This is a genomic window from Streptomyces sp. NPDC044704, from assembly GCF_056433525.1.
Window position 1 is genome coordinate 340808 of sequence record NZ_JBWKGY010000006.1, and the last position, 55353, is coordinate 396160.

The following is a 55353-nucleotide window of genomic DNA, read 5'->3' on the forward strand; positions in this document are numbered from 1 at the left end:
CAAGGGCTGGACGCTCGGCCCGAACTTCGAGGGCCGCAACGCGACCCACCAGATGAAGAAGCTGACGGTCGACGACCTCAAGCGCTTCCGCGACCGGCTGCACATCCCGATCACGGACGCCCAGCTGGAGAGCGGCGCGCCGCCGTACTACCACCCGGGCCGCAACTCCCCCGAGATCCAGTACATGCACGACCAGCGCAGCGCGCACGGCGGTTACGTGCCGACGCGCGTGGTGCGCGCCAAGCCCCTCCAGCTGCCGGAGGAGAAGACCTACGCGGCCGCGAAGAAGGGCTCGGGCCAGCAGTCCATCGCGACGACGATGGCCTTCGTCCGCATCCTGAAGGACCTGATGCGGGACAAGGAGATCGGCAAGCGCTTCGTGCTGATCGCGCCCGACGAGTACCGCACCTTCGGCATGGACGCGTTCTTCCCGAGCGCCAAGATCTACAACCCGCTGGGGCAGCAGTACGAGGCGGTCGACCGCGACCTGCTCCTCGCGTACAAGGAGTCCCCGACCGGCCAGATGCTGCACGACGGCATCTCGGAGGCCGGCTGCACGGCCTCGCTGATCGCCGCGGGTTCGGCGTACGCGACGCACGGCGAGCCGCTGATCCCGGTCTACGTCTTCTACTCGATGTTCGGTTTCCAGCGCACCGGTGACCAGTTCTGGCAGATGGCCGACCAGCTGGCGCGCGGTTTCGTCCTCGGCGCGACCGCCGGCCGGACCACCCTGACGGGTGAGGGTCTCCAGCACGCCGACGGTCACTCCCAGCTGCTGGCCTCGACGAACCCGGGCTGCGTGGCGTACGACCCGGCCTACGGCTACGAGATCGCACACATCGTCCAGGACGGCCTGCGGCGCATGTACGGTCCCGACGCGGAGGACGTCTTCTACTACCTGACCGTCTACAACGAGCCGATCCAGCACCCGGCCGAGCCGGCGGACGTGGACGCCGACGGGATCCTCAAGGGCATCCACCGCGTGTCGCAGGGCTCCGCGGGCACCATCGGGGCGCAGATCATGGCCTCGGGCGTGGCGGTGCCGTGGGCCCTGGAGGCCCAGCGGATCCTGGCCGCGGAGTGGGACGTGAAGGCGGACGTCTGGTCGGCGACCTCCTGGAACGAGCTGCGCCGCGAGGCCGTCGAGGTGGAGGAGCACAACCTGCTCCACCCGGAGGAGGAGCAGCGCGTCCCGTACGTGACGCGGAAGCTGTCGGGTGCGGACGGGCCGTTCGTGGCGGTCTCGGACTGGATGCGTTCGGTCCCGGACCAGATCGCGCGGTGGGTGCCGGGCGCGTACACCTCGCTGGGTGCGGACGGATTCGGCTTCGCGGACACCCGTGGTGCGGCGCGGCGCTTCTTCCACATCGACGCGCAGTCGGTGGTGCTGGCGGTGCTGACCGAGCTGGCCAAGCAGAACAAGATCGACCGTTCGTTGCTGAAGCAGGCGATCGACCGCTACCAGCTCCTGGACGTGACGGCCGCGGACCCGGGCGCCGCGGGCGGCGACGCCTGACGGCCGGTGGTGCGAGCGGCGGGGGGGGCCCCCGGGGGCCCCCCCGGGCCCCCCCCCCACCCCCCCGCGAAAACAACCTGGCGCAGGGCGAAACCACCCCCCGCCCCGGCGGGGGGGGGGGCGGCGGCCCCACCGCCCGGGGGGCCGCGCCCCGGCCCCCCCCCCCCGGGCGGGGGGGGCGGGGGGCCGGGCGGGGGGGGGGGGGGGCCCCCCCGCCCCCCCCCCCGCCGCTTTACGCGTTCCCTACGATGCTCGGCATGAAGGAACCCTCCCGCCAGCTGCTGTGGGAGCGGCGGAGCCAGACCCCGCTGCTCGTCCTCGCCGTGGCCTTCGCCGTCGCCTACGCCGTTCCGATCGTGGTGCCGGACGCGCACGCGCGGGTGCAGCGGGCGTGCACGGTCACCGAGTGGGTGGTGTGGGGGGCCTTCGCCGCCGACTACCTGGTGCGGCTGGGCCTGTCGCCGGCCCGGAAGGCCTTCGTACGGACGCACTGGCTGGACCTGGCGGCGGTGCTGCTGCCGCTGATCCAGCCGTTGCGGCTGCTGCGGCTGGTGTCGACCCTGATGCTGGTGGGCCGGCGGGCGCGGATGGCCCCGCAGGTCCAGCTGACGACGTACGTCGCGGGCGCGGTCGTCGGCCTGCTGATGTTCGGTTCCCTGGCGGTGCTGAGCGTGGAGCGGGACGCTCCCGAGGGGAACATCAAGAACCTGGGCGACGCGGTGTGGTGGTCCTTCACCACCATGACGACGGTCGGCTACGGCGACCACTCCCCGACCACCGGGCTCGGCCGGGTCCTGGCCGTCGGGCTGATGCTGTCGGGGATCGCCCTGCTCGGTGTGGTGACCGCCAACATCGCCGCCTGGTTCATCGCCCGCTTCGAACGCGACGACCAGGTGGAGCGGCTGCAGCTGGCGGCAGTCCGCGAGCTCCAGGAGGAGGTGCGGGCGCTGCGCGCCGAGGTGGCCCGGCTGGGCCCGGTGGCCCCCGGCGCGGGGAGCGGCGTACCGCCGACCCGGGCGCCGGAGGACGCCGTGGGCGCGGCCTAACGGTCCCAGACCTTGAAGGCCCTCACCTGGTAGGGGGACTGGGGCAGGAGGACGCCGTCGCCCGGGTAGGTCTGGAACTCGCCGGTCTCCGCGCATTCGGCCGACTGGTAGGTGGTCACGGGGCGGCCGGTGCGGTTGACGAGGGACTGGGCGGTGGTGCCGGCGGGCAGCGCCGTGCAGCTGTTGATGTCCAGGGTGCTGAGTTCGTGGCTCTGCCGGGTCCCCTTGAAGTCCGCCTTGGCCCACAGGCACAGCTGTCCCGTGGCGCAGGACGACCAGGGCGGCGGACCGGCGGCGTGTGCGCGGGCTGCCGTGCCCGGGACGAGTGCGGTGGCGGCCAGGACGGCGGCGGCGAGCGCGGTGACGCGTGCGGTGCTGTTCCACGTACGCATGACAGGTCATCTCCTTGGTGGACGCGGGAGCCCCGGACCGGTTCCGAGGGCTCCGTCGACACCACGCTGACCTGCACGGACGCCGGTACGGAAGGGGCTGTCGGCGGGTCCACCCGGATAGGCGACAGCCCCGCCGGAACCGTCCGGCGCGGCTTTCGTGCGCCCGGGGTTGACGGCGCCGGACCGCCTGACGGGGCGGCGCGGGGGCGTGCGGCGGCGGCCACGCCGGCTCCCCCCGTCCCCGAGCTTGTCCCCGAACGTGTCACCGGCCCCCGGGTTCACCAACGGCTCAACGGGGCGCCGGCCGTCCGTCCGGTCACGGGTACCCTGACCGCTCACTCAGCGTCAGAAAGGACCCCGCGGTGATGACCGATCCGCGGCCGGCGCCGGCCGCCCCGCCGGCGGCCGGACTACGCGAACGCAGGAAGCGGCGCACCCGGGACGCGCTGCTGCGCGCCGCGCTGCTGCTGTTCGTCTCCCGGGGCTACGAGCGGACCACGGTCGACGAGATCACCGACGCGGTGGACGTCTCGCAGCGCACCTTCTTCCGGTACTTCGCGAACAAGGAAGAGGTCGCCTTCGCGGTCCAGGACCTCGTCGAGCCGCACTTCGTCGCCGCGCTGCGGGCCCGGCCCGCCGAGGAGGACCCCCTCACCGCGATGCGCCGCGCGGTCCTCGCCACCTGGGACACCATCGAGGAGGCCGTCTCCGGGGTGGTCCCCGTCGACCTGTACATGCGCAGTTACCGGCTGATCGAGTCCACCCCGGCCCTGCTCGCCGTGCACCTGCGGCGCTCGGCCGTGCTGGAGGAGGAGATCGCCCGGCTGATCGCCGCCCGCGAGGGCCTGGACGTGGACGCCGACCCCCGGCCCCGGGTGGCCGTCGCCGCGTTCTGCGGCGTGATGCGCGTCACCGGGCGGCTCTGGGGGCAGGGCGAGGACACCAGCGTGGACGCGATCCGGCGGATGACCGCGGCCCACCTCGACCGGATCGGCCCCGCCCTCGCCCGGGACTGGCGCCGCACCGCCACCGCGGACCACGACTGACCCTTGCGGCCGGAAGATCACCTCCCCCGCGGCACGGCTGACGGAGCGTGAGCGACCGGCGGTCCCGGTCCCACGGTCGGCCGTGACCCCCGTCACCTGACGCGCCAGGGGCTCCGGCGGTCTTTTAGTCTGACTCCAGTGAAACTGTCCGGCCCCGCCCCCTCCGCCGCCGGCGCACCCACGCGCCCCGCCGCCCTGCGCACCCTGCTCGCGCTCGCGGTCGTCTTCGTCATGCTGGCCACCACCGGCTGGACCGCCGTGCACCGCCCCGAGGCCGGGACCCCGCCGCGGGCCGCCGCGCTCGCGGCGTGGGCCGTGGCCCGGATCGACGGCCGGGCGCTGCCGCCCGCCGACGCACCCGTACGGACGGTGGCCCGCTTCTTCGAGAGCCTGGACGGTGCCCAGCGGGCCCGGCTCACCAGCGGCTACCCGCTCGTCGTCGGCAACCTCGACGGGGTCCCCGCCCAGCTCCGCTACGAGGCCAACCGCACCTCCCTGCACCAGGCCGAACGCCTGGAGCAGGAACGCGCCCGCGACGTCGCCCTCAGCCCGGCCGACCGCGGCACGGCCACCCGGCGCGCCCACCGCTTCGCCTCCCTCGCGGACCCGGCCCGGCAGATCCTCGTCTTCGACCCCACCGGCAACGGCCTCGTCGCCGAGGTCTTCGGCGACCTCGACCGGGCCCGCCGGATCTCGGTGATCGTGCCCGGCGTGGACACCGACGCCGTCACCTTCGAGCGCACGCAGCGCCGCCTCACCGCCCCCGCGGGCATGGCGCAGTCCCTGTACGAGGCCGAGCGCGCGGCGGCGCCCCGTACCGACACCGCCGTCATCGCCTGGGCCGGGTACACGGCGCCCACGGGGGTCGGCGTGGACGCCGCCACCGGCCGCCTCGCCGTCCAGGGCGCGGCCCGCCTGCGCTCGCTGTCGGCGGCCCTGCCCGGGGACGCCAGCGTGGCCCTGTTCTGCCACAGCTACGGGTCCGTGGTGTGCGGGGTCGCCGCGCACGGGCTGCCCCGCCGGGTGACGGACGTGGTGGTCGCCGGCAGCCCCGGCATGCGCGCCGGCAACGTCGCCGAGCTGGAGACCGGCGCCCGGGTGTGGGCGACGCGGGACGAGGGCGACTGGATCGAGGACGTACCGCACCTGGAGCTCGGCGGGCTCGGGCACGGGGCGGACCCGGTGTCGCCGGAGTTCGGCGCGCGGCTGCTGTCCTCCGTCGGCGCGAAGAGCCACACCGGCTATTTCGAGCCAGGCACCGCCTCGCTCGACAACTTCGCGCGGATCGGAACCGGCGCGTTCGGTTCCGTCACCTGTGTGGGAGACACCGACGACTGCCGCCGCGAAATTTCCGGCACGGAGGGTGACTGACGGGGACCGACGTCGGCCGGGCCCGCCCGGCACCGGCAGAACCCCGCGAGAACCCGACCCGGCGACGAGGAAGACGCACGGGGCCGCGTCCCTCTACGATGTGCCGCATGGGTGACGTACTGGCCGGAAATCATGCCGTCTGGGAGTTCGACTCGGACTCGGTGCTCATCCGCTTCGCACGGGGGATGCGAACTCCACGGCTCTGGCACGCGCTGGGGCCGCGCCGGATCCCCCTCGAAGCGCTGACCGGGGCGAACGTGACCGCAGGCCGGAGGGACACGGTGATCCTGCGCGCAGAACCACGGCCCGGCGCCGACCCGCTCGTGGAAGCGGCCGCCGGGCAGCTCAAGGACGCCTGCGATCCCTACCGCCTCGTGCTCCCCCGCGACCGGGCGGCCGACGCCGACGCCTTCGCGCGGTCCCTGCGCGAACGGCTCGACCCGGACGCCGCGACCGAACCCGCCGACCGCTTCCTCGTCGAGGTCCCCGGAGCGCCCCTCCAGCTCAAGGCCTACGACGCCCGCGTCGGCTTCGACGGCACCACCGTGGCGTTCCAGTGGTCCCGCACCGGCGCCACCAGCACCAAGTGGAAGGCCGGCGACCAGCGCTACCCGCTGACCTCCCTCACCGGCGTCGAGTGGACCTCACCCGACCGCCCGGGCGGCGGCCACCTGCGGCTCCTCCCCCGCGACACCGCCACCGACGCCCGCCCCGACCACGACCTCGCCGCCGCCGTCTTCGGCGTCGGCTACGGGGCCGTCCACGAATCGCTGCCCTTCGCCGCGGCCGTCCTCGCGGCCCTGCGCGCCCGCACCCCCGTCGCCTCCGTCCCGCCCGCCCGCCCCGCCGAGGACGACCGGCTGCGGCACCTCACGGAACTGCACGGCGCGGGCCTCCTCACGGACGCCGAGTACTCGGCGCTCCGCGCACGGTTCTCCGAGGACTGAGGCCGCGAACCGGGGCCGCGAGCCGGGGACCGGGGCCGCGAACCGGGGACCGGCGCCGCGAGCCGGAGAGCGGCGCCGCGAGCCGGGGCCGTCAGGCTTCGCGGGCGGCCGACGTGGAGCTCATGTCCGGGTAGCGGTCGCCCGCCACGCCCGCCGCGATCGGCTCCAGCAGGGCCAGTTCCCCGTCCGTCAGGGTGATCCGGGTCGCCGCCGTGTTCTCCGCGACCCGGGCCGGCCGGCGGGTGCCGGGGATCGGGACCACCGTCAGGCCGTGGACCGACGCCCGCTGCTGCACCCACGCCAGCGCGACCTGCGCCGCCGTGACCCCGTGCGCGGCCGCGATCTCCCGGACCGGAGCCAGTAGCTCCGCGTTCGTCCGGGCGTTGTCCCCGGTGAACCGCGGCTGGAACTGCCGGTAGTCCCCGGCCGACAGCTCCGCCGACGCGTCCGCGAAGGAGCCCGTCAGGAAGCCGCGCCCCAGCGGGGAGTACGGCACGAAGGCCACCCCGAGCTCCGCCGCCGCGCCCACCGCGCTGCGCTCCACGTCCCGGCTGAACAGCGACCACTCCGACTGGAGCGCCGCGATCGGGTGCACCGCGTACGCCTCGCGCAGCTCGGCCCCCGTGACCTCGCTCAGCCCCAGGTGCCGCACCTTCCCCTCCTCCACCAGTTCGGCCATGGCGCCCACCGACTCGGCGAACGGCACGTCCGGGTCCCGGCGGTGCATGTAGTAGAGGTCGATCACGTCCGTCCCGAGCCGCCGCAGGCTGTCCTCGACGGCCCGGCGGACGTACGCCCGGTCGTTGCGGACGCCCCGGTAGTGGGGGTCGTCGGTGCGCTCGATGCCGAACTTCGTGGCGAGGGTGATCGCGTCCCGGTGGGCGGCGACGAAGGGCGCGAGGAACTCCTCGTTCGCGCCGCGCCCGTACACGTCCGCCGTGTCGAAGAGGGTGACCCCGGCCTCCAGCGCCGCGTCCAGCGTCGCGCGCGCCGCCGCCTCGTCGGTGTCCCCGTAGAACTCGCTCATGCCCATGCAGCCGAGGCCCTGGACGCCGACCACCGGTCCGCCCTTGCCCAGCCCGGTCCGCTCGATGGTGCTTCCGTGCTCCGTCATGTCCGTGCCTTTCCGGCCGTGCGCATCTCGTACATTCCGATCTTGAAGTCCAGTACGCCGAGGGCGTCCGTCAGTTCCGTGATCCGGGCCCGCACCTCGGTACGGGTGCGTTCCAGCAGCTCACGGCGCTGCTCGACGGTGTGCTCGCCCTCGCGGACCAGTTCGGCGTACCGGACCATGTCCGCCACCGACATGCCGGTGGCGCGCAGCTTGCCCACGAAGGACAGCCAGTCGAGGTCCCTGTCGCTGAACCGGCGCTGCCCCGAGTGGGAGCGGTCCACGTGCGGCATCAGGCCGATCCGCTCGTACCAGCGCAGCGTGTGCTGGGTCAGGCCGGTCCGGGCCTCGACCTCGCTGATCGTGTACCGCGTCTGCGTCAGGCTCATGGCCCCACGCTAAAACCTTGGAGTGCACTCCAAGCAAGTAGGCTCGGCCGCATGGAGAGCATGGAGGCCGGCAACGGCATGGAAAGCCTGCGGATCATCGAGAGCTGGCCGGTACCGACGGCCGCGGCGGCCGTCGTGCGCGCCGACGGGAGTCTGGCCGGCTCGCACGGGCCCCTCGGCCACCGGTTCCCGCTGGCCTCGGTCACCAAGCCGCTCACCGCGTACGCCGTCCTCGTCGCGTACGAGGAAGGCGCGGTCGAACTGGACGAGCCGGCCGGGCCCGAGGGGTCGACGGTCCGTCACCTCCTCGCGCACACCAGCGGGCTGGCCTTCGACGAGCACCGCGTCATGGGTCCGGCCGGGCAGCGCCGGCTGTACTCCAACGCCGGGTTCGAGGTGCTGGGCGACCACGTCGCCAAGGCCACCGGGATCCCCTTCGCCGAGTACCTGCACCAGGCGGTGTTCGAGCCGCTGGGCATGACCTCCTCCGCGCTGGAGGGCTCGCCCGCGAAGGACGGCGTCTCCACCGTCACCGACCTGGTGCGCTTCGCCGCCGAGCTCCAGGCGCCCCGGCTGCTGGACGTGCGGACGGTCGCCGACGCCACCTCGGTGGTCCACCCGGGCCTCAAGGGCGTCCTGCCCGGCTACGGACACCAGTCGCCGAACGACTGGGGCCTCGGCCTGGAGATCCGCGACGGCAAGTCCCCGCACTGGACGGGCCTGACCTCCTCGCCGCGCACCTTCGGGCACTTCGGCCAGTCCGGCACCTTCCTGTGGGTGGACCCGGACGCCCGCGCGGCGTGCGTCGCACTGACGGACCGCGCCTTCGGCCCGTGGGCGGCGGAGGCCTGGACCCCCTTCACCGACGCGGTCCTCGCGGAGCTCCGGCACTAGCCGGTCAGAGCGGCAGTTCCCAGATCAGCAGTTCCCCCGGGGAACCGGCGGTGATCTCCAGGCCCTTCTCGGCCGTGATCCGCGCCGAGTCCCCGGGGCCCAGCTCCTCCCCGTCGAGCCGCAGGTCCCCGCGGACCACGTGCAGGTAGACCCGGTCGGCGTCCGGTACGGGGATCCGTTCGCCCGCGCCCGGACGCCGCACGTGCAGCACCGCGCCGGCCGCCGGGACCTCGTACGGGGTGCCGTCGGCGAGGCCGCGGACCACGTCGTACGAGGGCTCCCCGCCGCCGGCGAGCGGCGCGAGCCACGTCTGTACGAACCGCAGCGGGACGGCTCCGTCGTTGCGCTCCACGTGCCGCGCCCCGGAACCGGCGCCGAGCCGCTGGACGTCACCGGGCCGCACCAGCCCCGAACGGGTGGAGACGCCGTCCCGGTGCGTGAGCTCGCCCTCGACCACCCAGGTGACGATCTCGGTGTTGGAGTGGGGGTGCTCGTCGAAGCCCGCACCGGGCGCGAGCCTCTCCTCGTTGCAGGCCAGCACCGGGCCGAAGCGGATGTTGTCCGGATCGTAGAAGGACCCGAAGGAGAAGGCGTGCCGGGTGGTGATCCCGGCACCCGGATCCCCTCCCGCGTACCGGTCTGCGGCGCGGCGTACATCAATCATGGAGGCCACCGTAGCCCCCGGCACGGGACGGGGCCCGAGACCGGAGTCCGCGCCGGGGCGCCGATAAGGCAGTCTTGTCCCGTGCCCCAACCCGAACGTGAGCAGTCCCCCGAGACCCGTCCCGCGCATCCGGCCCACCCGCACGCCGCGACGCTGCGCCGGCTGGAGAAGTCTTCCGGCCGGCTCGCCGCCAACGCCATCGCGCGCATGGACGAGACCCTGCCGTGGTACAGGGCGATGCCCCCGGAGAACCGGTCGTGGATCGGTCTGGTCGCCCAGGCCGGCATCGCCGCGTTCACGGAGTGGTTCCGGCACCCCGAGACCCCCCAGGCGATCTCCACCGACGTCTTCGGGACGGCTCCGCGCGAGCTGACCCGGGCGATCACCCTGCGCCAGACCGTCGAGATGGTGCGGACGACGATCGAGGTCATGGAGACCGCGATCAACGAGGTGGCGGCCCCCGGCGACGAGTCGATCCTGCGCGAGGCGCTGCTGGTGTACGCCCGGGAGATCGCCTTCGCGACCGCCCAGGTGTACGCGCAGGCCGCCGAGGCGCGCGGGGCGTGGGACGCCCGCCTGGAGTCCCTCGTCGTGAACGCGGTGCTGTCGGGCGAGGCCGACGAGGGGGCCCTGTCGCGGGCCGCCGCGCTCGGCTGGAACTCGCCGGAGCACGTGTGCGTCGTACTGGGCACCGCGCCGGACGGGGACAGCGAGCTGACCGTCGAGGCGATCCGCCGGGCGGCCCGCCACCACAAGCTCCAGGTCCTGACCGGGGTGCTGGGCGACCGCCTCGTGGTGATCGCGGGCGGCAGCGACAACCCGATGCAGGTGGCGAAGTCGCTGATCGGGCCGTTCGCGGCCGGTCCGGTGGTGGCCGGTCCGGTGGTCTCCGACCTGCTGAACGCGACGAAGTCGGCCCAGGCCGCGGCCGCCGGCCTGAAGGCCTGCACGGCCTGGCAGGATGCCCCCCGCCCGGTGCTGGCGGACGATCTCCTGCCCGAGCGCGCGATCGCCTCCGATCCCTCGGCCAGGGAGCAGTTGGTGGAGGAGATCTACAGACCGCTGGAGGAGGCGGGGTCGGCACTGCTGGAGACGCTCAGCGTCTACCTGGAGCAGGCGAGCAGCCTGGAGGGGGCCGCCAGGATGCTGTTCGTGCACCCCAACACGGTGCGCTACCGGCTCCGACGTGTGACCGACGTCACCGGATGGTCACCCTCCGATGTTCGTTCGGCGTTCACGCTGCGAATCGCCCTGATCCTGGGGCGTCTGGCCGACGGAGATCCGCAGTCCTAGACTTTTGTCGGACATCAACAATTACCCCGACGGTTCTTCGTCCCTGTCCCCACGGGCGGCGGAGACCATCCACAAGAGAGAGTGTGAGGGTGCTCGTACTCGTCGCTCCAGGCCAAGGCGCTCAGACGCCCGGCTTCCTGACTCCCTGGCTCGAACTGCCCGGTGCCGCTGACCGCGTCGCCGGCTGGTCCGACGCCATCGGGCTCGACCTTGCCCACTACGGCACGAAGGCCGACGCGGACGAGATCCGCGACACGGCCGTGGCACAGCCGCTGCTGGTGGCAGCGGGTCTGCTGTCCGCTTCCGCCCTCGGTTCCCCCGCGGCCTTCGGTGCCGTGGCGGGCCACAGTGTCGGTGAGATCACCGCCGCCGCGTACGCGGGCGTACTGTCCGACGCGGACGCGCTGTCGTTCGTCCGTACCCGTGGTCTGGGCATGGCCGAGGCCGCCGCCGTCACGGAGACCGGCATGGCCGCCGTCCTCGGCGGTGACCAGGACGTGGTGGTCGCCCACCTGGAAAAGCTGGGTCTGACCCCGGCCAACATCAACGGTGCGGGCCAGATCGTGGCCGCCGGCACCGCCGAGCAGATCGCCGCTCTGGTGGCGGAGAAGCCCGAAGGCTCCATCAAGGTCGTCGCCCTCAAGGTCGCGGGCGCCTTCCACACGCACCACATGGCCCCCGCGGTGGCCGAGCTGGCGAAGGCCGCCCAGGCCCTCACCCCTGCCGATCCGACGCTGAAGTACGTGTCGAACAAGGACGGCCTCGTCGTCGAATCGGGCGCCGACGTCGTCGCCCGTCTGGTCGGCCAGGTGGCGAACCCGGTCCGCTGGGACCTGTGCATGGAGACGTTCGGTTCGCTGGGCGTCTCCGGGATCGTCGAACTGTGCCCCGGCGGCACGCTGACGGGTCTGGCCAAGCGCGCGCTGAAGGGCGTGCCGAGCGTGGCCCTGAAGACCCCGGACGATCTCGACAAGGCCGCGGAGCTCCTCGCCGGGCACGCGGCCTGAGAGAAGGAGCCCACACAGCATGTCCAAGATCAAGCCGGCCAAGGGCTCCCCGTACGCCCGCATCCTCGGCGTCGGCGGCTACCGCCCGACCCGTGTGGTGCCCAACGAGGTCATCCTGGAGACGATCGACTCGTCCGACGAGTGGATCCGCTCCCGTTCCGGCATCGCGACGCGGCACTGGGCCGGACCGCACGAGACGGTCGCCCAGATGTCGGTGGAGGCCTCCGGCAAGGCGCTGGCCGATGCCGGGATCTCTCCGGAGCAGATCGGTGCCGTGATCGTCTCGACGGTCTCGCACTTCAAGCAGACTCCGGCCGTGGCGACGGAGATCGCGCACCGGATCGGCGCGGTGAAGCCGGCCGCGTTCGACATCTCCGCGGGCTGTGCCGGTTTCGGCTACGGCCTGACCCTCGCCAAGGGCATGGTGGTCGAGGGGTCGGCGCAGTACGTCCTCGTCATCGGTGTCGAGCGGCTTTCGGACCTGACCGACCTGGAGGACCGCGCGACGGCCTTCCTGTTCGGCGACGGTGCGGGTGCCGTGGTCGTGGGCCCCTCGGACGAGCCGGCCATCGGCCCCACGGTGTGGGGTTCGGAGGGCGACAAGTCCGAGACCATCAAGCAGACCGTGCCGTGGGACGAGTACCTCGGCAAGGACAGCGGGGAGAAGTTCCCGGCCATCACGCAGGAGGGTCAGGCGGTCTTCCGCTGGGCCGTCTTCGAGATGGCGAAGGTGGCCCAGCAGGCGCTCGACGCCGCCGGGATCAGCGCCGAAGACCTGGACGTCTTCATTCCGCACCAGGCGAACATGCGGATCATCGACTCGATGGTGAAGACTCTGAAGCTGCCGGAGCACGTCACGGTCGCCCGTGACGTGGAAACCACCGGCAACACGTCGGCCGCCTCGATCCCGCTCGCTATGGAGCGGCTCCTGGCGACCGGAGCGGCGAAGAGCGGCGACACCGCGCTCGTCATCGGCTTCGGGGCGGGACTCGTCTACGCCGCGACGGTCGTTACCCTCCCCTAGGACCGGAATCCGTTCCGGTCCTGCTCAACCCATTCAGCTAGAGAAGGAGCGCCACATGGCCGCCACCCAGGAAGAGATCGTCGAAGGTCTCGCGGAGATCGTCAACGAGATCGCCGGCATCCCGCAGGAGGACGTCCAGCTCGACAAGTCCTTCACCGACGACCTGGACGTCGACTCCCTGTCCATGGTCGAGGTCGTCGTCGCCGCCGAAGAGCGCTTCGACGTCAAGATCCCGGACGAGGACGTCAAGAACCTCAAGACGGTCGGCGACGCCGCTTCGTACATCCTGAACAACCAGGCCTAAAGCCTGCCGAGCGTTTGTCGCCACCTGGCGGTGGCGCCGTGACAATTCAGCACCCCCTGAGACGTGGAGAAAGAATTCCTGTGAGCCCGACCAATCGCACCGTGGTCGTCACCGGTATCGGCGCAACCACTCCGCTGGGTGGCGACAGCGCTTCGACCTGGGAAGGCCTGCTCGCCGGCCGGTCCGGAGTCACGCCCCTGGAGGGCGAGCGCTTCGCCGAACTCCCGGTCCGTATCGCCGCGCAGGCCGCCGTGGACCCGAGCGAGGTACTCCCCCGCCCCCTGGCCCGCAAGCTCGACCGCTCGGCGCAGTTCGCCGTCATCGCCGCCCGTGAGGCCTGGGCCGACGCCGGCTACACCGCTCCGGCGGGCGAGGACGAAACGATCGTCCCCGAGCGCCTGGGCACCGTGATCGCCTCCGGCATCGGCGGCGTCACCACCCTGCTCGACCAGTACGACGTACTGAAGGAAAAGGGCGTGCGCCGGGTCTCCCCGCACACCGTCCCCATGCTCATGCCGAACGGCCCGTCGGCCAACGTGGGCCTGGAGGTCAACGCCCGCGCCGGTGTGCACACGCCGGTCAGCGCGTGCGCTTCGGGCGCCGAGGCCATCGGTTACGCCGTCGAGATGATCCGTACCGGCCGTGCCGACGTGGTCGTCGCGGGCGGCACCGAGGCGGCGATCCACCCGCTGCCGATCGCCGCGTTCGCCAACATGATGGCGATGTCGAAGAACAACGAGAACCCCACCAAGGCCTCCCGCCCGTACGACAAGGGCCGTGACGGCTTCGTCCTCGGCGAGGGCGCAGGCGTCGTGGTGCTGGAGTCCGCCGAGCACGCCGCCGCGCGCGGCGCCCGCGTCTACTGCGAGGTGCTGGGCCAGGGCCTGTCCGCGGACAGCCACCACATCGCGCAGCCGGAGCCCACGGGCCGCGGCGTCGCGGCCGCGGTGCAGAACCTGCTCGACAACACCAACCTCGACCCGTCCGAGCTGGTGCACCTGAACGCGCACGCCACGTCGACCCCGCAGGGCGACACGGCCGAGCTGAAGGCCCTGCGCAAGGTCCTGGGCGACGACCTCGACCACATCGCGATCTCCGCGACCAAGTCGATGACCGGTCACCTGCTGGGCGGCGCGGGCGGCATCGAGACGGTCGCGACCGTCCTGGCGCTGTACCACCGGATCGCCCCGCCGACCATCAACGTCGACGAGCTGGACGACGACATCGACGCGGACATCGTGCGCGGCGAGCCGCGCAAGCTGCCCGTCGACGGTCCGATCTCGGCGATCAACAACTCCTTCGGTTTCGGCGGCCACAACGTCACCCTGGCGTTCCGCACCGTCTGACCCCGTACGACGTGAAGGGCCCCGTCCGGCAGCTGCCGGGCGGGGCCCTTCGCGTGCGGGGGGGGCCGCCGGTCCTAGACGACCTGGTGGAGCCAGCGGACCGGGGCTCCCTCGCCGGCGTACCGGAAGGGTTCCAGCTCGTCGTCCCAGGGCTTGCCGAGGAGCTTGGCGATCTCCGCTTCCAGGTCGGTCTCACCGCGCGCGGACCGGGCGAGGGCGGCGCGCAGCCGGTCCTCGGGGATGAGGATGTCCCCGTGCATTCCGGTGACGGCGTGGAAGATGCCGAGTTCCGGCGTGGAGCTGTAGCGCTCGCCCTCGGCGGTCGGGCAGGGTTCGGCGGTCACTTCGAAGCGGAGCAGGTGCCAGCCGCGCAGGGCGGAGGCGAGTTTCGAGGCGGTGCCCGCCTCGGCCTGCCAGGAGAACTCGGCTCTCCAGGTGCCGGGGGAGGCGGGCTGCCGGATCCAGTCGAGGTTCACCCGCACCCCGAGCACGCCCGCAACAGCCCATTCCACGTGCGGGCAGAGCGCGCGCGGCGCGGAATGCACGTACAGAACTCCACGTGTCGTCACCGGGACCTCCAGTGTGGGACGAGGTCGGGAATAAACTCTAGAAAACGGACAGTATGTGACGTGATGTAATGTAACGGAAATTATTTGACATTGCGCACCGGCACTTGCGGCCGAAACGCCACGGGAAAAAGCTACCGTGCGCCAGGGGTCATGGTGTGACGTACGGTCGCTCCGAGGCCGGTAAACACAGAGCATTCACTCAGCAGGACGCCCCCGGAAGGACGCGGGGCGACGAGGGAGGGACCACCCCATGCGCACCACCGCTCCGCGCCGCAGCGCGCGCCGGGCCTTCGCGGGCGCGGGCCTGGCGGTGGCCGTCCTGGCCGCGTTCGTCACCGGCTGTGACGAGGGCGTTCCGGAGGCCGAGGGCGAGCGGGGGGCGCAGGCCGCGCCGCGCTGGAACACCGCGCCCGCGTCGGTCGCCGCCGTCGGCGATTCCATCACCCGCGGGTTCGACGCCTGTTCGGTGCTGGCGGACTGTCCCGAGGTGTCCTGGGCGACCGGGAACGACCCCGCGGTCCGCTCCCTCGCCGCGCGGCTGCTCGGCGAGGCGGAGGTGCCCGCGCGCAGCTGGAACTACGCGGTGACCGGCTCGCGGATGGCGGACCTGCCGGTGCAGCTGACGGCGGCCGCCGCGCACAAGCCCGACCTGGTCACGGTGATGGTGGGCTCGAACGACGCCTGCCGGCCCACCGCTTCGTCGATGACTCCGGTCGCGGAGTTCCGCGACGGGTTCGAGAAGGCCCTGAAGGAACTGCGGACGGCTTCGCCCTCCTCCCAGGTGTACGTGTCCTCGGTGCCCGACCTCCAGCGGTTGTGGGAGCAGGGCAAGGACAGTCCGATGGTCCGGCAGATCTGGAAGCTGGGGATCTGTCAGTCCATGCTGGCCGAGCCGCTGTCGGCCACGGCGGGGGCGACGGCCCGCCGGGAGCAGGTGCGGGCGCGGGTGGTCGAGTACAACGAGGCGCTGCGCGAGGTCTGCGCGAAGGACGCCCTGTGCCGTTACGACGGCGGCGCGGTGTTCCAGTACCCCTTCTCGGCGGATCAGTTGAGCCGCTGGGACTGGTTCCACCCGGGGAAGGACGGGCAGGCGCGGCTGGCCGAGCTGGCGCACCGCCAGGTGACGGCGGCCGAGCCGCCGCGTTGACGCGGAGGACCGGAGGCGGGTGTCAGGGCCCGCCCCCGGTCCGTTCCGGGGCCGCTGCGGGGACGATTTCAGGCCATTCGGCCTTCCGGCGTGTCGCGCGGCGGTTCGTGTCCGGCCGTCAGGTCGCTCCTGCCCCGGCCGGGGCGGCTCACGCCAGGTCGAGCGCGGCCGTCAGGCGGGTGTCGGTGTACGAGCCGCCCGCGCGGACCTCGTAGCCGCCGCCGATCCGCCGCCAGGCGCCCGTCTCCTCGTCCCAGATCTGGAAGGCCCGGGCGGGCAGGGTGATCTCGGCCTCGACGCTCTCCCCCGGCCCGGCCTCGACGCCCGCGAAGCCGGCCAGCCAGGCGGCGGGGCGTTCCACGGTGTCGGCGACGGGTGCCAGGTAGACCTGGACGACCTCCCGGCCGGGCCGGGTGCCGGTGTTGGTGATCCGGACCCGGACGCTCTCGGGGGTGGCCTCCAGGGACTCGTAGGACCAGTCGGTGTAGCCGAGGCCGTGCCCGAAGGGGTAGGCGGGCACGACGGAGCGGGCCTCGTAGGCGCGGTAGCCGATGAGGAGCCCCTCGGCGTACTCCAGGCGTCCTTCGGCGGGGACCACCTCGGTGACGGGCGCGTCGGCGAACGCGGCGGGCCAGGTGGTGGGCAGGCGCCCGCCGGGCTCGGCGTCCCCGAGGAGCACGTCGGCCAGCGCGGCCCCGCCCTCCTGCCCGGGGAACCAGGTCAGCAGGACGGCGGCGACCTCCTCGCGCCAGGGGAGCTCCACCGGCGAGCCGGCGTTGACGACGACGACCGTGTTCGGGTTGACGGCGGCGACGGCGCGCACGAGGTCGTCCTGCCGGCCGGGCAGGGTGAGGTCCTTGCGGTCGAAGCCCTCGGACTCGACCCGCTCGGTGGTGGCGACGACCACGACGGCCGTGTCGGCGGCCCGGGCGGCCTCCACGGCCTCGGCGATCAGCTCGTCGGCGTCCCGGCGCGGGCCGAGGTGGAGCAGCGAGAACATGATCGCCTTGAGCGGGAGGGTGCTGGTGTCGGGGACCTGGTAGGTCAGCGAGACCTCGACGGGCCGGCCCTCGGCGAGGGGGAGACGGGCGCGCTCGCTGGGGGCGCCGAAGAAGGCCTCGAAGGGGTCGGCCTCGTCGCCCATCTCCTGGACGCCCTCCCACAGGGGCGTTCCGTCGACGGTGAGGGCGAAGGCGCCGAGTCCGCGGGTGCCGAAGGCGTGCTCGCCGCTCTCGCGCGGGGTGAAGGTACCGGTGACCTCGATGGTGGCCATCGTCTCGTACGCGGCGCCCGCGGGCAGGTCGTCGCCGATCCACTGGACCTGGCCGCTCGGCAGGCTGCCCTCGCCGAGGACGGCCCCGGAGGCGTCGCGACAGACGGCGCGCAGCTCGAAGCCCTTGTCGGCGGGGGTGAGTTCCTCGCTGGGATCGGCGCCGACCGCGAAGGTCAGGGTCCCTTCCGGGAGGGCGGCGGTGAGGCCGTCGAGGGGGGACACGACCCGCTCGGGGAAGACGGTGGCGCTGCCGCCGCCGAGGACGCGGGCGTCGCGGGCCGCGGCGCCGAGGAGGGCGACGGTGCGGCCGTCGCCGGCGGCGAACGGCAGCGTGCCGCGTTCGTTGCGTACGAGGACGAAGCCGCGGGCGGCGATCTCGCGGGCCAGGGCCTGTCCGTCGACGGCGTCCGGCACCTCGGTGACCACGGGCGGGGCGCCTTCCAGGGCGCCGACGCGGGCCGCGAGGCGCAGGACGTTGCGCACGGCGGCGTCCACGGCGGACTCGGGGACCTCCCCGTCCCGGACGGCCGCGGCGAGGGCGGGCCCGTAGACGGTGGTGGGGCCGGGCATGGCCACGTCGAGGCCGCCGAGGATGTCGCCGGTGGTGGAGCGGGCGGCCATCCAGTCGGAGACGTTGTAGCCGTCGAAGCCCCACTCGGCGCGCAGGACCTCGTTCACCAGGTGGGCGTTCTCGGTCATCGTGGTGCCGTTGACCTGGTTGTAGGAGGTCATGACGCCCCAGGGGCGGGCGTTGGCGACGATGGCCTCGAACGGCGCCAGGTACAGCTCGCGCAGCGGGCGCGGGGCGATCGCGCAGTCGACGGTGAAGCGTTCCGTTTCCGCGTCGTTGCCGACGAAGTGCTTGACGGTGGTGCCGACCCCGCCGTCCTGGACCCCGTTGACGTAGCCGCTGCCGATCTCGCCGGTCAGGTACGGGTCCTCGGAGTAGCACTCGAAGTGGCGGCCGCCGAGCGGGGAGCGGTGCAGGTTGACCGTGGGCGCGAGGAGGACGTCGACGCCCTTGCGGCGGGCCTCCTGGGCCAGGAGCCGGCCCGCCCGGCGGGCGAGGACGGGGTCCCAGGACGCGGCGAGGGCCGTCGGGGAGGGCAGGGCGATCGACGGGTCGTCGGCCGTCCAGCGGACGCCCCGGACGCCCACGGGCCCGTCGGACATGACCAGCGACCGCAGTCCGATCTCGGGGAGGGCGGGCAGGGACCACATGTCCTGGCCGCCCAGGAGGCGGGTCTTGGCATCGAGGTCCAGCTTGCCGAGCGCCGCCTCGACGGCGTCCTCGCGGACCCGGTCGGGGGTCTGGTCTCGGCTCTGATCACGGGTCTGCGCGGCATCGGTCACGGCCGTAACTCCTCGCTGAGTGCGGTGCGGTCGCCCCATCGTGGACCCGTTGCCTGGCGAACGGTAGGGTTCGTGATGAATTCGTGACATTGGGATGCCGTACGGTCCTGCTGGCGGGCGAGAACGGAAGGAGTGCCGGCGATGGCCAGGGCGAGGAGCGAGGAGCGGCGCGGCGAGATCGTCCGCGCGGCGGTCGAGGTGATCGCGGAGCGGGGCTACCGGGGGGCCGCCCTGGGTGCGGTCGCCGAGCGCGTGGGCCTGACCCAGCAGGGGTTGCTGCACTACTTCCCCACCAAGGAGTCCCTGCTGGTCGCGGTGCTGGAGGAACGCGACCGCTGGGACACCGGGGGCGGCTCGCGCGTCGCGGGCGGCGCCTGGCGCCTCGACCTGCTGGCCTCCCTGGTCGAGTACAACGCCATGCGGCCCGGCATCGTGCAGACCTTCTCGGCGCTGCTGGGCGAGAGCGTGACGGACGGTCACCCGGCGCGGGAGTTCTTCACGCAGCGCTACGCGCAGGTGCGCGGCGAGATGGCGGCGGTGCTGCGCGCCGAGTTCGGGGAGCGGCTGCCCTCGGGCCTGACGCCGGAACAGGCGGCCCCGCTGCTCACGGCGGTGATGGACGGCCTCCAGTACCAGTGGCTGCTCGCCCCCGAGTCGGTGGACATGCCGGCCGCGTTCCAGGCGTTCCTGACCCTGCTGCGGGGAACGGAACCCGCCAACTGACTTGGCAGGGCGGCCGGATACCTTGATCGGCGAGCGGTCCGACGGACACGCCGGCGGACAAGTCGGCGAGCGGACCCCTCGGGAACGGGGAACTTTCATGAACGTATCCGGAACGTCGAGGCGGAGCGCGGGCGTGCTGGCCGCCCTGCTGCTCGCCGCCGGGCTGGGGACGCCGTCGGCCACCGCCGCCGAGGCGCCCCTCCAGGTCATGTCCTGGAACATGTGCGGTTCGCAGCGCTCCACGTGGCACTGCGAGGGCACCGGCACCCCCCAGCAGAAGATCGACGTGGTGAAGGGCCAGGTCCGGGACCAGGGCGTGCGGGTCGTCCTGCTCCAGGAGGTGTGCGAGGACGACCTCACCTCCCTGATGTCCCAGCTGGGCCCGGAGTGGACGAAGAGCTTCGCCCCGTACCAGTGGTCCCAGGGCGCGTCCGGCAAGTGGAACAGCCGCTGCGGCGAGGACACCGGGCGGGCCGACCGCATCGGCACCGCGATCGTGCTGAAGGGGCAGATGGGGGACCCCCGCGAGTACCCGACGACGCAGCCGTACGTCGGCCAGCAGCGGCCCTTCCAGTGCGCGACGTCGGCGGAGTCGCAGGTCCGCCTGTGCAACGTCCACCTCTCGCCCCTGGGCAGCAACCCGGACCACCCCACCTGGGACTACCGGGACGACCAGCTCAAGGAGATCAAGGCGGTCGTCAAGACGTTCCCCAGGACGGTCTTCGGCGGGGACTTCAACGCGCTGTCCCCCGACTCCCCGAACGACAAGGACGCCTGGGTGTGGCCCGCCGGCCTCTACACCACCAACCCCGACTTCGACGGCGGCTACCGGGAGTGCGACCAGACGGGACACGCACGCACCGGGCGGGCCACGCACGGATCGGGCGCGAAGATCGACTACCTGTTCAGCAGTGAACTCCGACAGGGGTGCACGGTGACCGACACGCCCTTCTCCGACCACCACGTCCTGGTCGAGTCGCTGACCGTACGGCCCGTGCCGCAGGTGGTCAGGGCGGCGAAGGCCGCCGGGTGAGGATCGCCGCCGCGCAGCTGAGCTGCGTCCCCGCCGATGTCGGCGCCAACGCCGCCCGGGCGGCCGTCCTCGCCGGACGGGCCCGGGACGAGGGGGCGGCCCTCGTGGTGTTCCCCGAGTTCACGCTCACCGGCTACGAACTGGCGGCGCTCGCCGCCGACCCGGGGCTGTGGACCGCCGCCGACGACCCCCGCCTGGACCCGCTGCGCTCCGCGGGCGTCGCCACCGCGGTCGGGGTCGCGCTGCCCGCCGCCGACGGGGGCCGGCCCCTCATCGCGACGACGGTGTACGGCGCGGACGGCACGCACCTCACCACGTACGCCAAGCAGCACCTCTACCGGCAGGAGAACGAGACCTTCCGGCCCGGTACGGGCGACGGGCGCTTCGAACTGGGCGGGATCCGCTTCTCGCTGGGCGTCTGCTACGACAACCACTTCCCGGAACTGGCCGGCCGGGCCGCGGCGGACGGCTGCCGGGTGCACCTGGCGAGCTCCCTGTACGGAACGGGCGACGGGATCGCGGAGCGGGCGGCCGTGTACCCGGGGATCGCCCGTGACCACGGCCTGTACGTCGTCCTCGCCAACCACGTCGGCCCGGCGGGGCCGTGGACGGGCTGCGGCCGCTCGGCCGTGTGGGCCCCGGGCGGGGCGCTGCTGGCCGAGGCGGACGCGGAGCGGGAGGGCGTGGTGACGGCCGAGGTCCCCGACACGGCCGCCGGCTGACCCGCTCGCGCCGCACGGCGCGCCCGGCCGCCGCCCGGTGACGGGCGGCGGCCGGGCGGGCGCGGTCGCCGCGGCGGTCAGGCCGAAGCGGTCAGGCCGAGGGGGTCAGGCCGAGGCGGTCAGGCCGAGGCGGCGGCCGGCGCCGGCAGGAGGTGCTTGGTGCCCCAGGCGCCCAGTGCCTCCAGGGCCGTGTTCAGCTCCTGGCCGAGCGCGGTCAGCGAGTACTCCACCCGCGGCGGGACCTCGTCGTACACCTCGCGGTGGACGATCCCGTCCGTCTCCAGCTCGCGCAGCTGCGCGGCGAGGACCTTCTCCGACACCCCCGGGACCAGCCGGCGCAGCTCGCCGAATCGCCGCCCCGGATGCTGGTCCAGCTCCCACAGGAGCGAGACCTTCCATTTGCCGTCGATCACGGACATCGCCGCGGCGATCCCACAGTGATCCGCCCCGGGCCTTCGCGTCAGCGCCATCGCGCACCCCTCCCCAGCTGCTCGCTCACCTTGGGGTAACCACCCACTCCAAAGTGCGTACTTGAGCGGTTCACCGCCCGCGACCAGGCTAAACGCCATGACCGACACGCACACGACGAAGACCCCGCTCACCCTGCTCGGCCTCGGCGCCATGGGCACCGCCCTCGCCCGCACCTGGCTCGCCGCCGGGCACCCGCTCACCGTCTGGAACCGCACCGCCGCCAAGGCCGGGGCCCTGGCCCCCGCAGGCGCCCTCGTCGCCGCGGACCCCGCCGGAGCGGTCGCCGCGAACACCCTGATCGTGCTCTGCCTGCTGGACGACCAGACCGTCGACGCCACCCTCGACGGCATCGACCTGACCGGCAAGGACCTCGTCAACCTCACCACCGGCACGCCCGCCGAGGGCCGCGCGCGGGCCGCCTGGGCCGAGGCCCGCGGAGCCCGGTTCGTGGACGCCGGGATCATGGGCACGCCGTCGATGATCGGCGCCCCGGAGACCGGCGGCTACGTCTTCTACAGCGGCTCGCGCGCCCTGTTCGACACCCACCGGGCCACTCTGGAGGTCCCCGCCGGAGCCCGCTTCGTCGGCGAGGACCCGGGGCACGCGGCCCTGCACGACGTGGCGCTGCTGAGCGCGATGTACGGCCTGTTCGCGGGGATCTCGCACGCCTACGCCCTGATCGAGGGCGAGGACATCTCCCCCGCGAGCCTGTCCCCGCTGCTGTCCGAGTGGCTGGGCGCGATGGGGTTCTTCGTCGGGAACGCCGCCGAGCGGCTGACCTCCCGGGACTTCACCTCCGGGGTGGAGTCCAGCCTGGCGATGCAGGTCGCGGCGAGCGCGACCCTGCTGACGACCGCCGCCGGGCAGGGCGTCAGCGCCGAGCTGATCACGCCGTACCTGGACCTGATCCGCGAGCGCCTGGAGGCCGACCCGGCCGCCCACGCGGGCGAGGACACCACCGGGGCGATCACGCTGCTGCGGCGCGGGGCGGCGTAGCCCGCTCCCCTACGCGTACGAGGGCGGCGGCGGGCCGAAGCCGCCGGCCGGCGGCGCCTGGGCCTCGCCGGGTCCGGCCTCCTCGTCCGGCCGGCCGGCCGGCCGGCTCTCCGGCTCGGCGTCCTCGTCGGCGCCGACCAGTTCGCGGGCCATCAGGGTCGCCCCCGCGACGGCGCCCGGCATCAGGAACACGGCGACGAACGGGACGAGGAAGACCAGCACCAGCGGCACGCCGAAGCCGAGGGCCAGCGCGCGGCGCCCGCGCAGCAGGGTCAGCTGCTCGTCGAGGTCCACGCGGCGCCGCTGGAGGGCGACGGAGGTGAGCTCCTGGGTGAGGAAGAAGCCGGAGACGCAGAAGCCGATCGCCGGGACCACGGTCTGCCCGAGGACCGGGACGAAGCCGAGGGCGAACAGGACGATGCCGTAGAGCACCACCCGCAGGAGCAGCCGCAGGCTGTCCCGGGCGGAGATCCACAGGTCCTCCCACAGCGAGCGCCCCGACTCGGGGACCTCGCCGCCCTCGGTCCGGTCGACCTGCTCGGAGAGCGACTCGTAGAAGGGCTGGCCGACGAGCAGGGTCACCGCGGTGAAGGTGATCACCGACAGGAACAGGCCGAGGCCGAAGACCAGCGCGGTCAGGGTGCCGCGGAAGATGCCGAGCCAGGGTGAGGACCAGTCCGAGGCGAAGGGCGTCGCCCAGGCGGTGAAGTCGTCGGCGCCGTGGAACAGCCCGATCAGCGCGCCGACGTACAGCACCAGCGCGACGAGGCCCGGCAGCAGGCCGAATCCCAGCCAGCGGCCGTGCCCGAACACCCATCGCTGTCCGGCCAGCAAGTACCGGAAGCCCCCCGCAAGATCACGCATGGGGCCAGTTTACGGCGAAGGCCGCACCCCTCCGGGAGGGGTGCGGCCTTCACTGCGTGCAGCGGGGATCAGACGGCCAGCTCGACCGTGATGTTGCCGCGGGTGGCCTTGGAGTACGGGCAGATCTGGTGGGCCTTCTCGACCAGGTCCTTGGCGGTGGCGGCGTCCACGTTGGGGATCGTGGCGGAGATCTTGACGATGATGCCGAAGCCGTCGTCGTTCTTGCCGATGCCGACCTCGGCGGTCACGGTGGAGCCGGTGACGTCGAGGTTCTCGTTGCGGGCGGCGACGCTGAGGGCGCCCTGGAAGCAGGCGCTGTAGCCGGCGGCGAACAGCTGCTCCGGGTTGGTGCCCTCGCCGCTGCCACCGAGCTCCTTCGGCGGGTTCACGACGACGTCGAGCTTGCCGTCGTTGGTGGCGACGCGGCCGTCACGGCCGTTCTCGGCGGTGGCGACAGCGGTGTACGCGACGTCGGTCTGCGTGATGGACATGAAAGGAAATCCTCCAGATGAATCGCCGTGATGCGCGCCCACGATCACGACGGTGTGGAGTGAGCCTAACCGGTGAAGGAAACGATCATCTTTCCGGTGTTCTCGCCGCGGAGCATTCCGAGGAACGCCGAGGTCGCGTTCTCGACGCCCTCGACGACCGTCTCGTCGTAGCGGAGCTCGCCGGAGCGCAGCCAGCCGGCCACGTCCTGGACGAACTGCTGCTGGAGCCCGGCGTGGTCCCCGACGAGGATGCCCTGGAGCCGCAGGCGCTTGCCGATGACCATCATCAGGTTGCGCGGGCCCGGTGCGGCCTCGGTGTCGTTGTACCCGGCGATCGCACCGCAGAGGGTGGCGCGGCCGTGGACGTTCAGCGAGGAGATCGCGGCTTCCAGGTGGTCGCCGCCGACGTTGTCGAAGTAGACGTCGATGCCGTCGGGGGCGGCCGCGCGCAGCTGCTCGGCGACGGGGCCGTTCTTGTAGTTGAAGGCGGCGTCGAAGCCGTACTTCTCCGTGAGGAGCGTCACCTTCTCGTCCGAGCCGGCGGAGCCGATCACCCGGGAGGCGCCCTTGATCTTGGCGAACTGGCCGACGAGGCTGCCGACCGCACCGGCCGCGCCGGAGACGAACACGGCGTCGCCCTCCTTGAAGGAGGCGACCTCGAAGAGGCCCGCGTAGGCGGTCAGGCCCGGCATGCCGAGCACGCCGAGGTAGGCGGAGAGCGGGGCGAGGGAGGCGTCGACCTTGGTGGCGTACGTCGCGTCGAGGTCCGCGTACTCGCGCCAGCCCAGGTGGTGCAGGACGTGGTCGCCGACCTCGAAGCCCTCGGCGGCGGAGGCGACGACCTCGCCGACCGCACCGCCGAGCATCGGCTCGTCGAGCTGGAAGGGCGGGATGTAGGACTTGGCGTCGTTCATCCGGCCGCGCATGTACGGGTCGACGGACATGTGGAGGTTGCGGACCAGGATCCGGCCGGCGGCGGGCTCGGCGGACACCGGCACCTCGCGCAGGGCGAAGTCCTCGGCGACGGGCCAGCCCTGCGGGCGACGGACGAGGTGCCACTCGCGGCTGACGGCAGGGATCTGGGACATGCGGCGCTCCTGATGACCTGAAAGGGGAAAAAGACGGTGTCGCAACGGTTCCGCACCGGAAAAGTGCTTCACCACATGAAACAACCATGCAGCTGGATATTTCATGTTGTCAAGTAAATGGGTACGCTGGTTCCATGCCCAGCCGTCGCACAGACCCAGTGACCCTCGAGGTCGTCGAACTCATCGGCGACGTCGTGGCCCGCTACCACATGGAGTACGAGGACGCGGCCGCGCGCCACCAGCTCACCGGCGCCCAGGCCCGGGTACTGGCGCTGCTGTCCATGGAGCCGCTGCCGATGCGCCGGATCGCGAAGAAGCTGCGCTGCGAGCCGTCCAACGTGACCGGCATCATCGACCGGCTGGAGACCCGCGGCCTGGTCGAGCGCCGTCCGGATCCGGCCGACCGGCGGGTGAAGCTGGCCGCGCCCACGGAGGAGGGGCTCCAGACGGCGGAGCGGCTGCGCGAGTCCCTGGACTTCGCCCGCGAGCCGCTGGCGGGACTGTCGGCGGACGAGCGCACGGCGCTGCGGGACCTGCTCAGGCGGATGCTGGGCTGAGGCCCCGGCGGCTCACGGGCACCCGGCGGCCCGCCGTCGCCCGGCGGCGCACCGGCTCACCGGCTCACCGGCTCACCAGCAGAAGAGCCAGCAGTCGTCGTCCTCGGTGGGCGTCGGCTTGGGGGTCGGCTTGCCCGGCTTGGTCTTCGTGGGCGTCGGCTGCGGGGGCTTCGTCGTCGCGGAGGTGCTCGGCGCGGGCTGCCCCGGCTTCGGAGGCCGTACGGTCGCACCGCCCCCGGTGGCGCTCTGCGAGGACCCCGGCTTCGCCGAGGCGGAGGCCTCCGCCCCCGGCGCGGACGCGGACGCGCTCGGCGACCCCGAGGGCCCGGCCGACTTCGTGGCGCTCGCGGTGGCCTTCGCCGTCCCGGTACCCGCCCCGCCGGTCCCGGCCGACGGCGCCGCCCCGGTGGAGAGGTCCGGCGCGGGGACGGCCTGCTGCTGCTCGGTGTCGTCCTTCAGGACCACCTGCGCGGCCCGGTCGGCGCCCTCGTCGTCGGTCACGATCCGGGCGAACGCGATCGAACCCCCGGCCGCGAGCACCAGCCCGAGGCCCACGGACATCACCGTCCGGCGGGTCCGGCGCCGGCCTTCGGCGCGCCGGCGGGTACCGGCCCGGCCCTCGTGGGGGCCGGACAGCACCACGAGCGAATCGGCGTACACCTCCGACAGCGCGGCCGGTGCGACGGAGCCGGGCGGCACGGCAGGGGGCACTGCCCCCGCGGCGGGCGCGGCGGATATCAGGTGGGCGGCCGGAGTCCCGCAGCCGGCGCACGCGAGTGCGCCGTTGAGGTGCCGCTGGCAGGCGTGGCAGTAGTCCATGGCGCCCGCAGGCTACGTGGTCGGACGCAACATCCGCATCGCGGGTTCGTAAGGATCCTGTGTGGAATCTTTGCCTCCATGACCGCGAACCCGCATCCCGGTGCCCGGGGACCCTTCGGCCCCGCCGCGTTCCAGCTGGTCCTGCTGCGCAGGATGGCGGACTTCCAGCCGGACCTCGCCGAAGAGGCCCGGCTGCGGCTGGGCGCCACCCTCGCCGAGCAGCGCGAGGCCAACAAGCGCTGGCAGGCGATGGTGCGCTCGCCCCGGTCCCGCGGGGGCCTCGCCCGCTACCGGTCCGTGCTCGGGCCGCCGGAATCCGTGGCGCCGCGCACCATCGGCGACCTGGAGTGCGAGGCCCTGCTGTGGCCGGTCCCGCTGTGGCCGGGGCTGCGCTTCGAGGTGCTGGCCGCGCCGGACGGAGCGGTGTGGAACGAGTGGCTGGTCCGGGCCCCGGGCGCGCCGGGGCCCGTCCTGGAGACCGCCGCCGACCTGCGGCCCTGGTCGGCGACGGTCGACGAGGTCGCGCGGGCCTTCGCCCCGGTGCGGCCGATGGAGGGCACCGCCCCGACCCGGTGGCGCCTGGCGTTCACGGCGTCGGGCCGGCCCCGCGTGGCGGAGTTCACGTACGGACTGCTCCAGCGGGTCTCCGACGCCGCGGAGCCCGGGGCTCCGTCCTAGTCCCCCGGGTCGGGCGGCCTAGGGCCTGTCGTCAAACTCCCGTCGTCGCCCGGAGGGCGGCCCTGCGGCGTCTGGTGCGTGCTCTCGGCGCGCCGGGCGGAAGCCCGCGTACTGGACGTACTTGGCTTTCGCCCGGTGCGGCGAGAGCGCGTGCCAGGCGTCGCGGGGCAGACGGGAGTTTGACGACAGGCCCTAGGAGGCGAGGAAGGCGCGGACGCCGGCCGAGGTGGCGTCGTCGCCGAGCAGGTCGTTGTGGGCCAGGCAGCCGACCGGCGCGTTGGCCGCCCCGGCGAGCGGGACGCTGTTGTCCGGGTTGACCACCTCGTCGCACTCCGACCAGAAGGTCGCGTACCGCACCTCCCCCGGCGTCTCGTCCCCGGACGCCAGGTTCTTCACGACGTAGGACCCGGGGGTCATGTCCCGGCACGCCTGGTCCCACAGGGCGCAGGCCCAGGCGGTGGAGGTGCCGTGGTTGGGGCCGGCCAGGGAGACCCAGCGGCCGACGGTCGCGGTGCCGCCGCCGTGTTTGACGTACCAGCGGCTGACGAGGGATCCGAACGAGTGACCGACGATGTCGACCCGGGCGGCGCCGGTCTGACGGCGGACCTGGTCGACGTACGCGGCGAGCCGCCCGGAGAGGACCTCGTTGACGGACTGGTGGGTGTCGTAACCCCACGAGAAGAGCTCCGAGTCGGCGTACCCGTCGGCCCTCAGGTCCTCGCGCAGGGACCCCCAGACGCCCGGGTCGGCGTTGTAACCGTGGACGAAGACCACCGGATTGCGGACGGCGGCCCGCTCGGCGGAGCCGGCCGGGGTCCCGGCGGCCGCGTGGGCCGGCAGGGGCGCGAGCAGGGCGGCGGAGAGCGTCAGGAACGCCAGGATCTTCTGGCGGGGCGTCAGCATCGGTTCCCCTTTACCTTGTTACGCGCCAGTAGCGCGGACGTGCGCGCATCGTGCTGCCTGTCGGTACAGAAATCCACCCCCGTGCAGCACCTCCGGACCCGTCCGGCACACCCCGCCCGGAGCATCTCAACGGGCGCCATACCCCATTTACCCGAGAAGATATGAATTGCGATCGGCGCCCGCCGGTCTCTTGCGTCAGTGCTCTCGGGAGGATCTGCCGTGACCGTCAGTCTTGAGCAGTTGCGCCGCTGCCACGTCGCCGTCGACCTGGGAGCCGCCAGGACCCGTGTGTACGTGAAGGGCGCCGGACTGGTCGTCGACGAGCCCAGCGTCGCCGCCGTGAACACGCGGACCGGTGCGCTCATCGCCGTCGGCACCTTCGCCGAACGGATGACCGGCCGTACGCCCGACTACATCCGGGTCGTGCGCCCCGTCTCCGGCGGCACCGTCGTCGACATCGAAATGGCGCAGCGGATGCTGCGTCACCTGCTCGGCGAGAAGCTGCGCCGGGCCCTGCGCCGCAAGCCCCGGCTGCGGGCCGCCGCCTGCACCCCCCACGACGCCGACCCGCTGGCCCAGCGGGCCACCGTCGAAACCCTCGTCGGGCTCGGCGCCCGCCGCGTCGAACTCGTCGACACCCTGATCGCGGCGGCCGTCGGCTGCGGCCTGCCCGTGGAGCAGCCGACCGCGACGATGATCATGGTGTGCGGGGCAGCGGCCACCCAGGTGGCGGTGCTCTCCCTCGGCTCGATCGTCACCGCCCAGCGGATCCCCGTCGGCGGCGAGGCCATCGACCACGCGGTGGTCCAGCACCTGCGCCACGCCCACGAACTGATGCTGCCGAGCCAGGCCGTCCGGCCGCTCCAACTGGCCCTGCACGGCAACGGCCTCACCGCCGAGGGCCCGGCCTCCACCCTGATCCACGGCCGCGACGTGGCCACCGGACTCGCCCGCTCCGTCCACGTGGACACCGCGGCCGTACGGGACGCCATCCACACCCCGCTGACCGCCGTGCTCGACGGCATCGGCAAGGTGCTGCGCGACTGCCCTCCGGACCTGGTCGCGGACCTGACGGACCGGGGGATCATGATGGTGGGCGGCAGCGCCCTGCTGCCGGGCCTGGACCAGATGCTCCGGGACCAGACCGGAATGCCCGTGGCCATCGCGGAACGCCCGGACGTGTGCGCCGTGCTCGGTCTCGGCGCGATGCTGGAAGGAAAGATCGCACCCATGGTTCTCAACCCGCTGGCCGGATGACGCCGGAGACGGCCCCCGACGCCGAGCCGGCCAGTCTCCCGGTCCTGCTGGAAGCGGTCCTCAGCGTCGGATCGGAACTGGAGCTGCACACCACCCTCCAGCACATCGTGGAATCCGCCGCCGAACTGTGCGCGGCGCGGTACGGGGCGCTCGGGGTCGTCGACCCCGAGCGCGCCCGGCTGACCAGGCTGTTCACCGCCGGGCTGACCGAGGCCGAACGGGCCGCGATCCCCCGGCTGCCCGACGGGCGCTCCGGCGTGCTCGGCGCGCTGATCACCGACCCGCGGCCGCTGCTGCTGGACGACCTGACGCGGGACCCCCGCTCGGCGGGACTCCCGCCGGGCCATCCGCCAATGCGGAGCTTCCTCGGCGTACCCATCCGGGTCCACACCGAGGTCTTCGGGAACCTCTACCTCACCGAGAAGCGCGGGGGCGGCCCCTTCACCGAGGAGGACCTCGCCCTGCTGCGCGTCCTGGCCTCGCAGGCGGGGATAGCGATCGGCAACGCCCGGCTGTACGAGACGGCGCGCCGCCGGGAACGCTGGATCGAGGGCGCGGCCGCGGTGACGACCACCCTCCTGGCGGGACGGCCGGCCGCGGACGCCCTGATGTGCGTGGCGGAGCGCGCCCGGCTGCTGGCGGACGCGGCGGCGGGGGTCGTGCTCCAGCCGACCCCGGAGGGCGGCATGGAGATCGTCGCCGCCTCCACGCACGGCGACCCCGGGGACCTCATCGGTACCGCGATCGCGCCGGGCTCGGCCGTACTGGAACAACTGCTGGGCGGCGAACCGGTGTTCATCGAGGACTCGGCGACGGACCCGCGGATGACCACCCCTGTGCGGGAACGTTTCGGCCCGAGCATGATGCTGCCGCTCCAGAGCGGCGGGCAGCTGATCGGCACGCTGGCCCTGCCGAGGGCCCGGGGCGGGCCCGCGTACGACGCCGTGGACCGGCTGCTGGCCTCGCAGTTCGCCTCGCAGGCCGCGCTGGCGCTCGTCCTCGCGGACGCGCAGCACGACCGCGAGCAGCTGGCCGTCTACGAGGACCGCGACCGGATCGCCCGCGACCTGCACGACCTGGTGGTCCAGCGGCTGTTCGCGACGGAGATGATGCTGGAGAGCACCCGGCGGCGCTCGTCGAACGCGCCGGCCGGGGACACGGTCGGCGAGGAACTGAGCCGGGCCGTCGACGAACTGGACTCCACCATCCAGGAGGTCCGGACGGCCATCTTCGCCCTCCAGCAGCCGCCGACCGACGCCCCCACGACGTTCCGGGGACGGGTCCTGCGCGAAACGGGCGGGGCGGCGGTGCTCCTCGGCTTCCAGCCGTCGGTGCACTTCGCCGGCGCGGTGGACGCGCTGCTCACCGAGCCGGTGGCGGGCGGCCTCCTCTCCGCCCTGCGCGGTGCGCTGGCCGCGGCCCACCGGCGCAGCGGGGTGACCTCGATCGAGGTCACGATCGACGCCACCCCGACCCGGGTCCGCCTCTCCGTCACCGACGACGGCCATACGAAAACGAACACGCGGACCACGACGGTGAGATGGGAGTCCCCCCTCTAGCCCAGCCCGGACGGGGCCCGAGATGCCCCCGCCTCCACCAGGGGTGGCAGCTTCGCCCCGGGGGTTGGGTGGCTGCGCTGGGCGGCACCCGAAAGCGGCGGCAGCTTCGGCCCGGGGCGGGGTGGGTGCGCTGAGCGGGACCCGAAAGCGGCGGCAGCTTCGGCCCGGGGCGGGGTGGCTGCGGTGGGTCGGGGCCGGGGCCGGGGTGGGGTGTCGTCCGGGGCGGGCATGATTTATGGCGCCCGGTCCGAGTCGCCTTGCCGGTCGGCACAGGGCGCCAACAAATCACGTTTGAGCCCCGGCCGACACCCCACCCCGACCCCGACCCCGACCGCGCAGTTCCCGCCCCGCCGACCCCCTTGGGCCCCTCCAGCCCCACCGGACCCATCGAGCCCGCCGAGCCCGTCGGGCCACTCCAGCCCCGCCGGCGCCTAAGCCACCCCAGCCCCTCCGACCCGTGACCCACTCCAGCCCCGCCGGCGTTTGAGGCGCGGGATCTGGGGCGGAGCCCCAGGAATCCCCGCACCGCTGGACCCCGCCAGCCCCGTCCAGCCACTCCAGCCCCGCCGGACCCGCCGAGCCACCCCATCCCCGCCGGCGTTTGAGGCGCGGGGGCTGGGGTGGGGCCCCGGGAGGCTCCGCACCGCTGGTCCCGCCGGGCCCGTTGGGGTGCTTCAGCCTCGGCGGCGTTTGAGGCGGGAACGGGGGAAGGGTGGGGAGGGGAGGGCCCCGCGCAGCGGCGACCCCCGTACCCCGCCGGGCACGGCAGAGGCGGCCGCACGACCTAGGGTGGTGGCGTGACGACCCGCCTCTCGGCCCGCGCCGCCATCGCCGCCCTCGCAGACCCCGGCAGCTTCGCCGAACTCCCTGCCCCGCAGCGGGAGTCCCCGGACGACGGCCCCCTCGGCTGGACCGGCTACGACGCCTCCAGGGCCCGCGCCACGGCCCGTACCGGCGAGCGGGAGTCCGTCGTGACCGGCACCGCCCGCATCGGCGGCCGCGAAGCCACCCTGATCTCCTTCGAGTTCGGCTTCCTCGGCGGTTCCCTCGGGCAGCGCACCGGAGACCGGCTCGAAGCCGCGTACGGCCACGCTCGGGAGCACGGCCTGCCCCTGGTGTCCCTCATCGCCACGGGCGGGTCCCGCATGCAGGAGGGGATGCTCGCGCTGGCCCAGCTCCAGCGGGTGGCCGCGCAGTGCGTACGGACCCGGGCCGCGGGCCTGCCGCAGATCGCCGTGCTGCGCGATCCGACGACCGGCGGCGGGTGGGCCACCCTCGGCGCGGGCGCGGACGTCGTGCTCGCCCTCCCGGGGGCGCAGGTCGGCTTCGCGGGGTCCCGGGTGCGGCCCGCCGACGCCGATCCGGCGGCCTACACCGCCGAGGGGCAGTACGCCGCCGGGCACGTCGACGCCGTGGTGCCCCCCGAGGAACTGCCGGCCGTGCTCGCGGACTGGCTGCGCCTGCTGGCCGCGCCCCGCACGGCCGGCGCCGTGGCGCCCCCGGCCGCGCTGGCCGACGTGGCGCCGCCGGCGACCGGCTGGGACGCCGTCCTCCAGGCCCGGCATCCGGCCCGCCCGCGCGCCGAGGCGTACCTGGAGGCGTACTTCGAGCTGCGGCTGCCGCTCTCCGGGGACCGGGCGGGCGGCGTCGACCCCGGGTGTGCTGTGCGGGTTCGGGCTGCGGGAGGGCCGGGCCGTCGCGTACGCGGCCCAGTGCGGCACCGCCACCCGCCCGGCGGGCTACCGTACGGCCGCCCGCGTCGTGCGTCTCGCGGACCGGCTCGGGATCCCGGTGCTGACCCTGGTGGACACCCCGGGCGCGGCCAACGACGCCGAGGCCGAGCACGCGGGCGCCGGCGCGGCGATCGCCGACACCTTCGCGGCGCTCGCCTCGGCGACGGTCCCGGTGACGACCCTCCTGATCGGCGAAGGGGGTTCGGGGGGCGCCCTCGCGCTGGCCGCCCCCGGGAACACCTGGGTCACCCCGGACAGCTACTTCTCGGTGATCGCCCCGGAGCTGGCGGCGGCCATCCTCAAGCGCCCCGCCGACCGGGCCCCGGAGACGGCGGAGCAGCTGCGCATCCGGCCGCAGGACCTGGTGGCGCTGGGCGTGGCCCGCGGGGTCGTCGGGCGGTAGCCCTGGCAGGACTCAGTACCGCCGCGCGGGGAGGCGGACGTCGGCCGTGTAGAGGCGGGTGATCTGCTGCGGGAACTCGTTGTCGTCGCTGGCCAGCAGCAGCCGGGTCCGTCCGCGTGCGTCGTCGTCCAGGACGGTCATGGCTTCGACGTTGTCGACCAGCGGGTGGTTCTGCGGCAGCTTCGACGGCGCGCCGAGCGTCGGGCAGTCGTTCAGGTCGCCGATCGGCGTCTTGCGGGCGGGCCGGAGCCCGCGCCCCTCGGTCAGCGTCTCGACCTTCGAGGTGTCGGTGGCCCCGAGCGGGTCGGCGACGTACAGCCGTACGGTGATGGCGAACTCCCGGGTGAAGCCGCGTTCCAGCACGATGAGGCGTCCGTCGCGGGTCGGCGCGAGTTCGACCAGCCCGTGCCCGGCGTCGACGGGGTAGGCGTACTGGCGGCCGAGGGCGAACTGCCCGTCCCGGCCGCGTTCCCAGGTCTGGATGCGCTGGAGGGTGCGGCCCTGGGCGTCCTTGCCGTCCCCGGCCAGGGGGCCCTCCACTCCGGCGACCAGGGTCCGTCCGTCCGGGAGCAGGGTGAGCGATTCGAAGGTCTGGTTCGCCGTGGCCCGGCCCTCGGGGGCGAGCCGGAACGCCGGCGGGACGGGCAGGGTCGCGAGGACCTCACCGGTGCGGCCGTGGCGGCGGACGGCGGGCGCGTTCTCGTCGGTGACGAGGTAGGTCCCGTCCCGGTCGACGACCACTCCCTCGGAGTCGAGGGGCTTCCCCCCGCCGTCCGTGAGCGGCAGCCGCGCGGTGGCCGTGGCCGTCGGGGTGTCCCCGCGGGCCACCTTCAGGCGGTAGAGCGCCGACTTGTCGGAGACCGCGGCCACCGAGCCGTCCCGGTCGAGGGCGAGGCCGGAGATGCCGCCCACCAGGCGCCCGTCGAGGAGGCTCTTGTCGAGCGAGTCGGAGAAACCGCGGACGGTCAGGTGAGGTGAGCAGGCCCGGTTCTGGGGGGCCGCGACGACCGGCGGGGCGAGCGCTCCGGCGAGTGCGGCGGTGGCCGCCGCGGTGGTGACGAGCGTACGAAGGCGCATGAAGGCCTTCCTCCTGGATCGGCTGGGCCGCCCGCGTCGGCGCGGGCGAAGACTGCCGAACTGTCATATGTCGATCAGAAATAAAAGGGAAGGGGTGGCAACGACACCGCAACGAATCCGCCAACTCCCCTTCACACACGGCCGGACCGGGCGAATCCGGCCGGTCCGATCCCGACGTGCCGGCCGAAGTGCCGGGTGAGGTGCGCCTGGTCGTAGAAGCCGGCCGCCGTCGCCGCCTCCGCCGCCGGCACGCCCGCCAGCAGCAGCTCCCGCGCCCGCGCCACCCGCCGCCCGGTCAGGTACGCGTGCGGCGGCAGCCCGTAGGCCCGCCGGAAGGCCCGGACCAGGTGCGTGGGGTGTACGCCGCCCAGCGCGGCCGACGCCGCGGCCAGGGTGATCCCCTCGACGACCCGCGCGTCCAGCAGCTCCCGCAGCCGTACGGCGGTCCCCGCGCCCGGGGTCGCGGACGGCGCGGGCCGCCGCCGCCCGGCGAGCCACCACCGCAGCCGCTCCCCCACGAACGCCAGCCGCGCCTCGGCCTCCAGCGGTTCCCGCCCGGCCAGGGCCCGGTGCAGCCCGTCCAGCCGGTCCCGCAGCGCCGGGTCGCGCAGCAGCGGCGCGTCCACGGCGGCTCCGGTCAGCCGCTCCGGCAGCACGGAGGTGTCGACGTACAGGACCCGCTTGCGGAAGCCCGTCTCGGTGACGGTCCGCCCGTCGTGGACCACGCCGGGCGGCAGGAGGATCACCGGGCCGGAGGCGCCGGCACCGTACCGCTCCCGGTCGAGGGCGAAGTCGACCCGCCCGCCGTCCAGGAGCATCAGGGTCCAGGTGTCGTGCACGTGGGCCGGGTAGGCGTGGGCGGTGAAGCGGGCGTGGAAGACCTCGGCGATGCCCTCGACGGGCGGCCGCCAGGCGGAGACGGTGCTGCGCGGGGGTGTGGCGGCCATGTCAGGAACGTACAAGACCGCCCGCGCCCGCCCCCGGCAGCCTGTCCGCATGACGACGACGCAGAAGGACACCGCACAGGACGGCGCGCGGAACGGCGCGCAGGCCCCCACGAAGGTCAACATCGCCGAGAAGCTGGCCGGTTTCACCGAGCGGTGGGCCCCGCGCCGGATCGCCCGCGTCAACGACTACGAGGTCAAGGCGGTCCGGATCCAGGGGGAGTTCGTCTGGCACAGCCACGAGGACACCGACGAGATGTTCCTCGTGGTGAGGGGCTCCCTCACGATCCGGCTGCGGGACGGCGAGGTCGTCCTGCACCCCGGCGAGCTCTACGTGGTCCCGCGCGGCGTCGAGCACCTCCCGGTGGCGGCCGAGGAGGCGGAGGTACTGCTCTTCGAGCCGGCGGGAACCCCGAACACCGGCGACCGCGGCGGGGACCGGACCCGCGAACCGGTGGACGCGTAGGCCGTCTCCCCCGGCGCGACCCGGGCGGCGCCCCGCGCCGGGGCTCAGGCCTGCGGCGAGCGGGCGTCGTAACGGGCGAAGGCCCGCCACCGGGCGGCGAGCAGGCCCACCACCAGGACGCAGCCGAGCCCGCCGCCGGTGATGGCGACGGCGGGGGAGGTGAGTTCGGCGGCGGTCCCGGCGAGGAAGTCCCCGAGCCGGGGCCCGCCCGCGACCACCACGATGAAGACGCCCTGGAGCCGGCCGCGCATGCCGTCCGGGGTGGCGGCCTGGAGCATGGTGGTGCGGAACACCATCGAGACGGTGTCGGCGCAGCCGGCCAGGGCCAGGAAGAACAGCCCGAGCCAGAGGTTCCGGGTCAGCCCGAAGACGGCGACGGCCAGCCCCCACGCGGCGACGGAGATCAGGATGGCCAGCCCGTGGCGCCGGATCCGCCCCTGCCAGCCGGAGAACAGCCCGCCCAGCAGGGCCCCCACGGCGGGCGCGGCGGCCAGCAGGCCGACCGTCTTGGCGTCACCGCCGTACCAGAGCACGGCGATGGCCGGGAACAGCGCCCGCGGATGGGCCAGCACCATCGCGGCGAGATCGGAGAAGAAGGTCATCCGGATGTTGGGCCGGGTCCCGAGGAAGCGCAGCCCGTCCATGACCGAGGCCCGGCCCTGCTTGCCCTCGGGCAGCATCGACGGCAGCCGCCATATGGCGTAGAGGGCGGCGACGAAGGTGACCGCGTCGATCAGGTACGCCGCCTGGTACCCCCACCAGCCGACGATCAGGCCGCCCAGCACGGGCCCGGCCATCATCCCGGAGGTCATGGTGACGGAGTTCAGCGCGTTGGCGGCGGGCAGCTGCTCCGGCGGCAGCAGCCTGGGGATCATGGCCGATCTGGCCGGTCCGTTCAGCGCCCCGCAGACCGCCTGGAGCGCGACGACCGTGTAGAGCAGCCACACCCGGTGGTAGTCGAGCAGCGCGGCGCCGGCCAGGGTCACGGACAGGACGGTGAGGCCGAGGGAGCTGTAGAGGCCGAGCTTGCGCCGGTCCACGGTGTCGGCGATGGCGCCGCCGTAGAGGCCGAAGGCGACGAGCGGCACCAGCGAGAAGAGCCCGACCAGCCCGACCGAGAAGCTGGATCCGGTGATGTCGTAGACCTGGAGGGAGATGGCGAGGGCGGTCATCGCCTGGCCCAGCCAGGAGATGGTGCCCCCGACCCACAGCCGCCGGTAGTGGGCGGAGGTACGCAAAGGGGTCAGGTCGGCGAATATCCGTCGACGCGGCTGCGGAGGAGAGGCGGTACCGGTCACAGCGGATGATAACCACCGGCTCGCGGCCGGCCCGGGGCCGCGGACCGCTGTTCACACACCCGCAACGCCCTCCCCACGCGGATCCGCCGCCCCAGGCCGGGGCTCCGGCTGCCGCTAACCCGCCACTATCACCGCACTTTTGACCGAATCGCCGTACCCTCCTCGCCTCCCGCTCGGCTCATGATGAAAAGACTCGTATGTCCAGGGAGGCGTAGTGATCGAACCTGGCAACAGCACCACGAGCACCAGTCACACCAGCCCCACGGGCCACGGCCTGCGCACCGCGAGCGGCCGCACCTCCCCCCTCACGGTCGGGGTCGAGGAGGAGTTCCTCCTCGTCGACGCCCGCACCCTGCGGGTGGTCCCGGCCGCTCCGCTCGTCCTCGCCACCGCCGCCGGACTCCCCCAGGAGATCCACCCCGAGGGGACCCGGTACCAGGTGGAGATCTCCACCCCGGTCGCCGATTCCGCGGTCACCCTGCGCGAGGAGCTCGCCGCCCTGCGGCGCAGCCTCGCCCGGGCCGCCCGCGCGCACGGCTGCCGGCTGCTCGCCGCGCCCTCGCCCGTCGTGGCCCTGTCCGGGCCGCTGCACCTGACCGACGACGAGCCGCGCCAGCGCGAGCAGCACCGGCGCTTCGGCGCCCTGACCGACACCCTGGTCAGCTGCGGCCGCCACATCCACATCGGCACCCTCGACGTGGACACGGCCGTGGCGGTCTCGAACCGGGTCAGACCGTGGCTGCCCACGCTGATCGCGCTGGCGGCCAACTCCCCCTTCTGGGGCGGCCGGGACACCGGTCACTCCAGCTGGCGGGCGATGGCCTGGTCGGGCTGGCCCTCCGCCGGGCTGCCCCCGCACTTCACGTCCACGGCCCACTTCCGGCGCTCGGTGCAGACCCTGCTCGGCTCCGGGGCCGCCCTGGACACCAAGATGGTCTACTGGGACCTCCGCCCGTCCGGGAACTGGCCCACCCTCGAAATCCGGGCGCCCGACATGTCCCCGGACATCGACACGGCCGTCCTCCAGGCCGAGCTGGCCCGTGCCCTGGTGGCCACGGCCCTGCGCGACATCGCGGAGCAGCGCCCGGATCCGCCCCTGCGGGACGACGTACTGCGCCTCGCGCGCTGGCGGGCCGCGCACGACGGCCTGGAGGGCTTCGGCCTGGACCCGTACACGGGCGCCGAATTACCGGCGGCCGACCTCGCGGAGGCCCTGCTCGACCTGGTCGCCCCGGCGCTGGCCGCCGCCGGTGACCTCGACCACGCCGCGAAGACCCTGGGCGGTCTGCTGCGCGACGGCTCGGGCGCCGCCCGGCAGCGCGCGGCCTTCGCCCGCCGCGAGGACCTGGACGACGTACTGCGCCACCTGGTGGAGGAGACCGAGAACTTCTAGCCCCGCCGCCGGGGCCGCGACCGCGGACGCACCCGCGGCCGCGGCCCGGCGGCGCGCCCTCGGGTAACGGACCCCGGACATGCGAAAGGCGGCCCCGAAGGACCGCCTAATCGTTTCTGCAAACCTGCTCCGCGGTGGGGCGGGTGGGACTCGAACCCACGGCCGACGGATTATGAGTCCGCTGCTCTAACCGGCTGAGCTACCGCCCCTTTACGGCGTGGCGCGTACATGTGTGCGCGCCGTCTGCCGCAGCATAGCCGCTCATACGATCTCCTGCCTCGGATGCCTCGCATGATCGGCTTCACCTGTTCAGAGAGACCGCGCCGAGGGCTGCCCGGTTCCCGTTTCAGGGCAAAAAGAAAGAGGACCCGCCCGGGTCCTCTTCTTTCCTGCTCCCCCGACTGGACTCGAACCAGTAACCTGCCGGTTAACAGCCGGCTGCTCTGCCAATTGAGCTACAGGGGACCGCGCTCCCCCGACTGGACTCGAACCAGTAACCTGCCGGTTAACAGCCGGCTGCTCTGCCAATTGAGCTACAGGGGATTGCTGCGGTGCACCGAACAGCCCACCTCCGGCCTTGCCGGGGGGCGAGCGCCCGTTGCGAGTCATAGATTAGCGCAAGCAGGGGGGTGCTCCGCCAATCGGTATCTCCAGCAGGCCGGGCACCACACGACGAAGGGTGACAGGCATGCGGTACAAGGTCACGTTCGTGGTCGGACTGGCCCTCGGGTACGTCCTGGGGACCCGGGCCGGGCGTGAGCGGTACGAGCAGCTGAAGAAGTCGGCACGCCAGGTCGCGCAGAACCCGGCGGTGCGCAACGCGGCCGAGACGGCCGGGCAGAGCGGGCGCGCCTTCGCGGGCAAGGCGTTCGCCGCGGTGAGCGAGAAGGTCGGCGACGCCGTTCCGGACTCGCTGACCGAGCGGGTGCGGACCCTGCGGAGCCGGGGCGCGGGCGGCGCGGGCACCGAGGACGAGTGGGGTACGAGCAACACCTGACGCCGTCGGCGAGTGGAGGCGGAAGGCCGGGCCGAGCCCGGCGCGGCGTGCGGCAGAATTCTCCGCATGGGGATAGTCGCCGGGCTGGACAGCTCTTCCACCTTCACTCGCATCGTCGTCTGCGACGCGGACACGGGCGCCGTGCTGCGCCAGGGCTACGCGCCCCATCCACAGTCCGCGGGTGAGACCGTCCCCCACGAGACCGACCCCCAGGCGTGGCTGCTGTCCCTCGGCGAGGCCGCCGGCGGGGGGCTGCTGGAGGGGGTCGAGGCGATCGGCGTCTCCGCGCAGCAGCAGGGCGTGCTGCCGCTGGACGCGCAGGGCGGGCTCGTACGGCCCGCCCTGGTCGGCAACGACAAGCGCGGGCAGGTCGCCGCCGCGGATCTGATCGAGGCGCTCGGTGGCCGCCAGGCCTGGGTCCAGGCCGTGGGTTCGGTGCCGCACTCCGCGCAGCCGATCGCGAAGCTGGCCTGGCTGGCCCGGACGGAGCCGGAGGCGGCCCGCCGGGTGGCGGTCCTCATGTCCCCGCACGACTGGCTCGTCTGGCAGTTGCTCGGCCGGCCGGCGCGCCGCACCACCGACCGGGCCGGTGCCTCCGGGACCGGTTACTGGTCGGCGGCGACCGGCGCGTACCGCCCGGACCTGGTCGAGCTGGCGCTCGGCCGGCAGGCGCTGCTGCCCGAGGTGCTCGGCCCGGCCGACGCCGCCGGGATGACGCCCGAGGGGCTGCTGATATCCGCCGGTACCGGCGAGACGATGGCCGCCGCGCTGGGCCTGGGCCTGGGCCCGGGTGACGCGGTGGTCTCGCTGGGCGCCTCCGGCTCGGTGATGGCCGTGCACCACGAGGCCCTCGCGGAGCCGGGCGGCCTGATCACCTCCCTGGCCGACGCGGGCGGCATGCACCTGCCGGTGGTGAACACCTCCAACGCCGTACGGGCGCTGCGCGGCACCGCCGACATGCTCGGCACCGACCTGGAGGGACTGAGCGCGCTCGCGCTGAAGTCGACTCCCGGTGCACACGGGCTCGTGCTGCTGCCGTACCTGGAAGGGGAGCGGACCCCGAACCTGCCGCACACCGCCGGGACCCTGTCCGGGCTGCGCCGGGACTCGATGAAGCCCGAGCACCTGGCGCGGGCCGCCTTCGAGGGCATGCTGTGCGGGCTGGTCGACGCCCTGGACGTGCTGCGGCACCGGGGGGTCGGGATCCGGCGGGTGTTCCTGCTGGGCGCGGCGGCCGACCTGCCCGCCGTGCAGGCGGCGGCGCCCGGGCTGTTCGGGACGCAGGTGGTCGTCCCGGCGCCGGCGGACTACGCGGCGCTGGGCGCGGCCCGGCAGGCGGCGTGGGCGCTCGGTGCGCACCGGGGCACGCTGGCCCCGCACACTCCCCCGCTGTGGCCGGCGCCGGCGGCGCAGGTCTTCGAGCCGGGTGAGGAGTACCCGGCCTGGCAGGCGGTGCGCCAGCAGTACGTCGCCACGCGGGAGCAGCTGCACCCGGGGGCGTTCCAGTTCTAGTCCCGGCACTAGGGCGCGGGTCTCAGGCCCCGTCCTCCTTTTGACCGGGCTTTACGAAATCCGGTGGGGTTCGGGGTCCCGGTTGGCACAAGATGGAGCGAACCCCCTCGATCTTGCCGACCGGAGCCTGCGCGTGCTCATACGACTTCTGCGGACCCATCTGGGTCCGTACCGGAAACCGATCGCCGTACTGGTCCTGCTGCAACTGCTGCAGACCAGTGCGAGCCTCTACCTGCCGACGCTCAACGCGGACATCATCGACAACGGTGTCGTCAACGGGGACACCGGCTACATCCTCACCTTCGGCGCGCTGATGCTCGGCGTCTCGCTCGTCCAGCTGGTCTGCAACGTCGGAGCCGTCTACTACGGCGCCCGCACCGCGGCCGCGCTGGGGCGCGACGTGCGGGCCGCGGTCTTCGACCAGGTGCAGAGCTTCTCCGCCAGGGAGCTCGGCCAGTTCGGTGCCCCGTCGCTGATCACCCGTACGACGAACGACGTCCAGCAGGTCCAGATGCTGGCCCTGATGACGTTCACCCTGATGGTCTCGGCGCCGATCATGTGCGTCGGCGGCATCGCGATGGCTCTCTCCCTGGACGTGAAGCTGTCCGGCGTGCTGCTCGCGGTGGTGCCGGTGCTCGGCATCTCGGTCGGCGCGATCGTCTACAAGACGCAGCCGCTGTTCCGCCAGATGCAGGACCGCCTCGACACCGTGAACCGGGTGCTGCGGGAGCAGATCACCGGCAACCGCGTGATCCGCGCCTTCGTCCGCGACCCGTACGAGAAGGAGCGTTTCCGCGAGGCCAACGCGGACCTCACGGGTGTCTCGCTGGCCGCGGGCAAGCTGCTCGCGCTGATGTTCCCCGTCGTGATCCTGGTCGTGAACGTCTCCAGCGTGGCCGTCATCTGGTTCGGTGCGATGCGCGTCGACAGCGGCGGCATGGAGATCGGCCAGCTGACGGCCTTCCTCGCCTACCTGATGCAGATCGTCATGTCCGTGATGATGGCCACCTTCATGTTCATGATGGTGCCGCGCGCCGCGATCTGCGCGGAGCGCATCCAGGAGGTCCTGGACACCGAGTCCAGCGTGGTGCCGCCCACCGACCCGGTGCGCGAGCTGGCCCGGCGCGGGCAGCTGGAGCTGCGCGGCGCCGATTTCCGCTACCCGGGCGCCGAGGCGCCGGTGCTGCGCGGGGTGGACCTGGTGGCCCGTCCCGGGGAGACCACCGCGGTGATCGGCTCGACGGGCAGCGGGAAGTCCACGCTGCTGGGCCTGGTCCCGCGGCTGTTCGACGCGACCGGCGGCGAGGTCCTCGTCGACGGTGAGGACGTGCGCCGGCTCGACCCGGAGCTGCTGGCCAAGACGGTCGGCATGGTTCCGCAGAAGCCGTACCTGTTCTCCGGGACGGTCGCCTCCAACCTGCGGTACGGGCGTCCCGACGCCAGTGACGAGGAGCTGTGGCAGGCCCTGGAGGTGGCGCAGGCCAAGGGGTTCGTGTCCGAGCTGGAGGGCGGGCTCGACGCGCCGATCTCCCAGGGCGGCACGAACGTCTCCGGTGGCCAGCGACAGCGTCTGGCGATCGCCCGGACGCTGGTGCAGCGGCCGGAGATCTACCTGTTCGACGATTCCTTCTCGGCGCTGGACTACGCGACGGACGCGGCGCTGCGCGCGGCGCTCTCCCGGGAGACCGAGGACGCGACGGTGGTCATCGTCGCCCAGCGGGTCTCCACGATCCGCGACGCCGACCGGATCATCGTCCTGGACGAGGGTCAGGTCGTGGGTGAAGGACGGCATCACGAGCTGATGGCCGGCAACGAGACCTACCGGGAGATCGTGCTCTCCCAGCTGACGGAGGCGGAGGCCGCATGAGCGGGCCCGGAGGACGGATGATGACGGGCCCCGGCGAGCGGTCCATGGACTTCAAGGGGTCGGGCAAACGGCTGCTGGGGCAGCTGGCGCAGGACCGGGCCAAGCTGTGGGGCATGGTCGCGGCGGTGGTCGGCAGCGTCGGCTGCGCGGTCGTCGGACCGAAGATCCTCGGCAACGCAACGGACCTGGTCTTCGCGGGGATCGTCGGCCGGCGGATGCCGGCCGGGATCACCAAGGAGCAGGCGCTGGAGCGGATGCGCGCCGACGGTCAGGGCGGGATGGCCGACATGCTGTCCGGCACCGACTTCACGCCGGGCGAGGGCATCGACTTCGGCGGGGTCGCGGTCGTTTCGCTGTGGGCGCTGGTGGTGTTCACGCTGGCCGGTCTGCTGATGCTGGTCGCGACCCGGCTGTCGAACCACGTGATGAACGGCACCGTCTACCGGATGCGCGAGGAGCTCCAGGCGAAGCTGTCGCGGCTGCCGTTGTCGTACTTCGACCAGCAGAAGCGCGGCGAGGTGCTGAGCCGTGCGACGAACGACATCGACAACATCGGGCAGACGCTCCAGCAGACGATGGGGCAGCTGCTGAACTCGCTGCTGACGATCGTCGGCGTGCTGGTGATGATGTTCTGGATCTCGCCGCTGCTGGCGCTGGTCGCGCTGGCGACCGTGCCGCTGTCGGTGTTCGTCGCGGCGAAGATCGGCAAGAAGTCGCAGCCGCAGTTCGTGGCGCAGTGGAAGACCACGGGCACGCTCAACGCGCACATCGAGGAGATGTACTCCGGCCACACGCTGGTGAAGGTGTTCGGGCGGCAGCGGGAGTCGGCGGCGGTGTTCGCCGAGGAGAACGAGGCGCTGTACCGGGCCTCGTTCAAGGCGCAGCTGGTCAGCGGCATCATGCAGCCGGTGATGTTCTTCATATCGAACATCAACTACGTGCTGATCGCGGTCGTCGGCGGTCTGCGGGTGGCCACGGGCGCCCTGTCGATCGGTGACGTGCAGGCGTTCATCCAGTACTCGCGCCAGTTCTCGATGCCGCTGACGCAGGTGGCCTCGATGGCGAACCTGGTGCAGTCGGGCGTCGCCTCGGCGGAGCGGGTGTACGAGCTGCTGGACGCGGCGGAGCAGGAGCCGGACGCGGAGGTTCCGGAGCGTCCGGAGACGCTGCGCGGCCAGGTCACCCTGGACAAGGTGGCGTTCCGGTACGAGCCGGACAAGCCGCTGATCGAGAACCTGTCGCTGACGGTCGAGCCGGGTCACACGGTCGCTATCGTCGGTCCGACGGGCGCCGGCAAGACCACGCTGGTCAACCTGCTGATGCGGTTCTACGAGGTCACGGGCGGGGAGATCGCCCTGGACGGCGTGGACATCGCGAAGATGACGCGCGAGGAACTGCGCGGCGGCATCGGCATGGTCCTCCAGGACACCTGGCTGTTCGGCGGGACCATCGCGGAGAACATCGCCTACGGGGCCTCCCGCGAGGTCACGCGGGAGGAGGTCCGGGAGGCGGCGCGGGCCGCGCACGCGGACCGGTTCATCCGCACCCTGCCGGACGGCTACGACACGGTGCTGGACGACGAGGGCTCGGGGGTCAGCGCGGGCGAGAAGCAGCTGATCACCATCGCCCGGGCGTTCCTGTCGGATCCGGTGATCCTGGTCCTCGACGAGGCGACGAGCTCGGTGGACACCCGTACCGAGGTGCTGATCCAGAAGGCGATGGCGCGCCTGGCGCACGGCCGTACGTCCTTCGTGATCGCGCACCGGCTGTCCACGATCCGGGACGCCGACGTGATCCTGGTCATGGAGAGCGGCTCGATCGTGGAGCAGGGCACGCACGAGGAACTGCTGGCGGCGGACGGCGCGTACGCGCGGCTGTACGCGGCGCAGTTCGCGCAGGCGGTGGCCGAGGTCGACTAGGCGGTCGTCGGGGACGGCCGTGGAGGCCGGTCGAACGGGTGGGGGCGTCCTTCGGGGCGCCCCCTGCCCGTTCCGGGCGCCGCCGGTGTCAGTCGAGGTAGCCGCGGAGCTGGTCGGCGAAGGCGTGGTCGCGCAGCTTGCCGAGGGTCTTGGACTCGATCTGGCGGATCCGCTCGCGGGTCACGCCGAAGATCCGGCCGATCTCCTCCAGGGTGCGGGGCCGTCCGTCGGCGAGGCCGTAGCGGAGCTGGACGACCTTGCGCTCGCGTTCGCCGAGGGTCGACAGCACGGCTTCGAGGTGTTCGCGGAGCAGGAAGAACGCGGCGGACTCCACGGGCGAGGCGGCGTCGCCGTCCTCGATGAGGTCGCCGAGGGCGACGTCGTCCTCCTCGCCGACGGGGGCGTGCAGGGAGACCGGTTCCTGGGCGAGGCGGAGCACCTCCAGGACCCGCTCGGGGGTCAGTTCCAGGTGGACGGCGACCTCTTCGGCGGTGGGTTCGTAGCCGCGTTCCTGGAGCATGCGGCGCTGGACGCGGACGACGCGGTTGATCAGTTCGACGACGTGGACCGGCACGCGGATGGTCCGGGCCTGGTCGGCGAGGGCCCGGGACATCGCCTGGCGGATCCACCAGGTGGCGTAGGTGGAGAACTTGTAGCCGCGGGCGTAGTCGAACTTCTCGACGGCCCGGATGAGTCCGAGGTTCCCCTCCTGGACCAGGTCGAGCATGGTGAGGCCGCGGCCCACGTACCGCTTCGCGACGGAGACGACGAGCCTCAGGTTGGACTCGATGAGCCGGCGCTTGGCCATCCGGCCCATGACCACGAGCTTGTCGAGGTCGTGGGCGAGCCGGGAGTCGAGGTCCGGGGTGCTGCCCAGTTTCTCCTCCGCGAACAGGCCCGCTTCGACCCGCCGGGCGAGGTCCACCTCCTCGGCGGCGGTGAGCAGCGGGATCCTGCCGATCTCGCGGAGGTACTGCCGGAAGAGATCGGCGGACGGTCCTGCCCCGCTTCCGTTGTCCCTGCCGCGTGCGCGTGGGGCGGGCACGTGGCCGACCGGTTCCGGGGCCTCGGGTTCGTCGTCCACGGCTTCGGCCTCGGGGTCGGGCTCTGTCACCGCGGCGGCTTCGGCGTCGTCGGTGAGGTGCGCGGGCTGAACGGGGTGGCTCACGTTCGCGGTCAGGGTCTGGGTCTGCACGGGGGCGACCTCCAGGGCTCCGAGGACGGTGGCACCGCACCTCAGTGTGGGGTACGGCACATCACCGCCACGAGGGGCGTGCGAGCACTTTCTGAGTCCGGTGCGTGACCGGATGGTTACCCCCCGGCGGGAACCCCGATGCGGATCGGACGCATGTCCGAGATGATCGACGTCATGTCTTCGCACGGAACCTACGAAACCCACGTGACGGTCCGCTGCCCGGACGCGGTGGAGCTGGAGCGGCTCGAATCCTGGGCCGCGGCACGGGAGTTGAAGGTCACGCACATCCTGCTGGCCCGGGGCCGGACGCTCTCGCAGCCGATGCTGACGCTGCCGGACCGCACGGGTCACGAGCGGCTGGTGCCGCAGCTGCGGGCGGCGGGCTTCGACCCGGTCCGGGTCAAGGTGGAGACGGTGCCCTGGACCACGGACGTACCGGGCCCGGGCGGCGGCTACTTCGAGCACCACCTGAAGCTGGCGCTGCCCGCGGACTTCGACCGCCCGGCGCTGGAGTGCCTGGTGAGCGGCCACCGGGCGCACCTGTCCTGGAACGCCCGGCGCACCGCGGCGGGCCCGGACGGCATGCACGAACGCTTCGTCACCCAGCGCTGCCGCGGCACGGCCTCGCGGGCCGCGGCGGCCTGCGACACCCTGATCTCGGTCCTGGTGGAGGCCGGGTACGAGATCCTCTCGGAGGAGCGGGAGTTCGTGCTGTACGACAGCGACCTGTCGGCGGACGACGGGTGGATCGAGACCGGGACCGGCACCGGTACCGGCACCGGGGAGGGGGAGCGATGAGCTCGTGGCGGGAGTTCGGGACCGGCAGTGGACATCTGCCCGGGGAGCCGCTGGACGACGGGACGCGGGCGGCGCGGGGCCTGCCGCGGACGCTGCGGCCGGTGGCCGGGGACGACGTACGGCAGCGGGCGGTCTTCGACCCGTCGCTGCGGCACAACTTCCGGGCCTACCGGGCCGGGGACCCGGTGTTCGACGACCCGGAGCGGACGGTGGCCTGGGCGGCGGCGCGCCGGGCGGCGATGGACGCGGTCCTGCTGGCGGTGTCGCGCGGCGAGTGGGCGGACTCGCTCGTGCTGCGCGGCAGCGTGCTGCTGGCGGACCGGTTCGGGGAGGCGGCACGGGAGCCGGGGGACCTGGACTTCGTGGTGGTCCCGCACACGTGGGAGATGGGCGACGGGCGGACCGACAGGATGCTGGAGGGCATCGCGGCGGCGGCCGACGGGCGGGCCGGGATCGATGCGTCGGGGGCGGTGTCGGAGGACATCTGGACCTACGACCGGGTGCCGGGGCGGCGGATGGTCCTGCCCTGGGCCGTGCCGGGGCTGCCGGCCGGGCAGGTCCAGCTGGACTTCGTCTTCAACGAGCGGCTCGCGGAGCCCCCGGAGCCGGCCGAACTCGCCTGCGGGGCCGTGGTGCTGGCGGCGACGCCGGCGCTGTCCCTGGCCTGGAAGGTGCTGTGGCTGATCAGCGACCGGCACCCGCAGGGCAAGGACCTGTACGACGCGGTGCTGCTGGCGGAGCACCACCGGCTGCCGAACGCGCTGTTGCAGCAGGTGTTCCGGGAGGCCGGGGAGTGGCCCCACCCGCACGCGGACGTGGGCCCGGAGCACATCGAGTTCCTCGTTCCGGACGGTTACGTCGGCGCCGAGTGGGAGCACTTCGAGGCGGAGTACCCGCACCTGGCCGGGCCGGGCGAGGAGGCGTTCGTCGCGCGCCTGGCCGAGGCCCTGCGGCCGACCTTCGCGGAGCCTGGCTAGATGCCGCTACCAGGACGGCCCGGCCCCCGGTGTCACTGGCCCGTCAGGTACTTCACGGTCAGGCCGGCCGTCCAGCCGCCGTCGACGGCCAGTTCGGCGCCGGTCACGTACCCGGCGGCGTCGGAGAGGAGGAACGCGACCGCGGCGGCGATCTCCTCGGGGAGGCCGACGCGGCCCAGCGGGGCGCCGGGGTAGTTGCCCTCGCCGGCCCGGATGCCGATGGGGGCGGTCATCGGGGTGAGGGTCATGCCCGGGTGGACGGAGTTGACGCGGATCCCGGCCTCGGCGAGCTCGACGGCGCCGATCTTCGACAGGCCGCGCACGCCCCACTTGGAGGCGCCGTAGCCGGCGGTGAGGGCGAGGCCGGTCAGGCCGGCCGCGGAGGAGATGTTGACGATGGAGCCGCCGCCGTTCGCCCGCATCAGCGGGATCGCGGACTTGATGCCGATGAACACGCCGACCAGGTTGGTCTCCACGACCCGGCGGAAGTGGTCGACGCTCTCGTGTTCCAGGAACTCGCCGGTGGAGATGCCCGCGTTGTTCACGAGCCCGTCGACCCGGCCGAACGCGTCGACGGCGTGCCGCAGCACCGCGTCCCAGTCGGCCTCGCTCGTCACGTCGTGCCGCAGGAAGCGCGCCGCGTCACCGAGCCCGGCGGCGGTCTCGGCGCCCTCGGCCTCCAGCACGTCGGTGATCAGCACCCGGCCGCCGCCGTCGACGACCGCCCGCGCGGCGGCCGCGCCCAGTCCGCGGGCCCCGCCGGTGATGACGACGGCCTTGCCGCTCAGATCCACAACAGCCACGGTTCCACACCCCTGCCAGACAGACCGCTAGGTATATGACTAATCGGCATACGCCGATCGCGGCGTCAGTCTGCCAGAGCGGCCAGGACCCGCGACACCCCCTCCTCCTTCGGCCCCAGGAACTGCGGATCCGGCCGGAACACCGCGTCCAGCGCCGCCTTGCCCGCCGCGAAGACCTCGCGGGCCCCGCCGTAGTACCAGGTGGCGTCGTGGACGTCCTGCACCCCGATCCCGTACGACTCCACGCCCGCGGCCCGGCACAGCGCGACGGCCCGGCGGATGTGGAAGCCCTGGCTGATCAGCACCGCACGGTGCACGCCGAAGATCTCGCGGGCGCGCACGCAGGAGTCCCAGGTGTCGAAGCCGGCGTAGTCGCTGACGATCCGGTCGTCCGGCACCCCGTGGCGCGTGAGGTAGGTGCGCATCGACTCCGGCTCGTCGTACTCGGTCCGGCTGTTGTCGCCCGTGACCAGGACCACCTTCACCTTCCCGGCGCGGTACAGCTCCACGGCCGCGTCGAGCCGGTCCCGGAGGTACGGGGTGGGACGGCCGTCGTAGAGCAGGCCCGCCCCGAACACGACGGCCACCTCGGCGCCCTGCGCGTCGGCCGTGGTGCGCAGCCGGCCGGCGGCGGCCGCGTGGGTCCACGCCGAGGGCAGCAGCGCGAGGACGCAGGCCGCCATCACCGCCTGGACGATCCGGCGCCTGGCCCTGACGGTGCGGGGCAGCAGCCCCCGCGCGGCGCGCGCGATCCGGTGCGGGCGCGGTGTGCGCATGCGGTTCCCCCTGGTCGTCCGGCCGGTGTGCGACCGGCGCCGCACCCGCAGGTCAGGACGTACGGGGAGATCGGAAGGTTTCAGCGGGCGCGTCACACCGCCGTACGCCCGCCGGTGAGGACGCGGAAAACACCCGTCACTCCGGCGCAACGCCCGCGCAACCTCCACCCCGCAGGATCGGTACATGACGGAGCCGGTGCACCCTCCCGAACCTACCGCCCTCCCCTTCGGCAGCGCGGCCGAGCTGCTGACCCGGATCACCGCCCAACTCGGCACGCAGCTCAGCGGCCTGCGCCCACCACGCGCCTACGGAGCCCCCGCATGCAGCCCACCCTCGTCGCCGTGGCCCACGGCAGCCGTGACCCGCGCGCCCCGCACGCCGTGCTCGCCCTCCTCGACCGGGTCCGTGAGCTCCGTCCCCGCCTCGACGTCCGGCTCGGGCACGTCGAGCTGAACCGGCCGCTGCTCGCCGACACCCTGAGCGGGCTGCCCGCAGGCGGGGAGGCGGTGCTCGTGCCGCTGCTGTTCGGCCGCGGGGTCCACGTCAAGCGTGACCTTCCCGCGGCGGCCGCCCGCGCCGGGCACCTGCGGATCCGGGCCGCCGCCCCGCTCGGCCCGCACCCGCTGCTCGTCGAGGCCCTGTACGAGCGGCTCCTGGAGGCCGGGTGGACCCCCGGGACGGCGGTGGTGCTGGCCGCCGCCGGGTCCCGCGACCCGGACTCCGCCGCCGACACCGGGCGCAGCGCCGCCCTGCTCTCGGAACGGCTCGGCGGGGTCCCCGTGGTCCCCGCCTATGCCTCCGCCGCCGCGCCCGGCGTACCCGGCGCCGTCCGGGCGCTGGCCGCCCGGGGCCACCACCGGGTCGCGGTCGCCTCGTACTTCGCCGCCCCGGGCCGCTTCTCCGCCGCCTGCGCGGCCGCGGCTCCGGGTCCGGCCGCCGCCCCGCTCGGCGCCCATCCGGCGCTGGCCCGGCTGGTCCTGCTCCGCTACGAGGAGGCCCTCGCCCGGCGGGTGCCGGCCCGTGAACTGGCCACCGCGTAAGGGCCGCGTACGTTCGGAATGCTCGGATTGTCGGTCACTCCGGTTAACGTCGGAGCATGGAAGGCACCCCGCACGCCCCCGCCTACGCGTCCTACGATCCGGCCGCCACCGAGCGGTGGGCCCCCGAGCCCGACAAACAGCCCGGCCGCACGGCCTTCCAGCGCGACCGCGCGCGCGTGCTGCACTCCGCCGCTCTGCGCCGCCTGGCCGGGAAGACCCAGGTCGTCACCCCGGGCACCCGCTCGTACGACTGGGACGCGAGCCCCCGTACCCGGCTGACGCACTCCCTGGAGTGCGCGCAGGTCGGGCGCGAGCTCGGCGCCGCCCTCGGCTGCGATCCCGACCTGGTCGAGGCGGCCTGCCTGTCCCACGACATGGGCCACCCGCCCTTCGGGCACAACGGCGAGGAGGCGCTCAACGAGTTCGCGAAGGACTGCGGCGGCTTCGAGGGCAACGCCCAGTCGCTGCGGCTGCTGACACGGCTGGAGCCCAAGCGGTTCGTGCCCGATCCGGTGAGCGGCGAGCTCGTGAGCGTCGGCCTCAACCTCACCCGCGCCTGCCTGGACGCCGCGACCAAGTACCCGTGGGCCCGCGGCGGCCACCCCACCGACCCGAACTCGGTGAAGTTCGGCGCCTACGAGGACGACCTGCCGGTCTTCGAGTGGCTGCGGCGCGGGGCGCCCGCCGACCGCAAGTGCTTCGAGGCGCAGGTCATGGACTGGGCCGACGACGTCGCGTACTCGGTGCACGACTTCGAGGACGGCCTGCACGCCGGGCACCTCGACCCGAACATGCTCTTCGCGGAGCCGGAGCGCGCCGCGATCTGGGAGGTCGCCATCGGCCGGTACGTGCCCGCCGACACCGCCCCCCAGGAGCTCCGCGAGGCCCTGGACCGGCTGATGGAACAGGAGTGGTGGCCCCACGGGTACGACGGCTCGGCCGTGGCCCAGGCCCGGCTGAAGGACGCCACGAGCCAGCTGATCGGCCGGTTCTGCCAGGCCGCGGAGGGCGCCACCCGCGAGGCGTACGGCTCCGGCCGCCTCACCCGGTACGCGGCGGAGCTGGTCGTCCCCCGCGAGGCGCGCAACGAGTGCGCCGTCCTCAAGGCCGTCGCCGACCTGTACGTGATGCAGCGCGACGAGCAGGAGCGGCTGCGCGCCGACCAGCGCATCGTCCTGGCCGAACTCGCCGAGGCGCTGAGCGCCCGCGCTCCCGAGGGCCTCGACCCCCAGTTCCGGGCGATCTTCGACACGGCGCCGGACGACAAGGCGCGGAAACGCGCGGTCATCGACCAGATCGCGGCGCTCACCGACGCTTCCGCCCGCTCGCTGCACGCCCGCCTCACCAGACGCCCGCGACGCGCCGAAGGGTGAGCCGATCGGGCCACTCCCCCTTCACGCGACAGGCTCAGTGCGGGACGCTCGCATGTGGTCGCATGTGACGGAGAGGTTATGAGGAGGCATCAGGTGGTCGACGCACACCGGACGTTCGTCATCGTCGGCGCAGGGCTCGCCGGGGCTAAGGCGGCCGAAACGCTGAGGTCCGAAGGGTTCACGGGCAGGGTGATCCTGATCGGGGACGAGCGCGACCATCCGTACGAACGGCCGCCGCTGTCCAAGGGGTACCTGACGGGCAAGGAGGAGCGCGAGAGCGTCTTCGTCCACGAGCCGTCCTGGTACGCGGCCTCGGACATCGAGCTGCACCTGGGGCAGCCGGCCGTCCACCTGGACCGCGAGAACAAGACCGTGCGCCTGGGTGACGGGGCGCTGCTGCACTACGACAAGCTGCTGCTGGCCACCGGTGCCGAGCCGCGGCGCCTCGACATCCCGGGCACCGGTCTGGCCGGGGTGCACCACCTGCGGCGGCTCGCGCACGCCGAGCGGCTGCGCAACGTCCTGGCCTCCCTCGGCCGGGACAACGGCCACCTGCTGATCGCGGGCGCCGGGTGGATCGGGCTGGAGGTCGCGGCCGCCGCCCGCGGCTACGGCGCCGAGGTCACCGTGGTCGAGCCGGAGGCCACGCCCCTGTACACGGTGCTCGGGCCGGAGATCGGCCGGCTCTTCGCGGACCTGCACGCCGAGCACGGGGTCCGGTTCCACTTCGGGGCGCGGCTCACCGAGATCGTCGGCCACGACGGAATGGTGCTCGCGGCCCGTACGGACGACGGCGAGGAGCACCCGGCGCACGCGGTGCTCGCCGCGATCGGGGCGGCGCCCCGGACCGCGCTGGCCGAGACCTCCGGGCTGGCCCTGGTGGACCGTGAGCACGGCGGGGGGATCGCCGTGGACGCCTCCCTGCGCACCTCGGACCCGGACGTCTTCGCCGTCGGGGACGTGGCGGCCGCGCACCACCCCGTCCTGGGGACCCGACTGCGGGTCGAGCACTGGGCCAACGCGCTCAACGGCGGTCCGGCCGCGGCGCGGGCGATGCTTGGGCAGGAGGTCGGCTACGACCGGGTGCCGTACTTCTTCTCCGACCAGTACGACGTCGGCCTGGAGTACTCGGGGTACGCCCCGGCGGGCGGCTACGACCAGGTGCTGATCCGCGGGGACGCGGGCAAGCGGGAGTTCATCGCGTTCTGGCTGTCGGAGGGCCGGGTGCTCGCCGGGATGAACGTGAACGTGTGGGACGTCACCGAGCACATCCAGGCCCTGATCAGGTCGAAGACCCCGGTGGACCGCGAGAAGCTGGCGGATCCGTCCGTTCCGCTCGCGTCGCTGATCACCGGGGAGGGTGCCTGACGGGTTTGTCGGCGCCCGGCCGTAGACTTCACGGGTGGCAGGACGGATCAACGACGACGACGTGAAGGCGGTACGGGACGCGGTCCCGATCGACGCCGTGGTCTCCGAGTACCTCCAGCTGCGCAACGCCGGCGGCGGCAACCTCAAGGGCCTGTGCCCCTTCCACGACGAGAAGTCCCCGTCCTTCCAGGTCAGTCCCAGCAAGGGCTTCTACCACTGCTTCGGCTGCCAGGCCGGCGGGGACACCCTCGACTTCATCATGAAGATCGACCACCTCTCCTTCTCGGAGGCCGTCGAGCGCCTGGCCGGCCAGGCCGGCATCACCCTGCGGTACGAGGAGGGCGGCTACACCGCCGGCACCAGCGGCCGCGGCGAGCGGATCCGCCTGGTCGAGGCGCACAAGGCCGCCGCCCTCTTCTACGCGGAGCAGCTGGGCGGCGCCGAGGCGGAGATCGGCCGCAGGTTCCTGGCGGAGCGCGGCTTCGACCAGGCGGCGGCCGAGCACTTCGGCGTGGGCTACAGCCCGGCCGGCTGGGACCACCTGACCCGGTTCCTGCGGGGCAAGGGCTTCAGCGACAAGGAACTGATCACCTCGGGGCTCGCCCAGGACAGCCGCAGCGGCAAGCCCATCGACCGCTTCCGCGGCCGGCTGATGTGGCCGATCCGGGACATCAGCGGCGAGGTGGTGGGCTTCGGCGCGCGCAAGCTCCGCGACGACGACAACGGCCCCAAGTACCTGAACACCCCCGAGACGGCGATCTACAAGAAGTCCCAGGTCCTGTACGGCATCGACCTGGCGAAGAAGGAGATCGCGAAGACCTCCCGGGCGGTGGTCGTCGAGGGCTACACCGACGTGATGGCCTGCCACATGGCCGGCGTGACCACGGCCATCGCCACCTGCGGCACGGCCTTCGGCGGGGACCACATCAAGATCCTGCGCCGGCTGCTGATGGACAACGCCACCGCCGAGGTGATCTTCACCTTCGACGGGGACGCGGCCGGGCAGAAGGCGGCGCTGCGGGCCTTCGAGGACGACCAGAAGTTCGCGGCCGAGACCTCCATCACCATCGCCCCGAACGGCATGGACCCCTGCGACCTGCGGCTCGCGCAGGGCGACGCCGCCGTGTCGGGGCTCGTGGAGTCGCGGACCCCGCTGTTCGAGTTCGCGCTGCGGCACATCGTGGCCCGGCACAACCTGGAGAACCCGGCGGGGCGGGCGGCCGCGCTGGACGAGGCGGCCCCGGTCGTCGCGAACATCAAGAACATCGCGATCCAGCACGAGTCGGCCGTCCAGCTGGCGGGCATGCTCGGCATCCGCGACGAGCAGTTCGTCGTCAAGCGGGTCGCGCAGCTGGCCCGCTGGGCCCGCGAGCGCGGCAACCAGCCGCAGCAGCAGGGCCGGGGCGGCGGCCGGTCCCACGAGCCCGCCCCCGCGGCCCCGGCCGCGGCCCAGCCCGGCGGTCCCGCGCTGAACCTGCGCAGCCCCGCCCACCGCACCGAGCGCGAGCTCCTCAAGCTCGCGCTCCAGCGGCCGGCCCTGGTCTCCCCCGCCTTCGACGCGTACGGCATCGACGAGTTCACCGCCCCGCCCTACGCGGCGGTCCGCCAGGCCATCCAGGACGCCGGCGGCGCCGCCCAGGGCACGGACGACTACCTGATCCGGGTCCGCGAGGCGGCGCCCAACGACACCGTCCGCGCCCTGGTGACGGAGCTGGCCGTCGAAGCCATCCACGCCAAGACCGTCGACGAGATCTATGCCGGGGTCCAGCTGGTGCAGGTCCGCCTGCGCGCCGTCGACCGCCGGGTCCACGAGGTCCAGGGCACCATGTCCCGGCTGGGCCCGCACGCTCCCCCGGAGCAGCAGGCCGCCGTCCAGGAAGAGCTGTGGGTGCTCCAGCAGTACGGGCAGCGGCTGCGCAACCGCGGCGCGGAAGGGCTTTGACGACCCGGGATCACGCGCGGTGGAGCCAGTCCCCGCCCGGGATCTCGGTGCCCGAGCCGGCCAGGCGGCGGGCCAGCGGCGCGGCCGCCAGGTAGACCCAGGCCCGGACCCGGCTGCCGTCAGGGCGGAGCGCTTCGCGGGCGACCCGGTCGTAGAGGTTCCCGGGGCGGCCCGGTCCCCCGTACTCCTCCAGCAGGTCCAGCGCGGCCAGCAGTTCCCCGTACGCGTCCGGCAGCGCGGTGACCAGCTCACCGGCGATCACCGCGCCGGGGCGGTCGACCGCGTACGGGTAGCCGGGGCCGTCGTACAGGACCGCGTCCGGCAGCAGGGCCGGTTCCTCGGCGGCGGTGCGGCCCCGCAGGAACAGGTCGTGGTTGACCTCGCCCGGCCGCAGCGTCCCGTACACGAAGAACGGCAGGATGCCGGATTCTGGCCGATCGACCGATGCCACGGGGCCCTCCCTCGACACACACTGACTTCGGCTCACACCGTACGCACCCCCCGCGCCGCGCCCCGCGGCCCCCTCACCCGACGGCTTCCTCCCCCATGACACGCACCCCGCGCCGCTCCCCCGCCGCCCCGCCGCTCCGCGCCGCCGCCCTGACGGCCGCCGTGACA

At 73.3% G+C, this 55353-nt stretch carries 52 protein-coding genes, 3 tRNA genes and 1 pseudogene (2 of these 56 only partly in view); 34 read left to right on the forward strand and 22 right to left on the reverse strand.

Annotation, left to right across the window (positions count from 1 at the left end; translation table 11 throughout):
• Positions 1–1516, forward strand: partial view of a pyruvate dehydrogenase (acetyl-transferring), homodimeric type gene (gene aceE, locus AC07B0_RS18320; RefSeq protein WP_469384640.1) — the 3' portion only. Its footprint begins 1217 nt before the window's first position; 1516 of the gene's 2733 nt are visible here — the last part of the coding sequence; its start codon lies beyond the left edge, outside the window; its stop codon occupies positions 1514–1516.
• Positions 1517–1773: 257 nt separating this feature from the next.
• Positions 1774–2562: a potassium channel family protein gene (locus tag AC07B0_RS18325; protein WP_469380896.1), complete on the forward strand. Its 789-nt coding sequence runs from the start codon at positions 1774–1776 to the stop codon at positions 2560–2562.
• Here the strand turns inward: AC07B0_RS18325 and AC07B0_RS18330 are convergent.
• On the reverse strand, positions 2559–2954 hold the full coding sequence (locus tag AC07B0_RS18330) for a peptidase inhibitor family I36 protein (RefSeq protein WP_356880466.1): 396 nt from the start codon (positions 2952–2954) through the stop codon (positions 2559–2561). The genes AC07B0_RS18325 and AC07B0_RS18330 overlap by 4 nt on opposite strands.
• Positions 2955–3319: 365 nt before the next feature.
• Here AC07B0_RS18330 and AC07B0_RS18335 point away from each other — a divergent pair, with 365 nt between their 5' ends.
• The 3 genes from AC07B0_RS18335 to AC07B0_RS18345 all read left to right on the forward strand — a co-directional run bounded on the left by AC07B0_RS18335 (position 3320) and on the right by AC07B0_RS18345 (position 6318).
• Positions 3320–4000, forward strand: a complete 681-nt coding sequence (locus AC07B0_RS18335; protein ID WP_478898589.1) for a TetR family transcriptional regulator — start codon at positions 3320–3322, stop codon at positions 3998–4000.
• Positions 4001–4231: 231 nt separating this feature from the next.
• Positions 4232–5371: an alpha/beta hydrolase gene (locus tag AC07B0_RS18340; RefSeq protein WP_469380902.1), complete on the forward strand. Its 1140-nt coding sequence runs from the start codon at positions 4232–4234 to the stop codon at positions 5369–5371.
• A gap of 98 nt (positions 5372–5469) precedes the next feature.
• On the forward strand, positions 5470–6318 hold the full coding sequence (locus AC07B0_RS18345) for a DUF4429 domain-containing protein (protein ID WP_356880470.1): 849 nt from the start codon (positions 5470–5472) through the stop codon (positions 6316–6318).
• A 91-nt stretch (positions 6319–6409) separates the two neighbouring features.
• Here AC07B0_RS18345 and AC07B0_RS18350 read toward each other — a convergent pair whose 3' ends face one another.
• The gene (locus tag AC07B0_RS18350) at positions 6410–7432 is read right to left on the reverse strand and encodes an aldo/keto reductase (RefSeq protein ID WP_467290761.1); all 1023 of its coding nucleotides are present in this window, start codon (positions 7430–7432) and stop codon (positions 6410–6412) included.
• On the reverse strand, positions 7429–7818 hold the full coding sequence (locus AC07B0_RS18355) for a MerR family transcriptional regulator (protein ID WP_356880474.1): 390 nt from the start codon (positions 7816–7818) through the stop codon (positions 7429–7431). Before AC07B0_RS18355 ends, AC07B0_RS18350 begins: the two co-directional genes overlap by 4 nt.
• Before the next feature lie 78 nt (positions 7819–7896).
• Between AC07B0_RS18355 and AC07B0_RS18360 the strand changes: the two genes are divergently transcribed.
• Positions 7897–8712, forward strand: coding sequence for a serine hydrolase domain-containing protein (locus AC07B0_RS18360; RefSeq protein ID WP_478898608.1), 816 nt, complete (start codon positions 7897–7899; stop codon positions 8710–8712).
• A gap of 4 nt (positions 8713–8716) precedes the next feature.
• Here the strand turns inward: AC07B0_RS18360 and AC07B0_RS18365 are convergent, their stop codons facing one another.
• Positions 8717–9376, reverse strand: a complete 660-nt coding sequence (locus tag AC07B0_RS18365; RefSeq protein ID WP_356880476.1) for a pirin family protein — start codon at positions 9374–9376, stop codon at positions 8717–8719.
• Positions 9377–9457: 81 nt separating this feature from the next.
• On the opposite strand from AC07B0_RS18365, the gene AC07B0_RS18370 reads away from it, so the two are divergent.
• From AC07B0_RS18370 to fabF, 5 genes are all read left to right on the forward strand, one after another.
• The gene (locus AC07B0_RS18370; protein ID WP_356880478.1) at positions 9458–10669 is read left to right on the forward strand and encodes a PucR family transcriptional regulator; all 1212 of its coding nucleotides are present in this window, start codon (positions 9458–9460) and stop codon (positions 10667–10669) included.
• An 89-nt stretch (positions 10670–10758) separates the two neighbouring features.
• The gene (locus tag AC07B0_RS18375) at positions 10759–11676 is read left to right on the forward strand and encodes an ACP S-malonyltransferase (protein WP_356880480.1); all 918 of its coding nucleotides are present in this window, start codon (positions 10759–10761) and stop codon (positions 11674–11676) included.
• 19 nt (positions 11677–11695) lie between these two features.
• Positions 11696–12700, forward strand: coding sequence for a beta-ketoacyl-ACP synthase 3 (locus tag AC07B0_RS18380; RefSeq protein WP_478898590.1), 1005 nt, complete (start codon positions 11696–11698; stop codon positions 12698–12700).
• Positions 12701–12755: 55 nt separating this feature from the next.
• Positions 12756–13004, forward strand: a complete 249-nt coding sequence (locus AC07B0_RS18385; protein WP_356880484.1) for an acyl carrier protein — start codon at positions 12756–12758, stop codon at positions 13002–13004.
• A gap of 80 nt (positions 13005–13084) precedes the next feature.
• Positions 13085–14350, forward strand: coding sequence for a beta-ketoacyl-ACP synthase II (gene fabF, locus AC07B0_RS18390; RefSeq protein ID WP_356880486.1), 1266 nt, complete (start codon positions 13085–13087; stop codon positions 14348–14350).
• Between the two features lie 74 nt (positions 14351–14424).
• Here fabF and AC07B0_RS18395 read toward each other — a convergent pair whose 3' ends face one another.
• A complete protein-coding gene (locus AC07B0_RS18395; RefSeq protein WP_030160508.1) occupies positions 14425–14919 on the reverse strand; it encodes a DUF3145 domain-containing protein in 495 nt (164 codons plus the stop codon).
• Between the two features lie 250 nt (positions 14920–15169).
• Between AC07B0_RS18395 and AC07B0_RS18400 the strand changes: the two genes are divergently transcribed.
• Positions 15170–16066 (forward strand): SGNH/GDSL hydrolase family protein, encoded by an 897-nt coding sequence (locus AC07B0_RS18400; RefSeq protein WP_356880488.1) that lies wholly within the window; start codon positions 15170–15172, stop codon positions 16064–16066.
• A 148-nt stretch (positions 16067–16214) separates the two neighbouring features.
• On the opposite strand, the gene AC07B0_RS18405 is transcribed toward AC07B0_RS18400, so the two are convergent.
• The gene (locus AC07B0_RS18405; protein WP_478898609.1) at positions 16215–18731 is read right to left on the reverse strand and encodes a beta-glucosidase; all 2517 of its coding nucleotides are present in this window, start codon (positions 18729–18731) and stop codon (positions 16215–16217) included.
• A gap of 102 nt (positions 18732–18833) precedes the next feature.
• Between AC07B0_RS18405 and AC07B0_RS18410 the strand changes: the two genes are divergently transcribed.
• The 3 genes from AC07B0_RS18410 (at position 18834) to AC07B0_RS18420 (ending at position 21170) form a co-directional block, all read left to right on the forward strand.
• Positions 18834–19415 carry a TetR/AcrR family transcriptional regulator gene (locus tag AC07B0_RS18410; protein ID WP_356880492.1) on the forward strand — a complete coding sequence of 194 codons (582 nt, stop codon included), beginning with the start codon at positions 18834–18836 and terminating at the stop codon, positions 19413–19415.
• Between the two features lie 97 nt (positions 19416–19512).
• Positions 19513–20448: an endonuclease/exonuclease/phosphatase family protein gene (locus AC07B0_RS18415; protein ID WP_478898591.1), complete on the forward strand. Its 936-nt coding sequence runs from the start codon at positions 19513–19515 to the stop codon at positions 20446–20448.
• Complete coding sequence (locus AC07B0_RS18420; RefSeq protein ID WP_478898592.1) at positions 20445–21170, forward strand: carbon-nitrogen hydrolase family protein; 726 nt, start codon at positions 20445–20447, stop codon at positions 21168–21170. Before AC07B0_RS18415 ends, AC07B0_RS18420 begins: the two co-directional genes overlap by 4 nt.
• Positions 21171–21289: 119 nt before the next feature.
• Here the strand turns inward: AC07B0_RS18420 and AC07B0_RS18425 are convergent, their stop codons facing one another.
• Positions 21290–21589, reverse strand: coding sequence for a winged helix-turn-helix transcriptional regulator (locus AC07B0_RS18425; RefSeq protein ID WP_467290747.1), 300 nt, complete (start codon positions 21587–21589; stop codon positions 21290–21292).
• A 148-nt stretch (positions 21590–21737) separates the two neighbouring features.
• On the opposite strand from AC07B0_RS18425, the gene AC07B0_RS18430 reads away from it, so the two are divergent.
• Positions 21738–22637: an NAD(P)-dependent oxidoreductase gene (locus AC07B0_RS18430; protein ID WP_469380880.1), complete on the forward strand. Its 900-nt coding sequence runs from the start codon at positions 21738–21740 to the stop codon at positions 22635–22637.
• Positions 22638–22646: 9 nt separating this feature from the next.
• On the opposite strand, the gene AC07B0_RS18435 is transcribed toward AC07B0_RS18430, so the two are convergent.
• The 3 genes from AC07B0_RS18435 to AC07B0_RS18445 all read right to left on the reverse strand — a co-directional run bounded on the left by AC07B0_RS18435 (position 22647) and on the right by AC07B0_RS18445 (position 25080).
• Positions 22647–23501, reverse strand: a complete 855-nt coding sequence (locus AC07B0_RS18435) for an EI24 domain-containing protein (protein WP_478898593.1) — start codon at positions 23499–23501, stop codon at positions 22647–22649.
• Between the two features lie 68 nt (positions 23502–23569).
• On the reverse strand, positions 23570–23992 hold the full coding sequence (locus AC07B0_RS18440) for an organic hydroperoxide resistance protein (protein WP_356880504.1): 423 nt from the start codon (positions 23990–23992) through the stop codon (positions 23570–23572).
• A gap of 65 nt (positions 23993–24057) precedes the next feature.
• Positions 24058–25080, reverse strand: coding sequence for an NADP-dependent oxidoreductase (locus AC07B0_RS18445; protein WP_356880506.1), 1023 nt, complete (start codon positions 25078–25080; stop codon positions 24058–24060).
• A 134-nt stretch (positions 25081–25214) separates the two neighbouring features.
• Here AC07B0_RS18445 and AC07B0_RS18450 point away from each other — a divergent pair, with 134 nt between their 5' ends.
• On the forward strand, positions 25215–25637 hold the full coding sequence (locus AC07B0_RS18450) for a MarR family winged helix-turn-helix transcriptional regulator (RefSeq protein ID WP_356880508.1): 423 nt from the start codon (positions 25215–25217) through the stop codon (positions 25635–25637).
• A 72-nt stretch (positions 25638–25709) separates the two neighbouring features.
• On the opposite strand, the gene AC07B0_RS18455 is transcribed toward AC07B0_RS18450, so the two are convergent.
• Entirely contained in the window at positions 25710–26456 is a 747-nt protein-coding gene (locus AC07B0_RS18455; protein WP_356880510.1) for an SCO2400 family protein, read from the reverse strand.
• A gap of 78 nt (positions 26457–26534) precedes the next feature.
• On the opposite strand from AC07B0_RS18455, the gene AC07B0_RS18460 reads away from it, so the two are divergent.
• Entirely contained in the window at positions 26535–27134 is a 600-nt protein-coding gene (locus AC07B0_RS18460; RefSeq protein ID WP_356880512.1) for a hypothetical protein, read from the forward strand.
• A 192-nt stretch (positions 27135–27326) separates the two neighbouring features.
• On the opposite strand, the gene AC07B0_RS18465 is transcribed toward AC07B0_RS18460, so the two are convergent.
• Positions 27327–28037, reverse strand: coding sequence for an esterase/lipase family protein (locus AC07B0_RS18465; protein ID WP_478898594.1), 711 nt, complete (start codon positions 28035–28037; stop codon positions 27327–27329).
• 219 nt (positions 28038–28256) lie between these two features.
• Here AC07B0_RS18465 and AC07B0_RS18470 point away from each other — a divergent pair, with 219 nt between their 5' ends.
• The 3 genes and pseudogenes from AC07B0_RS18470 to AC07B0_RS18480 all read left to right on the forward strand — a co-directional run bounded on the left by AC07B0_RS18470 (position 28257) and on the right by AC07B0_RS18480 (position 32989).
• The gene (locus AC07B0_RS18470; RefSeq protein ID WP_356874155.1) at positions 28257–29294 is read left to right on the forward strand and encodes a rod shape-determining protein; all 1038 of its coding nucleotides are present in this window, start codon (positions 28257–28259) and stop codon (positions 29292–29294) included.
• Positions 29291–30853 (forward strand): sensor histidine kinase, encoded by a 1563-nt coding sequence (locus AC07B0_RS18475; RefSeq protein ID WP_356874153.1) that lies wholly within the window; start codon positions 29291–29293, stop codon positions 30851–30853. The genes AC07B0_RS18470 and AC07B0_RS18475 overlap by 4 nt, the downstream gene beginning before the upstream one ends.
• 797 nt (positions 30854–31650) lie before the next feature.
• Positions 31651–32989: pseudogene (locus AC07B0_RS18480) on the forward strand (carboxyl transferase domain-containing protein).
• Positions 32990–33001: 12 nt separating this feature from the next.
• Here AC07B0_RS18480 and AC07B0_RS18485 read toward each other — a convergent pair.
• Positions 33002–34066: an esterase-like activity of phytase family protein gene (locus AC07B0_RS18485; protein ID WP_478898595.1), complete on the reverse strand. Its 1065-nt coding sequence runs from the start codon at positions 34064–34066 to the stop codon at positions 33002–33004.
• A gap of 131 nt (positions 34067–34197) precedes the next feature.
• Positions 34198–35013 (reverse strand): AraC family transcriptional regulator, encoded by an 816-nt coding sequence (locus tag AC07B0_RS18490; protein WP_478898596.1) that lies wholly within the window; start codon positions 35011–35013, stop codon positions 34198–34200.
• A gap of 49 nt (positions 35014–35062) precedes the next feature.
• Here AC07B0_RS18490 and AC07B0_RS18495 point away from each other — a divergent pair, with 49 nt between their 5' ends.
• On the forward strand, positions 35063–35476 hold the full coding sequence (locus AC07B0_RS18495; protein WP_478898597.1) for a cupin domain-containing protein: 414 nt from the start codon (positions 35063–35065) through the stop codon (positions 35474–35476).
• A gap of 44 nt (positions 35477–35520) precedes the next feature.
• On the opposite strand, the gene AC07B0_RS18500 is transcribed toward AC07B0_RS18495, so the two are convergent.
• Entirely contained in the window at positions 35521–36774 is a 1254-nt protein-coding gene (locus AC07B0_RS18500; protein WP_478898598.1) for an MFS transporter, read from the reverse strand.
• A 214-nt stretch (positions 36775–36988) separates the two neighbouring features.
• Here AC07B0_RS18500 and AC07B0_RS18505 point away from each other — a divergent pair, with 214 nt between their 5' ends.
• Positions 36989–38167: a carboxylate-amine ligase gene (locus AC07B0_RS18505; protein ID WP_356874141.1), complete on the forward strand. Its 1179-nt coding sequence runs from the start codon at positions 36989–36991 to the stop codon at positions 38165–38167.
• A 135-nt stretch (positions 38168–38302) separates the two neighbouring features.
• Here AC07B0_RS18505 and AC07B0_RS18510 read toward each other — a convergent pair.
• The 3 genes from AC07B0_RS18510 to AC07B0_RS18520 all read right to left on the reverse strand — a co-directional run bounded on the left by AC07B0_RS18510 (position 38303) and on the right by AC07B0_RS18520 (position 38710).
• Positions 38303–38376: transfer RNA gene (locus AC07B0_RS18510), tRNA-Ile, on the reverse strand.
• 183 nt (positions 38377–38559) lie between these two features.
• A tRNA-Asn gene (locus AC07B0_RS18515) sits at positions 38560–38632 on the reverse strand.
• A 5-nt stretch (positions 38633–38637) separates the two neighbouring features.
• Positions 38638–38710 (reverse strand) — tRNA-Asn (locus AC07B0_RS18520).
• Between the two features lie 145 nt (positions 38711–38855).
• Here AC07B0_RS18520 and AC07B0_RS18525 point away from each other — a divergent pair.
• From AC07B0_RS18525 to AC07B0_RS18540, 4 genes are all read left to right on the forward strand, one after another.
• Positions 38856–39164, forward strand: a complete 309-nt coding sequence (locus AC07B0_RS18525; protein WP_356874139.1) for a YtxH domain-containing protein — start codon at positions 38856–38858, stop codon at positions 39162–39164.
• A 66-nt stretch (positions 39165–39230) separates the two neighbouring features.
• Positions 39231–40676, forward strand: coding sequence for an FGGY family carbohydrate kinase (locus AC07B0_RS18530; protein ID WP_356874137.1), 1446 nt, complete (start codon positions 39231–39233; stop codon positions 40674–40676).
• Positions 40677–40809: 133 nt separating this feature from the next.
• Complete coding sequence (locus AC07B0_RS18535) at positions 40810–42543, forward strand: ABC transporter ATP-binding protein (RefSeq protein ID WP_467298294.1); 1734 nt, start codon at positions 40810–40812, stop codon at positions 42541–42543.
• Positions 42540–44462 carry an ABC transporter ATP-binding protein gene (locus AC07B0_RS18540; protein WP_467298293.1) on the forward strand — a complete coding sequence of 641 codons (1923 nt, stop codon included), beginning with the start codon at positions 42540–42542 and terminating at the stop codon, positions 44460–44462. Before AC07B0_RS18535 ends, AC07B0_RS18540 begins: the two co-directional genes overlap by 4 nt.
• A gap of 88 nt (positions 44463–44550) precedes the next feature.
• Here AC07B0_RS18540 and AC07B0_RS18545 read toward each other — a convergent pair whose 3' ends face one another.
• Positions 44551–45657 carry an RNA polymerase sigma factor gene (locus tag AC07B0_RS18545; RefSeq protein ID WP_467298291.1) on the reverse strand — a complete coding sequence of 369 codons (1107 nt, stop codon included), beginning with the start codon at positions 45655–45657 and terminating at the stop codon, positions 44551–44553.
• A gap of 174 nt (positions 45658–45831) precedes the next feature.
• Here AC07B0_RS18545 and AC07B0_RS18550 point away from each other — a divergent pair, with 174 nt between their 5' ends.
• Both AC07B0_RS18550 and AC07B0_RS18555 read left to right on the forward strand, forming a co-directional pair.
• Positions 45832–46455 (forward strand): hypothetical protein, encoded by a 624-nt coding sequence (locus AC07B0_RS18550; protein WP_478898599.1) that lies wholly within the window; start codon positions 45832–45834, stop codon positions 46453–46455.
• Positions 46452–47432, forward strand: coding sequence for a nucleotidyl transferase AbiEii/AbiGii toxin family protein (locus AC07B0_RS18555; protein ID WP_356874129.1), 981 nt, complete (start codon positions 46452–46454; stop codon positions 47430–47432). Before AC07B0_RS18550 ends, AC07B0_RS18555 begins: the two co-directional genes overlap by 4 nt.
• A 32-nt stretch (positions 47433–47464) precedes the next feature.
• Here the strand turns inward: AC07B0_RS18555 and AC07B0_RS18560 are convergent, their stop codons facing one another.
• Positions 47465–48235, reverse strand: coding sequence for a glucose 1-dehydrogenase (locus AC07B0_RS18560; protein ID WP_478898600.1), 771 nt, complete (start codon positions 48233–48235; stop codon positions 47465–47467).
• Between the two features lie 65 nt (positions 48236–48300).
• Positions 48301–49011: a SanA/YdcF family protein gene (locus tag AC07B0_RS18565; RefSeq protein ID WP_356874125.1), complete on the reverse strand. Its 711-nt coding sequence runs from the start codon at positions 49009–49011 to the stop codon at positions 48301–48303.
• A gap of 321 nt (positions 49012–49332) precedes the next feature.
• Here AC07B0_RS18565 and AC07B0_RS18570 point away from each other — a divergent pair, with 321 nt between their 5' ends.
• The 4 genes from AC07B0_RS18570 (at position 49333) to dnaG (ending at position 54735) form a co-directional block, all read left to right on the forward strand.
• Positions 49333–50052 (forward strand): sirohydrochlorin chelatase, encoded by a 720-nt coding sequence (locus AC07B0_RS18570; protein ID WP_469380854.1) that lies wholly within the window; start codon positions 49333–49335, stop codon positions 50050–50052.
• 56 nt (positions 50053–50108) lie between these two features.
• Positions 50109–51425, forward strand: coding sequence for a deoxyguanosinetriphosphate triphosphohydrolase (locus tag AC07B0_RS18575; protein ID WP_356874121.1), 1317 nt, complete (start codon positions 50109–50111; stop codon positions 51423–51425).
• A 93-nt stretch (positions 51426–51518) separates the two neighbouring features.
• A complete protein-coding gene (locus AC07B0_RS18580) occupies positions 51519–52793 on the forward strand; it encodes an NAD(P)/FAD-dependent oxidoreductase (protein ID WP_356874119.1) in 1275 nt (424 codons plus the stop codon).
• 34 nt (positions 52794–52827) lie between these two features.
• On the forward strand, positions 52828–54735 hold the full coding sequence (gene dnaG / locus AC07B0_RS18585) for a DNA primase (RefSeq protein ID WP_467298281.1): 1908 nt from the start codon (positions 52828–52830) through the stop codon (positions 54733–54735).
• A gap of 10 nt (positions 54736–54745) precedes the next feature.
• Here dnaG and AC07B0_RS18590 read toward each other — a convergent pair whose 3' ends face one another.
• A complete protein-coding gene (locus AC07B0_RS18590) occupies positions 54746–55186 on the reverse strand; it encodes a gamma-glutamylcyclotransferase family protein (RefSeq protein ID WP_469380851.1) in 441 nt (146 codons plus the stop codon).
• Between the two features lie 95 nt (positions 55187–55281).
• Here AC07B0_RS18590 and AC07B0_RS18595 point away from each other — a divergent pair, with 95 nt between their 5' ends.
• A protein-coding gene (locus tag AC07B0_RS18595; protein ID WP_469380849.1) for a hypothetical protein crosses the window boundary here: on the forward strand, positions 55282–55353 show its 5' portion. 666 nt of this gene lie beyond the right edge of the window; only the first 72 of its 738 coding nucleotides appear in the window; the start codon lies at positions 55282–55284; its stop codon lies beyond the right edge, outside the window.

Excerpts from the sequence above, each read along its gene's own strand:
- AC07B0_RS18460 (WP_356880512.1), top strand. The coding sequence starts at position 26,535 with ATGACCGCGAACCCGCATCCCGGTGCCCGGGGACCCTTCGGCCCCGCC.
- AC07B0_RS18335 (WP_478898589.1), top strand. The coding sequence starts at position 3,320 with ATGACCGATCCGCGGCCGGCGCCGGCCGCCCCGCCGGCGGCCGGACTA.
- AC07B0_RS18495 (WP_478898597.1), top strand. The coding sequence starts at position 35,063 with ATGACGACGACGCAGAAGGACACCGCACAGGACGGCGCGCGGAACGGC.
- AC07B0_RS18340 (WP_469380902.1), top strand. The coding sequence starts at position 4,232 with ATGCTGGCCACCACCGGCTGGACCGCCGTGCACCGCCCCGAGGCCGGG.
- AC07B0_RS18410 (WP_356880492.1), top strand. The coding sequence starts at position 18,834 with ATGGCCAGGGCGAGGAGCGAGGAGCGGCGCGGCGAGATCGTCCGCGCG.
- AC07B0_RS18555 (WP_356874129.1), top strand. The coding sequence starts at position 46,452 with ATGAGCTCGTGGCGGGAGTTCGGGACCGGCAGTGGACATCTGCCCGGG.
- AC07B0_RS18355 (WP_356880474.1), bottom strand. The coding sequence starts at position 7,818 with ATGAGCCTGACGCAGACGCGGTACACGATCAGCGAGGTCGAGGCCCGG.
- AC07B0_RS18550 (WP_478898599.1), top strand. The coding sequence starts at position 45,832 with ATGTCTTCGCACGGAACCTACGAAACCCACGTGACGGTCCGCTGCCCG.
- AC07B0_RS18575 (WP_356874121.1), top strand. The coding sequence starts at position 50,109 with ATGGAAGGCACCCCGCACGCCCCCGCCTACGCGTCCTACGATCCGGCC.
- AC07B0_RS18435 (WP_478898593.1), bottom strand. The coding sequence starts at position 23,501 with ATGCGTGATCTTGCGGGGGGCTTCCGGTACTTGCTGGCCGGACAGCGA.
- AC07B0_RS18525 (WP_356874139.1), top strand. The coding sequence starts at position 38,856 with ATGCGGTACAAGGTCACGTTCGTGGTCGGACTGGCCCTCGGGTACGTC.
- AC07B0_RS18405 (WP_478898609.1), bottom strand. The coding sequence starts at position 18,731 with ATGGGGCGACCGCACCGCACTCAGCGAGGAGTTACGGCCGTGACCGAT.
- AC07B0_RS18425 (WP_467290747.1), bottom strand. The coding sequence starts at position 21,589 with ATGTCCGTGATCGACGGCAAATGGAAGGTCTCGCTCCTGTGGGAGCTG.
- AC07B0_RS18330 (WP_356880466.1), bottom strand. The coding sequence starts at position 2,954 with ATGCGTACGTGGAACAGCACCGCACGCGTCACCGCGCTCGCCGCCGCC.
- AC07B0_RS18440 (WP_356880504.1), bottom strand. The coding sequence starts at position 23,992 with ATGTCCATCACGCAGACCGACGTCGCGTACACCGCTGTCGCCACCGCC.
- AC07B0_RS18400 (WP_356880488.1), top strand. The coding sequence starts at position 15,170 with ATGCGCACCACCGCTCCGCGCCGCAGCGCGCGCCGGGCCTTCGCGGGC.
- AC07B0_RS18415 (WP_478898591.1), top strand. The coding sequence starts at position 19,513 with ATGAACGTATCCGGAACGTCGAGGCGGAGCGCGGGCGTGCTGGCCGCC.
- AC07B0_RS18485 (WP_478898595.1), bottom strand. The coding sequence starts at position 34,066 with ATGCGCCTTCGTACGCTCGTCACCACCGCGGCGGCCACCGCCGCACTC.
- AC07B0_RS18365 (WP_356880476.1), bottom strand. The coding sequence starts at position 9,376 with ATGATTGATGTACGCCGCGCCGCAGACCGGTACGCGGGAGGGGATCCG.
- AC07B0_RS18475 (WP_356874153.1), top strand. The coding sequence starts at position 29,291 with ATGACGCCGGAGACGGCCCCCGACGCCGAGCCGGCCAGTCTCCCGGTC.
- AC07B0_RS18465 (WP_478898594.1), bottom strand. The coding sequence starts at position 28,037 with ATGCTGACGCCCCGCCAGAAGATCCTGGCGTTCCTGACGCTCTCCGCC.
- AC07B0_RS18540 (WP_467298293.1), top strand. The coding sequence starts at position 42,540 with ATGAGCGGGCCCGGAGGACGGATGATGACGGGCCCCGGCGAGCGGTCC.
- AC07B0_RS18445 (WP_356880506.1), bottom strand. The coding sequence starts at position 25,080 with ATGTCCCAGATCCCTGCCGTCAGCCGCGAGTGGCACCTCGTCCGTCGC.
- AC07B0_RS18345 (WP_356880470.1), top strand. The coding sequence starts at position 5,470 with ATGTGCCGCATGGGTGACGTACTGGCCGGAAATCATGCCGTCTGGGAG.
- AC07B0_RS18325 (WP_469380896.1), top strand. The coding sequence starts at position 1,774 with ATGAAGGAACCCTCCCGCCAGCTGCTGTGGGAGCGGCGGAGCCAGACC.
- AC07B0_RS18380 (WP_478898590.1), top strand. The coding sequence starts at position 11,696 with ATGTCCAAGATCAAGCCGGCCAAGGGCTCCCCGTACGCCCGCATCCTC.
- AC07B0_RS18565 (WP_356874125.1), bottom strand. The coding sequence starts at position 49,011 with ATGCGCACACCGCGCCCGCACCGGATCGCGCGCGCCGCGCGGGGGCTG.
- AC07B0_RS18455 (WP_356880510.1), bottom strand. The coding sequence starts at position 26,456 with ATGGACTACTGCCACGCCTGCCAGCGGCACCTCAACGGCGCACTCGCG.
- AC07B0_RS18570 (WP_469380854.1), top strand. The coding sequence starts at position 49,333 with ATGCAGCCCACCCTCGTCGCCGTGGCCCACGGCAGCCGTGACCCGCGC.
- AC07B0_RS18530 (WP_356874137.1), top strand. The coding sequence starts at position 39,231 with ATGGGGATAGTCGCCGGGCTGGACAGCTCTTCCACCTTCACTCGCATC.
- AC07B0_RS18360 (WP_478898608.1), top strand. The coding sequence starts at position 7,897 with ATGGAAAGCCTGCGGATCATCGAGAGCTGGCCGGTACCGACGGCCGCG.
- AC07B0_RS18490 (WP_478898596.1), bottom strand. The coding sequence starts at position 35,013 with ATGGCCGCCACACCCCCGCGCAGCACCGTCTCCGCCTGGCGGCCGCCC.
- AC07B0_RS18430 (WP_469380880.1), top strand. The coding sequence starts at position 21,738 with ATGACCGACACGCACACGACGAAGACCCCGCTCACCCTGCTCGGCCTC.
- AC07B0_RS18385 (WP_356880484.1), top strand. The coding sequence starts at position 12,756 with ATGGCCGCCACCCAGGAAGAGATCGTCGAAGGTCTCGCGGAGATCGTC.
- AC07B0_RS18350 (WP_467290761.1), bottom strand. The coding sequence starts at position 7,432 with ATGACGGAGCACGGAAGCACCATCGAGCGGACCGGGCTGGGCAAGGGC.
- AC07B0_RS18450 (WP_356880508.1), top strand. The coding sequence starts at position 25,215 with ATGCCCAGCCGTCGCACAGACCCAGTGACCCTCGAGGTCGTCGAACTC.